The 47,741-nt window shown below is 65.3% G+C and carries 39 protein-coding genes; 19 read left to right on the top strand and 20 right to left on the bottom strand.

Going from position 1 to position 47,741, the window contains the following annotated elements; translation table 11 throughout:
* Positions 1-160 precede the first annotated feature (160 nt).
* The 8 genes from bioB to HGR_RS11850 all read right to left on the bottom strand — a co-directional run bounded on the left by bioB (position 161) and on the right by HGR_RS11850 (position 10,530).
* Entirely contained in the window at positions 161-1,204 is a 1,044-nt protein-coding gene (gene bioB / locus HGR_RS11815; protein ID WP_006298485.1) for a biotin synthase BioB, read from the bottom strand.
* A 14-nt stretch (positions 1,205-1,218) separates the two neighbouring features.
* Entirely contained in the window at positions 1,219-2,817 is a 1,599-nt protein-coding gene (nadB, locus tag HGR_RS11820) for an L-aspartate oxidase (protein WP_006298487.1), read from the bottom strand.
* Positions 2,818-2,914: 97 nt separating this feature from the next.
* Positions 2,915-3,784, bottom strand: a complete 870-nt coding sequence (locus tag HGR_RS11825) for a segregation and condensation protein A (protein WP_006298488.1) — start codon at positions 3,782-3,784, stop codon at positions 2,915-2,917.
* A gap of 27 nt (positions 3,785-3,811) precedes the next feature.
* Positions 3,812-4,033 carry a DUF3460 family protein gene (locus HGR_RS11830; protein WP_006298489.1) on the bottom strand — a complete coding sequence of 74 codons (222 nt, stop codon included), beginning with the start codon at positions 4,031-4,033 and terminating at the stop codon, positions 3,812-3,814.
* Positions 4,034-4,164: 131 nt separating this feature from the next.
* A complete protein-coding gene (locus HGR_RS11835; RefSeq protein WP_169312699.1) occupies positions 4,165-5,046 on the bottom strand; it encodes a YoaK family protein in 882 nt (293 codons plus the stop codon).
* Positions 5,047-5,298: 252 nt separating this feature from the next.
* Positions 5,299-7,410 (bottom strand): methionine--tRNA ligase, encoded by a 2,112-nt coding sequence (gene metG / locus HGR_RS11840; RefSeq protein WP_039853384.1) that lies wholly within the window; start codon positions 7,408-7,410, stop codon positions 5,299-5,301.
* 167 nt (positions 7,411-7,577) lie between these two features.
* Positions 7,578-9,137, bottom strand: a complete 1,560-nt coding sequence (locus HGR_RS11845) for a methyl-accepting chemotaxis protein (RefSeq protein ID WP_006298492.1) — start codon at positions 9,135-9,137, stop codon at positions 7,578-7,580.
* Between the two features lie 121 nt (positions 9,138-9,258).
* Positions 9,259-10,530, bottom strand: a complete 1,272-nt coding sequence (locus tag HGR_RS11850; protein WP_006298493.1) for a patatin-like phospholipase family protein — start codon at positions 10,528-10,530, stop codon at positions 9,259-9,261.
* A 130-nt stretch (positions 10,531-10,660) separates the two neighbouring features.
* Here HGR_RS11850 and apbC point away from each other — a divergent pair, with 130 nt between their 5' ends.
* The 4 genes from apbC to HGR_RS11870 all read left to right on the top strand — a co-directional run bounded on the left by apbC (position 10,661) and on the right by HGR_RS11870 (position 16,080).
* A complete protein-coding gene (gene apbC, locus HGR_RS11855) occupies positions 10,661-11,764 on the top strand; it encodes an iron-sulfur cluster carrier protein ApbC (protein WP_006298494.1) in 1,104 nt (367 codons plus the stop codon).
* A 127-nt stretch (positions 11,765-11,891) separates the two neighbouring features.
* Entirely contained in the window at positions 11,892-12,860 is a 969-nt protein-coding gene (locus HGR_RS11860; protein ID WP_039853387.1) for a LysR substrate-binding domain-containing protein, read from the top strand.
* Between the two features lie 147 nt (positions 12,861-13,007).
* Positions 13,008-15,548: an ABC transporter permease gene (locus HGR_RS11865; RefSeq protein ID WP_006298496.1), complete on the top strand. Its 2,541-nt coding sequence runs from the start codon at positions 13,008-13,010 to the stop codon at positions 15,546-15,548.
* Between the two features lie 97 nt (positions 15,549-15,645).
* Positions 15,646-16,080: a group II truncated hemoglobin gene (locus HGR_RS11870; protein WP_050797453.1), complete on the top strand. Its 435-nt coding sequence runs from the start codon at positions 15,646-15,648 to the stop codon at positions 16,078-16,080.
* A 285-nt stretch (positions 16,081-16,365) separates the two neighbouring features.
* Here HGR_RS11870 and HGR_RS11875 read toward each other — a convergent pair whose 3' ends face one another.
* Positions 16,366-17,007: a YqiA/YcfP family alpha/beta fold hydrolase gene (locus tag HGR_RS11875; protein ID WP_006298498.1), complete on the bottom strand. Its 642-nt coding sequence runs from the start codon at positions 17,005-17,007 to the stop codon at positions 16,366-16,368.
* A gap of 96 nt (positions 17,008-17,103) precedes the next feature.
* Here HGR_RS11875 and rodA point away from each other — a divergent pair, with 96 nt between their 5' ends.
* The 3 genes from rodA to HGR_RS11890 all read left to right on the top strand — a co-directional run bounded on the left by rodA (position 17,104) and on the right by HGR_RS11890 (position 21,303).
* Positions 17,104-18,261 carry a rod shape-determining protein RodA gene (gene rodA, locus HGR_RS11880; RefSeq protein ID WP_006298499.1) on the top strand — a complete coding sequence of 386 codons (1,158 nt, stop codon included), beginning with the start codon at positions 17,104-17,106 and terminating at the stop codon, positions 18,259-18,261.
* Positions 18,262-18,319: 58 nt separating this feature from the next.
* The gene (gene tldD, locus HGR_RS11885; protein ID WP_006298500.1) at positions 18,320-19,792 is read left to right on the top strand and encodes a metalloprotease TldD; all 1,473 of its coding nucleotides are present in this window, start codon (positions 18,320-18,322) and stop codon (positions 19,790-19,792) included.
* A 398-nt stretch (positions 19,793-20,190) separates the two neighbouring features.
* Positions 20,191-21,303, top strand: a complete 1,113-nt coding sequence (locus HGR_RS11890; protein ID WP_006298501.1) for a 3-deoxy-7-phosphoheptulonate synthase — start codon at positions 20,191-20,193, stop codon at positions 21,301-21,303.
* 47 nt (positions 21,304-21,350) lie between these two features.
* On the opposite strand, the gene mpl is transcribed toward HGR_RS11890, so the two are convergent.
* Complete coding sequence (mpl, locus tag HGR_RS11895; protein WP_006298502.1) at positions 21,351-22,793, bottom strand: UDP-N-acetylmuramate:L-alanyl-gamma-D-glutamyl-meso-diaminopimelate ligase; 1,443 nt, start codon at positions 22,791-22,793, stop codon at positions 21,351-21,353.
* A gap of 87 nt (positions 22,794-22,880) precedes the next feature.
* Between mpl and HGR_RS11900 the strand changes: the two genes are divergently transcribed.
* The 9 genes from HGR_RS11900 (at position 22,881) to HGR_RS11940 (ending at position 30,570) form a co-directional block, all read left to right on the top strand.
* The gene (locus HGR_RS11900; RefSeq protein WP_039853389.1) at positions 22,881-23,183 is read left to right on the top strand and encodes a flagellar basal body protein; all 303 of its coding nucleotides are present in this window, start codon (positions 22,881-22,883) and stop codon (positions 23,181-23,183) included.
* Positions 23,184-23,364: 181 nt separating this feature from the next.
* On the top strand, positions 23,365-23,997 hold the full coding sequence (trhA, locus tag HGR_RS11905; protein WP_039853391.1) for a PAQR family membrane homeostasis protein TrhA: 633 nt from the start codon (positions 23,365-23,367) through the stop codon (positions 23,995-23,997).
* A gap of 228 nt (positions 23,998-24,225) precedes the next feature.
* Positions 24,226-24,840 carry a hypothetical protein gene (locus HGR_RS11910; RefSeq protein ID WP_081463530.1) on the top strand — a complete coding sequence of 205 codons (615 nt, stop codon included), beginning with the start codon at positions 24,226-24,228 and terminating at the stop codon, positions 24,838-24,840.
* A gap of 9 nt (positions 24,841-24,849) precedes the next feature.
* Positions 24,850-25,371 carry a TlpA family protein disulfide reductase gene (locus HGR_RS11915; RefSeq protein ID WP_138922502.1) on the top strand — a complete coding sequence of 174 codons (522 nt, stop codon included), beginning with the start codon at positions 24,850-24,852 and terminating at the stop codon, positions 25,369-25,371.
* A 119-nt stretch (positions 25,372-25,490) separates the two neighbouring features.
* The gene (gene accB, locus HGR_RS11920; RefSeq protein WP_006298507.1) at positions 25,491-25,955 is read left to right on the top strand and encodes an acetyl-CoA carboxylase biotin carboxyl carrier protein; all 465 of its coding nucleotides are present in this window, start codon (positions 25,491-25,493) and stop codon (positions 25,953-25,955) included.
* Between the two features lie 12 nt (positions 25,956-25,967).
* Entirely contained in the window at positions 25,968-27,317 is a 1,350-nt protein-coding gene (gene accC / locus HGR_RS11925) for an acetyl-CoA carboxylase biotin carboxylase subunit (protein ID WP_006298508.1), read from the top strand.
* A gap of 154 nt (positions 27,318-27,471) precedes the next feature.
* Entirely contained in the window at positions 27,472-28,365 is an 894-nt protein-coding gene (gene prmA, locus HGR_RS11930; protein WP_006298510.1) for a 50S ribosomal protein L11 methyltransferase, read from the top strand.
* Positions 28,366-28,434: 69 nt separating this feature from the next.
* Entirely contained in the window at positions 28,435-29,598 is a 1,164-nt protein-coding gene (locus tag HGR_RS11935; RefSeq protein WP_006298512.1) for a DUF3426 domain-containing protein, read from the top strand.
* Between the two features lie 57 nt (positions 29,599-29,655).
* Positions 29,656-30,570: a carbohydrate kinase family protein gene (locus HGR_RS11940; protein ID WP_006298513.1), complete on the top strand. Its 915-nt coding sequence runs from the start codon at positions 29,656-29,658 to the stop codon at positions 30,568-30,570.
* A gap of 88 nt (positions 30,571-30,658) precedes the next feature.
* On the opposite strand, the gene HGR_RS11945 is transcribed toward HGR_RS11940, so the two are convergent.
* From HGR_RS11945 to HGR_RS11975, 7 genes are all read right to left on the bottom strand, one after another.
* Entirely contained in the window at positions 30,659-31,006 is a 348-nt protein-coding gene (locus HGR_RS11945) for a DUF167 domain-containing protein (protein WP_006298514.1), read from the bottom strand.
* A 71-nt stretch (positions 31,007-31,077) separates the two neighbouring features.
* Positions 31,078-31,455, bottom strand: a complete 378-nt coding sequence (locus HGR_RS11950) for a histone H1-like DNA-binding protein (RefSeq protein ID WP_006298515.1) — start codon at positions 31,453-31,455, stop codon at positions 31,078-31,080.
* A gap of 199 nt (positions 31,456-31,654) precedes the next feature.
* On the bottom strand, positions 31,655-32,854 hold the full coding sequence (locus tag HGR_RS11955) for a ribonucleotide-diphosphate reductase subunit beta (RefSeq protein ID WP_006298516.1): 1,200 nt from the start codon (positions 32,852-32,854) through the stop codon (positions 31,655-31,657).
* A 182-nt stretch (positions 32,855-33,036) separates the two neighbouring features.
* A complete protein-coding gene (locus tag HGR_RS11960; protein ID WP_406564782.1) occupies positions 33,037-35,931 on the bottom strand; it encodes a ribonucleoside-diphosphate reductase subunit alpha in 2,895 nt (964 codons plus the stop codon).
* Between the two features lie 469 nt (positions 35,932-36,400).
* Positions 36,401-37,015 (bottom strand): 1,6-anhydro-N-acetylmuramyl-L-alanine amidase AmpD, encoded by a 615-nt coding sequence (ampD, locus tag HGR_RS11965; RefSeq protein WP_006298518.1) that lies wholly within the window; start codon positions 37,013-37,015, stop codon positions 36,401-36,403.
* A 2-nt stretch (positions 37,016-37,017) separates the two neighbouring features.
* Positions 37,018-37,269 carry a PP0621 family protein gene (locus tag HGR_RS11970; protein WP_006298522.1) on the bottom strand — a complete coding sequence of 84 codons (252 nt, stop codon included), beginning with the start codon at positions 37,267-37,269 and terminating at the stop codon, positions 37,018-37,020.
* A 4-nt stretch (positions 37,270-37,273) separates the two neighbouring features.
* Entirely contained in the window at positions 37,274-38,074 is an 801-nt protein-coding gene (locus HGR_RS11975) for a cytochrome C assembly family protein (RefSeq protein ID WP_006298523.1), read from the bottom strand.
* A 70-nt stretch (positions 38,075-38,144) separates the two neighbouring features.
* Between HGR_RS11975 and ffh the strand changes: the two genes are divergently transcribed.
* Entirely contained in the window at positions 38,145-39,548 is a 1,404-nt protein-coding gene (gene ffh / locus HGR_RS11980; RefSeq protein ID WP_006298524.1) for a signal recognition particle protein, read from the top strand.
* A 78-nt stretch (positions 39,549-39,626) separates the two neighbouring features.
* Here the strand turns inward: ffh and mdoH are convergent, their stop codons facing one another.
* The 3 genes from mdoH to HGR_RS11995 all read right to left on the bottom strand — a co-directional run bounded on the left by mdoH (position 39,627) and on the right by HGR_RS11995 (position 43,964).
* Complete coding sequence (mdoH, locus tag HGR_RS11985; protein WP_050797452.1) at positions 39,627-41,735, bottom strand: glucans biosynthesis glucosyltransferase MdoH; 2,109 nt, start codon at positions 41,733-41,735, stop codon at positions 39,627-39,629.
* A gap of 175 nt (positions 41,736-41,910) precedes the next feature.
* Positions 41,911-43,386, bottom strand: a complete 1,476-nt coding sequence (locus HGR_RS11990; protein WP_006298528.1) for a sigma 54-interacting transcriptional regulator — start codon at positions 43,384-43,386, stop codon at positions 41,911-41,913.
* Positions 43,383-43,964: a hypothetical protein gene (locus HGR_RS11995; RefSeq protein WP_138922503.1), complete on the bottom strand. Its 582-nt coding sequence runs from the start codon at positions 43,962-43,964 to the stop codon at positions 43,383-43,385. Before HGR_RS11995 ends, HGR_RS11990 begins: the two co-directional genes overlap by 4 nt.
* A gap of 641 nt (positions 43,965-44,605) precedes the next feature.
* Here HGR_RS11995 and HGR_RS12000 point away from each other — a divergent pair.
* Both HGR_RS12000 and HGR_RS12005 read left to right on the top strand, forming a co-directional pair.
* On the top strand, positions 44,606-46,201 hold the full coding sequence (locus HGR_RS12000; protein ID WP_006298530.1) for an SUMF1/EgtB/PvdO family nonheme iron enzyme: 1,596 nt from the start codon (positions 44,606-44,608) through the stop codon (positions 46,199-46,201).
* Positions 46,198-47,682 (top strand): hypothetical protein, encoded by a 1,485-nt coding sequence (locus HGR_RS12005; RefSeq protein ID WP_138922505.1) that lies wholly within the window; start codon positions 46,198-46,200, stop codon positions 47,680-47,682. The genes HGR_RS12000 and HGR_RS12005 overlap by 4 nt, the downstream gene beginning before the upstream one ends.
* The last annotated feature ends 59 nt before the right edge of the window (positions 47,683-47,741 follow it).

Below are 47,741 nucleotides of genomic sequence, written 5' to 3' on the forward strand. Positions count from 1 at the left end.
GGGGGGGGGGGAAGCGCCGCCACTGGCGGCGGTCGGGGGTGCGCCGGTGTTGTTCGTCGGGGCCGTGCTGCTCACAGTTGTCTCCGGAGGTCGCGTGAGGCGCGAATGTAGCGCAATCGGCGCGCGGGGGTGAGCCCTCTTGGGCGCGCCGGTTTTTCCCTCAGGTCTTGCCCAGAGGCTGCTGCGCCGCGCGCATGCCCAGGCGATTCAGCAGTTGCAGATCGGCATCGGTGTCCGGGTTGCCGGTGACCAGCAGCTTGTCGCCGTAAAAAATGGAGTTGGCGCCGGCCAGGAAGCACAGCGCCTGGATGCCGTCACCCATTTGCTGGCGGCCGGCCGAGAGGCGCACGCGCGCCTTGGGCATGGTGATGCGCGCCACGGCGATGGTGCGCACGAAGTCGAAGGGGTCCAGCGGGTCTTGGTCGGCCAGCGGAGTGCCTTCCACGCGCACCAGGTTGTTGATCGGCACGGACTCGGGATAGGGATCGAGGTTGGCCAGTTCGGCGATCAGCCCCGCCCGATGCCGCACGGTCTCGCCCATGCCCACGATGCCGCCCGAGCAGATCTTGACGCCCGCCTGGCGCACGCGGGCCAGGGTGTCGAGGCGGTCCTGGTAGTCGCGCGTGCTGATGATGTCGCCGTAGAAATCGGGCGCGGTGTCGAGGTTGTGGTTGTAATAGTCCAGGCCCGCGTCACGCAACTGCTCAGCATGGCCTTCATCCAGCATCCCCAAGGTGGCGCAGGTCTCCAGGCCCAGGTCCTTGACACCGCGCACCAGCTCGGCGATTTTTTCAACATCGCGGTCCTTGGGCGCACGCCAGGCCGCGCCCATGCAGAAGCGCGTGGCGCCCGCATCCTTGGCGCGTTGCGCGGCGAACAGCACCTCCTGCAGTTCCATCAGCTTGCTGGCTTTGACGCCTGTTTCATAAGAAGCCGATTGCGGGCAGTAGCCGCAGTCCTCGGGGCAACCGCCGGTCTTGACCGAGAGCAGGGTGGCGAACTCAACCTGCGTCGGGTCGAAGTGCGCGCGGTGCACGGTCTGCGCGCGGTGCAGCAGTTCGGGAAAAGGCAGATGGAGCAGGGCTTCGATGGCGTCCAAGCTCCAACGTTCGGTCTTGGGATGCGTGGGGGCCTGGGCTTTGGGCTTGTGCAGGGTGATGGTCTGCGTGACCACCGCGTGTTCGGTCGTGGAAGGGGCGTTCATGGTGGGGTCTGGAATCAGGGGGCAGGCGTGAGGAAGGTCGGCTTGGCCTCGGGCAGCAGGTCAGGGTAGTCGCGGCTGTAGTGCAGGCCCCGGCTTTCATGGCGAGCCTGCGCGCTGCGCACGATCAGCTCGGCCACCTGCACGAGGTTGCGCAGCTCGAGCAGGTCGCGCGTGACGTGGAAGCTGGAATAGAACTCCTGAATTTCCGAGTTCAGCAAATCGATGCGGTGCGCGGCGCGTTCCAGCCGCTTGTTGGTGCGCACGATGCCCACGTAGTCCCACATGAAGCGGCGCAGTTCGTCCCAGTTGTGCGAGATCACCACCGACTCGTCGGCGTCCGTCACGCGGCTGTCGTCCCAGGCCGGCAGGTCGGGCAGCGGCGCGGCCTGGTCGCCACGGATCGCGTCGGCCGCGGCGCGGGCGTAGACCATGCATTCCACCAGCGAGTTGCTGGCCAGGCGGTTCGCGCCATGCAGGCCGGTGTAGGCCGTTTCGCCGATGGCGTACAGGCCGTGCAGGTCGGTGCGGCCGCCCAGATCCGTCACCACGCCGCCGCAGGTGAAGTGGGCGGCGGGCACGACGGGAATCCAGTCCTTGGCCATGTCGATGCCCAGTTCCAGGCAGCGGGCATAGATGTTGGGGAAATGCTCCTGCAAAAAGGCCTTGGGTTTGTGCGTGATGTCGAGGTAGACGCAGTCCACGCCGTGGCGCTTCATTTCGTAGTCGATGGAGCGCGCCACGATGTCGCGTGTGGCCAGTTCGGCGCGCGGGTCGTGCTCGGGCATGAAGCGCGTGCCACCCGCTTCGGGCGGCAGGCGCAGCAGCGCGCCTTCGCCGCGCACGGCTTCGCTGATCAGGAAGCTCTTGGCGTGCGGGTGATAGAGGCAGGTCGGGTGGAACTGGATGAACTCCATGTTCCCGACACGGCAGCCCGCGCGCCACGCGGCCGCGATGCCGTCCCCGGTGGAGGTGTCCGGGTTGGTGGTGTAGAGATAGACCTTGCCCGCGCCGCCCGTGGCCAGGATGGTGTGCGGGGCGGCGAAGCTCTCCACGGTGTCCGTGGCTTCGTTCAGCGCGTACAGGCCCAAGCAGCGATTCGAGGCTTTGTCGCCTCCGAGCTTCGCGCTGGTGATCAGGTCCACCAGCACATGGTGTTCGAACAGCGTGATGTTGGGCTGCATGCGCACCTTGGTGCGCAGCGTGGCCTGCACGGCCGCGCCGGTGGCGTCGGTGACGTGGACGATGCGCCGTTCGCTGTGACCGCCCTCGCGGGTCAGGTGCAGGTGACCGTCCTCGCGCGAGAAGGGCACGCCCAGTCCTTCCAACCAATGGATGTTCTCGGCCGCGTGCTCGACCACGAAGCGCGTGGCCGCTTCATCACACAGGCCCGCGCCCGCGACGAAGGTGTCGTCCACATGCTGTTCCAGCGTGTCGCCCTCGCCCATCACGGCGGCGATGCCACCTTGGGCCCAGCCGCTGGAGCCATCGCTGAGTTCGCGCTTGGTGATCACGGCCACGCGGTGCGTGGGCGCCAGGTGCAGGGCGGCGGACAGGCCTGCCAGGCCGCTGCCCACGATGAGGACGTCGAAGGAATGGTGCGTGGGAGAGGTCACGGGCTGCTCACGAGGAGGAATCGAGAGGGTTTTTGGCGCGGTGCGGGCCGGCCGGTGCAATGTGGGGGCCGACTATAGACGAGGCTTGCCCAGGCTGTCAGGCGGGCGTGTAGCTCAGCCGCACGTAGATGGGGGCATAGGCCTCGGCCTGGGTGATCTCGATCAGGCTTTCCTTGGCCAGCTCCAGCAAGGCGATGAAGGTCACGACCAGCACGGGGACACCCTGCGCGGGGTTGAAGAGTTTCTCGAACTCGACGAACTTGCGGCCTTGCAGGGCCTTGAGCACGATGCTCATGTGCTCGCGCACGGACAGCTCCTCGCGCGTGATCTTGTGGTGCTGGACCAGCTTGGCACGCTTGAGGATGTCCGCCCAGGCGCCTTGCAGGTCGACGATGTGCACGTCGGGGAAACGCGGCTGCATCGATTGCTCGATGTACACCTGCGCCTTGAGGAAGTCGCGGCCGTAATGCGGCAACTCCCCCAGTCGCGCGGCGGCCAGCTTGATCTGCTCGTACTCCAGCAGGCGGCGCACCAGCTCGGCGCGCGGGTCCTCGGCCTCTTCGCCCTCGGCCGTCTTCTTGGGCGGCAGCAGCATGCGCGACTTGATCTCGATCAGCATCGCCGCCATCAGCAGGTACTCGGCGGCCAATTCGAGGTTGCGCTTGCGGACCTGCTCCACGTAGGTCAGGTACTGGCGCGTGACCGCCGCCATCGGGATGTCGAGGATGTTGAAGTTCTGCTTGCGGATCAGGTAGAGCAGCAGGTCCAGCGGGCCTTCGAAGGCCTCGAGGAAGACCTCCAGCGCGTCCGGCGGGATGTAGAGGTCCTGCGGCAGCTGGAACAGCGGTTCGCCATAGAGGCGGGCCACCGCGACATGGTCCACCACCTCCGGCATGCCGGACTCGGTGGCCAAGAGATCACCGCCGTCCTCCAGGGAACTGGAGGCGCTGGTCTGGGGTTCGCTCATGCGCGGCGCAGCCCGGTCACAGGCCGCTCAACGCGCCTGCTGCGGGGTGTCGCTGGTCTGGTAGACGTAGGGCTTCTGCGCCACGCGCGCGGCTTGGTAGCCCTGCCAGGCCTGGGCGTCGACGGCTTTGTCCCACAGCAGGGCGCGGCCCTGGCGTTGCTCTTCTTCCAGGCTGGGCTTCTCGGCCTTCAGTTTCTGGATGAACTGGGTGGCTTCGGACTTGTAGTCAGGGTAGCGGAACAGATGCATGGCGGGCACACCGGAAGAGAGAAGCGGGCATTTTAGCGGGGCCCAGCCCGACCCCGCCCGCACCCGTGCCGGGGGGCGGTGGCGCGGGTTGCGCTCCATGGCTGGACTGAGCTGGGCGGGACGGTGGGCATTCACCGCCCACGGTCTTCCGAGGGGGCTGTGTCCGTGTGCGGCGGCGGGTCCGGGCGCAGCAATTCGGAAGCCTGCCATTCCGTTTGCGCGTCAGGGGCCCAGTGGCCGTGCCGCAGGTCATGCAGCAAGGGACCGGCCACCAGCAGCAGCAGCAGCGCGACCAGGGGCAGGGTCGTGGCGTAGCCCCAATACTTGAAGCCCAGCGCGCCCATCAAACCGCCCAGCAGGAAGGCCGTCACCAGCAGCAGGTGCATGCGCAGCTTGACCCGGTTGACGCGCACCCGCCCCGGGATGGGCGAGCGATTGGGGTAGACCAGCTTGCCCAGCTCGATGCCGATGTCCGTCACCAGGCCGGTGACATGGGTGGTGCGAATCTCGGCGTGCGAGATCTTGGTGATGACCGCGTTTTGCAGGCCCATCAGGTAGCACAGCAGCAACACCGTCAGCGGCGTGAACAGACTGGCCTGCGCCCAGGGCCAAGCCTGCAGGCTCGCACCAAAGACGCCGAAGACCAGCAGCAGCCCGGCTTCCAGCAGCAGCGGTCGCGCGTAGGCGCTGCGCAGGTGGCGGCGGCGAGACCAGTTGACCATCAGGGAGGTGGTCATGGCCCCGGCGACGAAAGCCCCCAAGGCCGCCAGGCTGGCCAGCACCAGCGTCAACTGGCCGAGAACCAGGTGGTCCGCGATGGACGAGACCATGCCCGTGACGTGGGAGGTGTATTGCCCAATGGCGAGAAACCCGCCCGCGTTGGCTGCCCCGGCGATGAAGCACAGGCACAGCCCCAGGCGCAGGTTCAGGCTGGGGGAGCGGTGGATGTCAGTCCACCAGAAGGGCAGATGGGTCGGCCGGGGCTGGGGCATGCGACGCGGCGTCATGGGCATGCGCATGGCGGCCGAGCGTGCCGTCGAGTTTATGACAAGGGGCCGCCCATTTGGCAGGGCTTTGCCCCGCGTGCTTGCGAACAATTCGCGTGCACTATGTCACAAGCCTGGTAAGCCCCCCCTTTGTGGGGATGGTCAGGGCGCCCCGGCTTGGTTACATTTACTCCAGCTGCTGTCACACGGCTAAGTCAGGTGAACGGGGCATACCACGGATGCGGTATGCCCCGTTTTCTTCTTCCGCCGCCCGGCAGGTCAGCGCACCCGCATGCCTGGCTGCGCGCCGGGCCAAGGGTTCAGCACATGGATGCCGGGCTGCGCTTTTTCATCCGCGTGGCTGGCGGCCAGCACCATGCCTTCGCTGACGCCGAACTTCATCTTGCGTGGCGCGAGGTTGGCCACCATCACGGTGAGCTTGCCAATCAGGTCTTCGGGCTTGTAGGCGCTGGCGATCCCCGAAAACACATTCCGCGTCCGGCCTTCACCCACGTCCAGGGTGAGGCGCAGCAGCTTGGTGGAGCCTTCCACCGCTTCGCAGTTCACGATCTGGGCGATGCGCAGGTCGATCTTGGCGAAGTCGTCGATGGAGATGGTGTCGGCGATGGGTTCGCCGCCCGGCAGGGTGGCATTCGCATTCGCGCCCGGCAGAGCCGACCCCGCGGCGTCTGGGGTGGCGTTTCCGGTGGTGGCTTCGGTCAAGGCAGAGGCTCCCGCGGGCGGTTCAAACAAGGCGTCCAGCAATTTGGGGTCCACGCGCTGCATCAGGTGCTGGTAAGGCTGGATGGCGGCTACCGATTGTTGGACATCCCAACGGCCCATGGGCAGACCGGTCAGCGTCTCCACCTGCCGGGCCAGGGCGGGCAGCACCGGGGTCAGGTAGCGCGTGAGCGCGGCGAAAGCATTGACCAGCACCGAGCAGACCTGGTGCAGGCGGGCGTCGTTGAGCGGGTCCTTGGCGAGTTCCCAGGGTTTGTGCTCGTCGGTGTAGCCGTTCACGCGGTCGGCCAGCGCCATGATGTCGCGCAGCGCCTTGCCGTAGTCGCGGCCGTCGTAAAGCGCGGCCAGCGCGGGCGCGGCGGCGTGGATGTCCTGCAGCAGTGCCGCACCCTGGGCGTCGAAGCTCTGGGTGAGTCGGCCGCCGAAACGCTTGGACAGGAACCCCGCCGCGCGCGAGACGATGTTGACGTACTTGCCAATCAGGTCGCTGTTGACCCGCAGCATGAAGTCCTCGCGGTTGAAGTCGATGTCCTCGTTCTTGCCCGAGAGCTTGGCCGCGAGGTAATAACGCAGCCACTCGGGGTTCATGCCCAGCGACAGGTACTTGAGCGGGTCCAGGCCGGTGCCCCGGCTTTTGCTCATCTTCTCGCCGTTGTTGACGGTCAGGAAGCCGTGCACGTTGACCTGGTTCGGCGTCTTGCGGCCGCTGAAATGCAGCATGGCGGGCCAGAACAGGGTGTGGAAGTACACGATGTCCTTGCCGATGAAGTGCACCTGCTCGACCGCCGGGTCGGCGATGTAGCGCTCGTAGTCGATGCCAATCTTGCCCAGGTAGTTCTTGAGCGAGGCCAGGTAGCCCACCGGCGCGTCCAGCCAGACGTAGAAATACTTGCTCGGCGCGTCGGGAATCTCGATGCCGAAATAAGGCGCGTCGCGCGAGATGTCCCAATCCCCCAGGCCACCCTTGCCGTCCGCGTCCTTGGTGAACCATTCGCGGATCTTGTTGGCGACTTCGGTCTGCAACTTGCCGTCCTGCGTCCAGTTTTGCAGGAACTCCAGGCAACGCGGGTCCGAGAGCTTGAAGAAATAGTGCTCCGAACTCTTGAGCACGGGCGTCGCGCCCGACAGCGCGGAATAGGGGTTCTTCAGTTCGGTCGGCGCGTACACCGCGCCGCAGACCTCGCAGCTGTCGCCGTACTGGTCCTTGGCGCCGCACTTCGGGCATTCGCCCTTGATGAAGCGGTCCGGCAGGAACATGTTCTTCTGCGGGTCGTAGAACTGCTCGATCGTCTTGGTGGCGATCAAACCCGCGGCCTTGAGGTCGCGGTAGATGGCTTGCGAGAGCGCGTGGTTCTCGGGGCTGTCGGTGCTGCTCCAGTTGTCGAAGGCGATGTGGAAGCCATCGAGGTAGGGCTTGCGACCGGCGGCGATGTCGGCCACGAACTGCTGCGGCGTCTTGCCCGCCTTTTCGGCCGCGATCATGATGGGCGCGCCGTGGGCGTCATCGGCACCGACGAAATGCACCTCATGCCCCCGCATGCGCTGGAACCGCACCCAGATGTCGGCCTGGATGTACTCCATGATGTGGCCGATGTGGAAGTTGCCGTTGGCGTAGGGCAGGGCGGTGGTGACGAAAAGCTTGCGGGGCATGGGCATCCTTGGGGGGCGTTCCTCGGCGGGGAACCGGCGATTTTATCGGTCTGCACCCCGCGCCGCCCTTTCCCTGTCCCGCACAGGCCGCGCGCTGAGGGTCTCCCGCCTTGGAAAGCGGGGCCCCGCCCCGTGTGCCAGGCCGGGTGCCGGAGAGAATCAGAAGATCAGGACGGCAGCGCCAGCCGGTCTTCGCGGCGCGCCAGCGCGGCAGGCCGGCCTGCAAGCGCCGTGTTCGTGGCCAGACGGAAGGCGCCGACGGCCTGGGACAGCACCCGGGCTTGCTGTTCCAGCGCGGCCGCGGCCGAGGCAGACTCCTCGACCAGGGCGGCGTTCTGCTGGGTGGTGGCGTCGATCTGCGCCATCGCCCGGTTGGACTGGCCGATGTCTTGGTGCTGCTGCCGGCTGGCCTGAGCGATGCGGGCCATCAGCGTGCGCATCTCCTCCACGTTCGCCACCATCTCCTGCATCGCTGTGTTGGCCGAACCGACCAGGGTCGCGCCGTGGTCGGCCTGGGCGACGCTGCCGGTGATGAGTTCTCGGATTTCCTTGGCGGCTGAACCGCTGCGCCCCGCCAGCGCGCGCACCTCGCCCGCCACCACCGCGAAACCGCGGCCCTGTTCACCCGCCCGCGCGGCCTCGACGGCCGCATTGAGAGCCAGCAGATTGGTCTGGAAGGCGATGCCCTCGATCACGTTGATGATTTCGAACATCTTTTTCGAGGAACGGTTGATTTCGGCCATGCTCGCGGTGACCGAAGCCATGGTCTCGCCGTTCTGTCGCACGATGTCCTTGGCGCTCTCGGTCAGACCCTGCGCCTGGCCCGTGTGCGCGACCGTTTCCTCGATCACGCCGCCCAATTGCTCCAGCGCCGCGCGGGTTTCCTCCAGCGCTGCGGCCGTGTGCATGGTGCGCTCCGACAAATGCTGGCTGCCGCCCACGACCTGTCCCGCCGCGCCGTGGATTTCCGCCGCGCTCACGCGGATCTTGTCGATCATGCCGTGCAGTCCGTGCACGACCGAGGCCAGCACCCGGGTTAGCTCACCCAACTCGTCCTTGCGGTCGCTGTTCAGGCGCACGGTCAGATCGCCGTCGGCGACCCGGCGGCCAACCCGCAAGGCTTCGTGCAGGGGGTGCACGATTTGGCGCGCGATCAACAAGGCCAAGACCAGGCCCGCCGCCAGGGAGACCAGGGTGGTCAGGCCCAGCATCCAATTCGCGGTGACGCTGGCACCCTCCAGGCGCGCTTCTTCCTCGGCATAGTGGAGGTTGATTTCGTTCTGCAGATCCAGCATGCGCGTGTTGAGCGCGCGCAGGCCCGCCGTGACGCGGGCTTCGTCCCCCAGGCTCAGGGTCTGCGCGTGCTCCGTCGCGTAATCGCGCAGCCGCGCGCTCAGGGCGCCGACCCAGGCGCTGTCGGCATCGGTCCAGCCCTGCCCGGCTGCGATTTCGTCCTTGATGTCTTGCAGTCCCCGCTCAATCTGGCGCACGGCCTCGGCATGGGGCGCCAGATGGGCGCGGTCGCGGTCCAGCGCGTAGGAGAAGTTGGCGTCGCGCGCGGCCACGGTCTGGTCGTACATGCCGCCATAGACCTTGAGGCGGCGCATGGATTCCTTGGACGCGGCCAGGCCAAAAAAGCCCGAAGAAGCGATCAGCACGCTCAGGCCCAGCAGCAGGCCAAAGCCCAGGAACAGTTTGACGGTGACGGACAGGTTCTTGAGTGACATGTTTCGGGCGGTTGGCGAGGGCGGTAAGGGGCGGGGCGAGGGGGGAGGTGAAGGGCTGTGAAAGGTGAGTCCGGTGCGCCAGGGCCGAGCGGTACCGGCAGGCGAGCGGGCCAGACCGGCTTCAGGTCCAGCCGAAGAATTTGCGGATGGCGTCTTCCTGCCGCAACGCGTCCTTGTGGCCCAACGCCATCAGTTCGCGGGTGAAGGCGGCTTCGAACAGCAGATAACTCGTCAACGCGCCGCTGTTGGCGCTGACCTTGCCTTGCTCGGTGCCCGTGGGTGCTCCCCCCAGCGCTCCCAGCAGTGCCCGCACCATGTGCGGCAGGTCCTGTGTGTGTTCGGCCGCGATCCGGTCGATGCGCTCGGAAGGCGAGATCACCAGCAATTCGACCGGCCGCAGGCTGCTGGCCCTGCGCGCCTCGCTGGGAATCAGGCTCAGGGTTTGGTTGATGCGCAGGATGCGTTCGACGTCCACGGCCAGCGAGTCCAGGAAGATGCTGGACATGGCATGGCCGGCGATCTGTGCAAGGGAGGGGTAACTCAAGGCCGGTTGCGAAATCATCGTGTCGGCGGGTTCGCTCATGCGGCCCGCGCCGATGACGAGGATGCGCTCCGAGCCCAGGTGGATGGCCGGGGCGATCGGCGCCGTCTGCCGCATGGAGCCGTCGCCGAAGTATTCGATGTTGTCGTGGATGGGCAGCGGCTGGGCCGGGAAAATGAAGGGAATGGCCGAGGACGCCAGCAGGTGCTCGCGGGTGATGGGCGCGCGCACGGCCAGACGCTGCGAACGCATCCAGGGTTGGAGGTGTTCGGCGCCTTCGAAAAACGTGACGTGGTTGCCCGAGCTGTAGCTCGATGCGGTGATGGCCAGCGCCTGCAAATGACCGTCGGCGATCAGCCCAGGCAGGCGCTCCAAGGGAATCATCCGGTTGAGCAGCTCCGCCAGCGGGCTGTTGTCCAGCAGCGAGCGCGGCTTGATGCGCCGCCAGCGCGCCACCATCCAGCCCATGGAGATCAGGCTCATCCAGCGCGCGCCGGTGCGCAGCACGCTCAAGGTGTCCGCGCCGTAGACCTGCCCGGCCTCGAAGTGCGACCACACCCGCGACAGCCGGGTGACGGCCAGGCGGAAATCGTCGGCGCTGCAGGCCAGGGCCGCGGCGTTGATGGCCCCGGCCGAGGTGCCGGTGATGATGGAAAAAGGGCTGGGCTGGGGCGCGTTGGGGGGCGATCCGGGCGGCGGGGGCTGGTGCTTGCGGCGCAACTCGACGATGGCCTGCAGCACGCCGACCTGGTAGGCGGCGCGAGCGCCACCGCCGGTCAGTAAGAGGCCCACCGGGGGCGGCCCGCCGTGGGAAGAGACGTTGTTCTTGTCGGGGCTATGCACTTCAGCCATGGACCCGCATTATGCGAGGCCGGGAAAACGATGGGAACAGGATGAGCGGGTCCGCAGCACGCTGCCCGGACTGGCCCTAGACTACAGCCCTTTCCGAGACACCCGCCGCGAGGCGCAACCAAGCAAGAACATGGCAGTGACAGAACAGGCCGTCCAGCAGGCCTTGCAACAAGTGGTCGACCCCAACACGGGCAAGGATTTCGTGTCGGGCAAGCAGGTCAGGAACCTCGCCATCGGCGCGGGCGCGCAGGGCAGCGACGTGTCCTTCGACATCGAACTCGCCTATCCGGCCAAAAGCCAGCACCCAGCCCTGCGTGCCGCGCTGATCGCCGCCGTGCGGCGGGTCGAGGGCGTGAGCAACGTCTCCGTCAATATTCAGACCAAGGTCGTGGCGCATGCCGTGCAGCGAGGCGTGCAGCTGCTGCCGGGTGTGCGCAACATCGTGGCCGTGGCCTCGGGCAAGGGCGGCGTGGGCAAGAGCACCACGGCGGCCAATCTGGCGCTGGCGTTGGCGGCCGAAGGCGCCAGGGTCGGACTGCTGGACGCGGACATCTACGGCCCCAGCCAAACCATGATGATGGGCGTGTCGGGCCGGCCCGAGAGCACGGACGGCAAGACCATGAACCCCATGCAGAACCATGGCGTGCAAGTCATGTCCATCGGACTGCTGGTCGACCCGGACCAGGCCATGGTCTGGCGCGGCCCCATGGCCACCCAGGCGCTGGAGCAGATGCTGCGCCAGACCAACTGGAACGACCTGGACTACCTCATCGTTGACATGCCCCCGGGCACGGGCGACATCCAACTGACCCTGTCGCAACGCGTGCCGGTCACCGGCGCCGTCATCGTCACCACCCCGCAGGACATCGCCCTGCTGGACGCCAAGAAGGGCGTGTCCATGTTCGAGAAGGTCGGCGTGCCCATCCTGGGCCTGGTCGAGAACATGGCCGTGCACATTTGCAGCAACTGCGGCCACATCGAGCACATCTTTGGCGTGGACGGCGGCAAGCGCATGGCCGCGGAGCAAGGCATGCCCTATCTGGGCGCGCTGCCCCTGAGCATGCAGATCCGCATCCAGGCCGACAGCGGCAAGCCCAGCGTGGTGGCCGACCCCGACAGCGAGGTCGCGGGCATCTACAAGAACGTGGCCCGTCAGGTGGCGCTGGCCATCGCGGCGCGCAACAAGGATTACTCGGCCAAGTTCCCCGGCATCTCGATTTCCAAGGACACTTGAACTGCAGCTGGGCCGGGCCTCACGGGACCGGACCGAGTTCTGGATCGCTGATCTCTTGCATGCCGCCGGATCGCCTGGCGGCAAGCCTCTCGCCGCCCTGGCTGACGCCGGACACCTCGCCATCGCCATGAATCTTCTGGTTTCCATGCGCTACCTGGTCGCGCTCGACGAGCACAAGCACTTCGCGCGCGCCGCGCAAGCCTGTTTCGTCACCCAGCCTGCGCTGTCCAACGCCCTGCGCGCGCTGGAGGAGGAGTTCGGCAGCCCCATCGTGCGCCGTGGCCGCACCTTCGTCGGGTTCACCCCAGAAGGTGAGCGCCTGCTGGAGAGCGCGCGCCGCATGCTGCGCGAGGAACAGTTGCTCAAGCAAGACCTGAAAAGCGTGGGCGGGCGCATCCAGGGCCGCCTGGGCATCGGCGTCGTGCCCTCGGCAGAACCGGTCGCCGCGCGTTTCGCCGCCATGCTGCAGGCACGTCACCTCGGCATCACGCCGGTGGTGCGTTCCATGAGCTCGCAGGAGATCGAATCCGGCTTGGAAGACCTGACCCTGGACATGGGCCTGGGGTTCATCGAACGGGTGCGACCAGGTGCCTTGCAGACGCTGCCCCAATACGTCGAGCATTATTTTCTGGTGCGCCGGGTCGATGCCTCAGTTGATGTCGCGGCCTCGCCCGAGGGCCTGTGTTTCGGCCCGCCCATGGACTGGCGCGAAGCCGCGGCCTTGCCGCTGTGCCTGATGAGTCCGGAGATGTACAACCGTCACATCCTGGACGGTGCCTTTGGACAGGCGGGCTTGCGCGTGCGGCCAGTGATGGAAACCAACTCGGTGCTCAGCCTGGCCCTGGCCGCGGTCGGTGGCTCGGTCAGCAGCATCATGCCGGGTGCCTTGGTGGGCGCGGTTCGGACTTACCGTGAGTTGGAAGCCCGGCCCCTGGTCGGCCCGGTCGTGCGCACGCCGATTGGCTTCATGGTGCAAAACCCCGCGCGCAATACCCAGGACCGGCGCTCGCGTCCGCTGGAAGCCGCTCTCGCCCTGGCGCAGGACCCCGAGTGGCTGAGCCATGCGGCCGCCCACAGTGGCGCGCTGCAGTCCTGATCGGGAGCAGGAGAGGCGCACCTGAGCGGGACGATGCGTGCCCGAGTCGCCCCGGTCTGCGGCCCCCCGCGGATCGACTGACTGGCCCGGGTGTGAATTCACCCCTGCCCGCCGTGGGCTCAGGCAAATCGGCTAAGGTAACCGCCCATGACTATTTCCTTCCTGCGTTTGGGTTTCACCAACCTGCGGCGTGACTGGCGCGCCGGGCAGCTGCGCCTGCTGTTGTTGGCGGTCACGCTGGCGGTGGCCACGCTGACGGCTGTCAGCTTCTTCGCCGACCGCTTGAACCGCGGCATGCAGCGCGACGCCTTGCAATTGCTGGGGGGCGATGCCGTGGTGGTCAGCGACCAGCCCACGCCGGCGGCCTTGCAGGCGCTGGCGGCGCGGCATGGCCTTCGGGCCTCGGCCTCGCTGGGCTTTCCCACCATGGCCAGAACCGATGACGCCGACGGCGGGAGCACCCGCTTGGTCGCGCTCAAAGCCGTCGAGGCAGGTTACCCGTTGCGAGGTCGGCTCACCGCCAGCACGAGCGAGGGCGTGGCGCCCGTGGCGACCGGCGACATCCCCGCACCCGGTGAGGTCTGGGTCGACCCCGGATTGCTCGACGCCTTGGGCACCCGCGTGGGCTCGGAGCTGCTGTTGGGCGAAGCCCGCCTGCGCATCACCCGCGTCATCGGCGTGGAGCCGGACCGTGGCGGCGGTTTCGTCAATTTCGCGCCGCGCGTGCTGATGAACCGGGCCGATCTGGCCGCCACCCAACTGGTGCAGCCCGCCAGCCGGGTCAATTACCGCTACGCCGTCGCCGCCGAGGACGGCGCGGCGGGTGAGGCCGAGGTGCGCCGCTTCGTCGCCCAGGCCAAGGCCTGGATCGAGGCGGAGCACGCGCGCGGCACCCGCATCGAGGCGCTGGATGGCGGGCGTCCGGAGTTGTCGAACACCCTGGAGCGCGCCGAGAAATTCCTTCAGCTCGTGGCCCTGCTGGCCGCCTTGTTGTCCGCGGTGGCCGTGGGCTTGGCGGCGCGGGCTTTCGCCAACGCGCATTTGGACAGCTGCGCCATGCTGCGCGTGCTCGGCCTGTCCCAGGCCACCATCGCGCGTGCCCACACGCTGGAGTTCTTGCTGATCGGGCTGGGGGGCGGCTTGCTGGGCGCGGCCCTGGGTTGGGCCGCGCACCATGTCTTCGTGCTGTTGTTGGCCGGTCTGGTGGATGCCGCGCTGCCCGCGCCGGGCCTGTGGCCGGTGGGCTTCGGCCTGGGCGTGGGCCTGACCCTCATGATCGCCTTTGGCCTGCCGCCCGTGCTGCAGCTGGCCCGCGTGCCCGCGCTGCGCGTGATCCGGCGCGAGGTGGGTGAGCCGCGTCCCTTGTCGCTGGGGGTACTCGGCCTGGGATTGGCGGGCTTCGCCGCGCTGCTGCTGGCGGCGAGCCGTGACTGGACCCTGGGCCTGATCACCGTGGGTGGTTTCGCCCTGGCCGTGGGCGTGTTCGCCTGCGCCGCCTGGGGTGCGGTGGCGGTCTTGCGCCGCGTGGTGCGGGAGGACCGCGCGCCGCGCTGGCTCATCCTGGCCACGCGCCAGCTCTCGGCCCGCCCGGTCTACGCTGTGCTGCAGGTCAGCAGCCTGGCGATCGGCCTATTGGCCCTGCTGCTGCTGGCCCTTTTGCGCACTGACCTGATCGACAGCTGGCGCAGGGCCACGCCGGTGAACGCGCCCAACCGCTTCGTCATCAACATCCAGCCCGACCAGGCCCAGAGCTTCCAAGACGCGCTGGCGCGCGCGGGCGTGGCCGCGGACCATGACTGGTACCCCATGATCCGCGGTCGCCTGGTGGCCGTGAATGACCGGCCGGTGCAGGCCAGCGATTACCAGGACGACCGTGCCCAGCGCCTGGTGGAACGGGAGTTCAACCTGTCCTACAGCGCGCAGGCCCCGTCGCACAACCCCATCGTCGGGGGGCAATGGACGAACGAGGACCCGAACGCAATCAGCATGGAAGACGGCATTGCCGACACCCTGGGGCTCAAGCTGGGTGACCGCCTGCGTTTCGACATCGCGGGGCTGCAGCGGGAGAGCACGATCACCTCGCTGCGCAAGGTCGATTGGGGCTCCATGCGCGCCAATTTCTTCGCGCTTTACCCGGTGAGCAACATGCCCGACTTGCCGGTGACCTATCTGGCGGCTTTTCGCGCGCCCGCGGACAACAGCCGTTTCGACAGCCAACTCGTTCGCGAGTTTCCCAACGTCACCGTGGTGGACCTGAGCATGACCTTGGCCCAGGTGCAGCAAGTGCTAGCCCAGGTCAGCCGCGCCGTGGAGTTCTTGTTCGGCTTCACGCTCGCGGCGGGGCTGGTGGTGCTCTACGCCGCCGTGGCGTCGACCCGCGAAGAACGCGCGCGTGAATATGCCGTGATGCGTGCCGTGGGCGCCGGGGGCGCGCTGCTGCGGCAGATGCAGCGCGCCGAACTGCTGGGCCTGGGCCTGCTGGCGGGCGTGCTGGCCGCCGTGGTGTCTGGCGCGGTGGGCTGGGCGCTGGCGCGTTTCGTGTTCAATTTCGAATGGGGTGGCAGCCTGTGGCTGTTGCCGGTCGGTGGCCTGAGCGGGGCCGCTCTGGCCCTGGGGGCTGGCTGGTGGGGCTTGCGTGCCGTGCTGCGCGCGCCGGTGGTGGACACCTTGCGCAAGGCGGCGGCATGACGGCGGCGCTGGGAAGCCGCACAGGCGTGCACGCGACATTAGGTGCAGCAACGACAGCAACGACAGCCGATGGGGCGGAGGAACTTCAGTGAGCGGGATCGTCAAACTCAACCAGATCGAGGAGCCGCCGCCGAAGAATGATGCGGGTGAGTTCCTCACGCCGTTCGAGTGGCTGGGCGGCGAGCACCGCGTGCAGGCCTTGGTGACCCGCTTCTACGATCTGATGGACTTGGAGCCAGGCTACGCCGCCTTGCGCGCCGCGCACGGCAGCAGCTTGGACAACGCGCGGCAGCGGCTGTTCTGGTTTCTTTGCGGCTGGCTGGGCGGTCCGCAGCACTACGTGGAGCGCTTCGGTCATCCACGCCTGCGCGCGCGGCATCTGCCCTTCAAGATCGGCCTGGCCGAACGGGACCAGTGGGTGGCCTGCATGGCCCAGGCCATGCAAGAGGTTGCCGTGCCCGAGGCGCTGCAGGTCCGGTTGAAGAAGTCTTTCTTCGAGACCGCGGATTGGATGCGCAACACGCCGGGGTGAGGGTTACGCCGATTCCGTTGTACCGCAGGCACCGCCCGGGCACGGGGCCTGGCAACCCTCCTCATAGGATTTGCTGCGCAAATCGACATCGTCGGGATTTCCAGGCCCCGCGCCCGAGCGGTGCCTGCTCAGCGGCTCGGATGCCCGCAAGAACATTGCTGCCCCTGTCAGCGAGAGCTGGGGTAAAGCCGCACCGCCGATTTTGATTTGCGCAGCAAATCTCATGAGGCGGACGGCTTTACCCCAGCTCTCGCCGCGCGGTCTATTGTGTGCAAGTACGTCCTTTCACCGTGTTGTCAGGTGCAAGAAATCCAGCACCTCATCCAGATAGTCCGGGAAGTCGCTGATCGCGTGGTCGCTGCCTTCCAGCAGCCGGCCATGCAGTAGCCGGCCGTAAGGGTTGGCGTAATGCGCCAGCATTTCCCGCCAATCCAACACCTCGTCGCCTTTGGCGATCAGGGCGTAATAGCGTTCGGGCCGCGTGATGGCCGGCACGGCCAGCGCCCGCAGTTGTTCCACGTACTCCGGCTTGAACACGAATTTTTCTTGGGGGGCGTGCCAGCTGGTGTGTTCGCCCACCTGCGTGGCCAGGTCACGCGCCGCGTGCACGGCGGGGTTCAGCACGACGGCGCGGCAGGCGGTCTGCTCGGCGATCCACGTCGCGTAGTAACCGCCCAGGGAGGAGCCGATGACGGCCATGCCGCCGTCTGCGGCGGGGCCATGTGCCGACCGGCGGGGCCAATCGGCGATGTCGCGCATCACCTCGTCCATGGCCTGTTGGGGGGAGGGTGGCAATTGCGGGCAATGGAAGACGATGTGCGGCCAATACCGCGCCATCCGTTCGCCCACCAGCCGAGCCTTGGTCGACTGCGGTGTCGAGCGAAAGCCGTGCAGGTACAGCACATGGGTGGTCGGCGGGGTTGGCATGGAAGTTCTCCTGACTAAGGTGATCGGGGCCATGACGGCTGGGGTTGGGCACGAGGCTGCGCGGGGAGCACCTGTTGGAAGGATAATCCGGCCACTATGCCCCTGGTCGTCGTCGAAAAACCCTCGCTCTGGCAGCGCATCCTGTTTCTCTTCAAAGGCTTTGACGGCCCCTTGGCCATCACGGTCCTGGTGCTCGCGTTCATCGGCTTGCTGACGATGTACTCCTCGGGTTACGACCATGGCACCCGCTTCGTTGACCATGGCCGCAACATGCTCTTGGCCGCCGGCATCATGTTCATCGTGGCGCAAGTGCCTCCGCACCGGCTCATGACCATGGCCGTGCCCCTGTATGCCGTGGGCGTGCTGCTGCTGATCGCGGTGGAGCTGTTCGGCATCACCCGCAAGGGAGCGACGCGCTGGATCAATGTGGGCGTCGTCATCCAGCCCAGCGAAATCCTCAAGATCGCCTTGCCGCTGATGCTGGCCTGGTGGTTCCAGAAACGCGAAGGCCAGCTGCGCCCGTCGGACTTCGCGGTGGCGGGCGCCTTGCTCCTGCTGCCGGTTGGGCTGATCATGAAGCAGCCTGATCTGGGCACCTCGCTGTTGGTGTTTGCCACCGGGTTCTCGGTGATTTACTTCGCGGGCCTGAATTGGCGTTTCATCGTGCCGCCGCTGGCCGTGGGGCTGTTCGTCGTCCTGGTGCTGGTGGTTTTTCAGACACCGCTGTGCGCCGAGGGGGTGAACTGGCCGATCTTGCATGACTACCAGCAGCAACGGGTTTGCACCTTGCTCGACCCCTGGCGCGACCCGCTGGGCCGGGGCTTCCACATCATCCAGGGCATGATCGCCATCGGTTCTGGCGGCTTTTTTGGTCAGGGGTACATGCAGGGCACCCAAACCCATCTGGAGTTCATTCCAGAGCGCACCACCGATTTCATCTTCGCCGCTTTCGCGGAAGAGTTTGGTCTCTTGGGCAGCTTGGTCCTGCTGGTTGCCTTCCTGTTCCTGGTGCTGCGCTGCTTGGCCATCGCGCTGGAAGCGCCGACCCTTTTCTCACGGCTGTTGGCGGGTGCCATCACCATGATCTTCTTCACCTACGCCTTCGTGAATCTGGGCATGGTCAGCGGCATCCTGCCCGTGGTGGGCGTGCCCCTGCCTTTCATCAGCTACGGCGGAACCGCGATGGTGACCCTGGGGCTTGCGCTGGGCATGATGATGTCGATCGCCAAGACCAAAAGGCTGGTGCAAAGCTGAGCCTGAGGGCATTTCCGCACCACCTGTACAGATGCCATTCGGCCCCTAAAATGGCCCAATGATTTCACGCGAACCCACCCTGGAGCGACTGGCTGTCGCCCGCGAGCTGCTGCTCACCCCCTTCGGCTTGGACGAATCGCACCTTTTGCGTGCCTTGTCCGAAATCCGCGCTCACCGGGTGGATGACGCCGATCTCTATTTCCAGTACACCCGCAGCGAGGGCTGGAGCCTGGAAGAAGGCATCGTCAAAACCGGCAGCTTTTCCATCGACCAGGGCGTGGGCGTGCGCGCCGTCAGCGGCGAGAAGACTGCCTTCGCATATTCCGACGACATCTCCGAGGCGTCTTTGCTGGACGCCGCGCGCACGGTGCGCAGCATCGCGGCGGCGGGCAAGTCGGCCCGGGTCAAGGCGGCCGAGCGCAAGATCGCCGGCTCCCGTTCGCTGTACCCCGGTGCCGATCCGATCGCGACGTTGGACAGCACCGCCAAGGTGGCCTTGCTCGAGAAAGTCGAAAAACTTGCGCGTGCCAAGGACCCGCGCGTGGTGCAGGTGATGGCCGGTCTGGCCGGTGAATACGACGTGGTGCTGGTGGCCCGCGCCGACGGCACCTTGGCGGCGGATGTGCGCCCGCTGGTCCGACTGTCGGTGACGGTGATCGCCGAGCAAAACGTGAACGGCGCGGTGCGCCGAGAAATGGGCTCCTCCGGAGGTGGCGGGCGCTTCGGCCTGGCTTATTTCGATGAAGAGACCATCACCCGTTATGTGGACGAGGCCGTCAGCGCGGCCCTCACCAACCTGGAGTCGCGTCCCGCCCCGGCCGGTGAGATGACCGTGGTGCTGGGTTCCGGTTGGCCTGGCATTCTGTTGCACGAAGCCATCGGCCATGGTTTGGAAGGCGACTTCAACCGCAAGGGGTCGAGCGCCTTCAGCGGTCGCATCGGCCAGCGCGTGGCGGCCAAGGGCGTGACGGTGTTGGATGACGGCACCATCGCCGACCGGCGCGGTTCGCTCAATGTGGACGACGAGGGCAATCCCAGCCAGCGCAATGTGCTGATCGAGGATGGCATCCTCAAGGGCTACATCCAGGACAGCATGAACGCACGCCTGATGAAGACCGCGCCCACGGGCAACGGCCGACGTGAGAGCTACGCCCACATTCCCATGCCGCGCATGACGAACACCTACATGCTCGGTGGCGACAAGACCCCCGAGGAGATCGTCGCCAGCATCGACCGCGGCTTGTACGCGACCAACTTCGGCGGCGGGCAGGTGGACATCACCAATGGCAAGTTCGTGTTCTCGGCCAGCGAAGCCTATTGGGTTGAGAAGGGCAAGATCCTGTATCCCGTCAAGGGCGCGACCCTGGTGGGCAATGGCCCCGATGCCCTGACGCGCGTGTCCATGATTGGCAATGACATGCGCCTCGACAGCGGCGTGGGTACCTGCGGCAAGGAAGGCCAGAGCGTGCCCGTGGGCGTGGGCCAGCCCACCTTGCGCATCGATGGCCTGACGGTCGGCGGCACGGCGTGATGGTTGCTCGCCCCCGACTCTCGCTCACTTCGTGTAGCTCGCATGGTGCCAGCGCCAGAGGCCGCAGGCTCTTTGGGCAGTCCAAGTCTGCGCAGGCAGGCTTGGAGCCGCTGCCCTCAGCCCCTCAGGGGGCACACCCTGCAGCCCGGTAAAGCCGGTTCTGCCGGTGCCCGCGTTTTTCTCTTGGCTGTGTCTTTTTGTGCTAGAGTGCCCGCCATGCAAGCCGTTCGCGCCTACTTTTATTTTTACTTTTGGTTCTCTGTCCCCGGCGGACGAGAGGCGCTGACGCGAGCATAAGCAAACACAGACCCCTCACCAAGAACCGCCGGAGCTGAAAAGCCCCGGCGGTTTTTTTGTGCCTTGTTTTTTTAACTTAATTCAAACACTTGGAGCCCTTGATGAACGCCACCACCGAGACCTGGTATGCGCAGCCTGCCGACAAGACCAGCCGCATCGACAACGAACGCATCAAGGACATCACCGTGTTGCCCCCGCCCGAACATCTGATTCGCTTCTTTCCCATCGCGGGAACGCCCGTGGAGGCCCTGATTGCCAAGACCCGTCAGAGCATCCACCGCATCATGGCGGGCAAGGACGATCGACTGCTGGTGGTCATTGGCCCCTGTTCCATCCACGATCCCGCAGCGGCGGTCGAGTACGCCAAACGCTTGAAGGAGCAGCGTGAGCGGTTCAAGGACACGTTGGAGATCGTGATGCGGGTTTACTTCGAGAAGCCGCGCACTACCGTGGGCTGGAAGGGGTTGATCAACGATCCCTACCTGGACGAAAGTTTCCGCATTGACGAGGGCTTGCGCATCGCGCGCCAGTTGCTGATCGAGATCAACCGCCTGGGCTTGCCCGCGGGCAGTGAGTTCTTGGACGTGATTTCGCCTCAATACATTGGTGACCTGATCTCCTGGGGCGCCATCGGTGCGCGCACCACCGAAAGCCAGGTGCACCGCGAATTGGCCTCGGGCCTGTCCGCGCCCATCGGCTTCAAGAACGGCACGGATGGCAACATCCGCATCGCCACCGACGCCATCCAGGCCGCTTCGCGCGGCCACCATTTCCTGTCCGTGCACAAGAACGGCCAGGTGGCCATCGTGCAGACCCAGGGCAACAAGGATTGCCACGTGATCCTGCGCGGCGGCAAGACGCCCAACTACGACGCCGACAGCGTGGCCAAGGCCTGCGCCGACCTGGAAGCAGCCAAGCTGCCCGCCTCGTTGATGGTGGATTGCAGCCACGCCAACAGCAGCAAGCAGCATGAAAAGCAAATGGACGTGACGCGAGACATCGCGGGGCAGATCCAGGCCGGATCGCGCCGAATTTTCGGCGTGATGCTGGAAAGTCACCTGACAGCGGGCGCCCAGAAGTTCACGCCCGGCAAGGACCAAGCCTGCGATCTGGAATACGGCAAGAGCATCACCGACGCGTGCCTAGGCTGGGACGACTCGTTGCAGGCTCTGCGGGTCTTGTCGGAAGCGGTGGCGGCGCGGCGGACTGCCTGACTCTCACTCGCCTGCCGGCCGGTGCCGTTTCATCACGCCATGGCCGATCACACTACCGTGGCCAGTGCCCCCAAGGCCTTCAGCAGCTTCTGGTGCACGCCGCCGAAACCACCGTTGCTCATGCAGAGGATGTGGTCGCCAGGGCGCGCCGCCGCGATGACTTGGCTCACCAGTTCGTCGATGCTGTCGGCCACCTGTGCCCGCGTGCCCATGGGCGCCAAGGCCTCGCGCGCATCCCAGCCCAGGCCACCCGTGTGGCAGAAGGCGAGGTTCGCGTCCTCCAGGCTCCAGGGCAATTGCGCCTTCATGGTGCCGAGCTTCATGGTGTTGCTGCGGGGTTCGAAGACGGCGAGGATGCGGGCTTGGCCTACTTGCCTGCGCAGGCCATCCAGCGTGGTGCGGATGGCCGTCGGATGGTGAGCGAAATCGTCGTAGACGGTGATGCCGCCGCCATCGCGCGACACCACGCCACGGATCTCCATGCGCCGCTTGACGTTCTGGAACTCCCGCAGGGCCAGCGCGGCCTGGGCGGGCGTGACGCCCACGTGTTCGGCGGCGGCAATGGCCGCGAGCGCGTTCAACTGGTTGTGCACGCCACCCACCTTCCATTGCACGTGGGCGACAGACACACCGTGGCGCAGTACCTCGAAATCCTGCGGTTCACCCTGGGCCTGGAAGTCGCTGCTGGCCGCGCCAAAGCTGCGCTGTTCGCTCCAGCAACCCTGATGCAGCACGCGGGCCAGGCTTTCCTCCAGGCCATTGAAGACCACTCGGCCGCTAGCGGGCACAGTGCGCACCAAGTGGTGGAACTGACGTTCGATGGCAGCCAAATCATCGAAGATGTCCGCGTGGTCGAATTCCAGGTTGTTCAGGATGGCGGTACGCGGCCGGTAGTGAACGAACTTGCTGCGCTTGTCGAAGAAGGCCGTGTCGTATTCGTCGGCTTCGATGATGAAGAGAGGGCGGTGCTGTTCGGGCACACCCGTCTCGCCAGCCTGGTCTCTGTTCGACATGCCACCCAGCCTTGCGGAGATTCCGAAATTGAGAGGCACACCGCCGACCAAAAATCCCGGCTGAAGGCCCGCGTGTTCCAGAATCCAGGCCAGCATGCTGGTTGTCGTCGTCTTGCCATGCGTGCCCGCGACGGCCAGCACATGGCGGCCCTGCAACACGTTTTCGGCCAGCCACTGCGGGCCGCTGGTGTAAGGCGCGCCGCTGTCGAGGATGGCTTCCATCAGCGGGAACTTCGGTGTGCCGTCCGCGGCGCGGGCGCGGCTGACGACGTTGCCGATCACGTAGACATCGGGCTTCAACGCCATCTGGTCCGCGCCGTAGCCTTCGATGAGTTCGATGCCGAGGGCCCGCAGCTGATCGCTCATCGGGGGGTAAACGCCGCTGTCGCAGCCGGTGACTTTGTGGCCCGCTTCTCGGGCCAGGGCAGCGACACCGCCCATGAAGGTGCCGCAAATGCCGAGGATGTGAATGTGCATGGCGCGATGCTAGCGCAGGCCTGACGCGCTTCCAGGCCACTTTGGCTAAAATCACGGCATCCACCAACGCCTGGCGCGGAGCACATGATGGCAAGTCTTTCTTCCATTGGCATTTCAGGTCTGCAGGCCGCGCAATTGCGGCTGGACAGTTCCGCGCACAACGTGGCCAACCTGAACACTCCCGGCTTCAAGCGCCAGACGGTCACCCAGCAGGACGCGCCCAACCTTGCGGGGACCCGCACCCGCCTGGGCAAGGCCCGTGAAGAGGGCGTGACTCTGGAGGGGGAAGTGGTCGAGCAGATGTCGGCCTCCCACGCCTTCAAGGCCAATCTGCAGACTCTCAAGACCCAGGAAGACATGCTGGGCTCTTTGCTCGACACCAAGGCTTGAGGGTGTGACTCGGCGGGATTGACCCCGCTCGCACTGGGCGACTCTTGCGCTTAGGCCATGGCGCCCAGTGGTCATTGGGGTGGCCTATGATGGTCGCCCCAATTTCATTTGCCGACCCATGACCGCTTTCTCCGCCGCCGCGCCTGCTTTTGCTGAGTCCATCGCGTCCTCTCCCGAGCTCATGCGCCCCCAAACCCGGGGCGAGGAAATCGCCAACAGCGTGAGCCATGGCTTGGGCGCCCTGGCCGCCCTGGTTGCGATGCCGGTGTTGATCGTTCATGCAAGCCTGCATGGCAGTGCGGCCGACATCGTGGGTGCGAGCATCTTCACAGTCACGATGCTGCTGCTCTACAGCATTTCGGCCCTCTACCACGCATTGCCACAGGGGCGCGCCAAGCGGCTGTTCATGCGCCTGGACCATGGCTCGATCTATTTGTTCATCGCCGGCAGCTACACCCCCTTCACCCTGGGCGTGCTGGGTGGGGCGTGGGGTTGGAGCCTGTTCGGCGTGGTGTGGGGCTTGGCAGCCTTCGGAGTGGTGTTGAAGGCGGGCAATCTGCTGTCCAGCCAGTGGCTGTCCACCGGTCTGTACTTGCTGATGGGCTGGCTGGTGCTGGTCGCCGCCGTGCCGATGCTTGAGCGCGTGTCGACGGCCGGTCTGGCCTGGTTGGCGGCGGGTGGTCTGGCCTACACCCTGGGCGTGGTGTTCTTCGTGCTGGACAACCGGGTGCGCTACGCCCATTTCGTCTGGCACCTGTTCGTGCTGGCGGGCACCGCTTGCCACTTTTTCGCGGTGCTTTGGCACGCGCGCTGAGCTTGGGTGGTTCAACTGGCGCAAGCTCCGGACGCGCAGCCTGACTCTGAGACCACCAGTGTCTCGGAAACTTCGGATCGACTCGACGTGCAAAGCTTGCACGCCCGTGAGCTGGGTTGGCTGTGGCGTTCAGTCAAATGGCTCGCGGCGAACTACCAGCATCGGCGGCATGCCCCCATCTTGCCCGCACTAGGACAAGGCCGAACCCCAGGGGTGACAATCTGCGGCATGCATGCTCAAGATGAAATTGCGGCTGCCGCAGCCCGCATGGTGGTGGAAGAAGGCTTGGAGTACGGTCCGGCCAAGCACCGCGCCGCCAAGGCGCTGGGCTTGCCGCAGCGCACGCCTTTGCCCGACAACGATGCGCTGGAAGACGCAGTGCGCGACTACATCGCCGTGTTTTGCGCCGACACCCAGCCGCGCGAATTGCTGGCCTTGCGGCGTCTCGCCCTGAAGTGGATGGAGCGGCTGCAGGATTTTCAGCCTCATCTCAGTGGCGCCGTCTGGCGAGGCACGGCGACGCGATGGTCTGATGTCCATTTGGATCTGTTTTGTGAGGACGGCAAGGCGGCCGAGATCGCTCTGATGGATCAGGGGCTGATTTACGAGACGCGCAGCACCACTGGATTGAGGCACAAACCGGTGGATGTGCTCAGCCTGCACGCACCTTGCCGCGAGTTGGGTGATCTCACCGGCGAATCGGTGGTTGGCGTGCACCTGCGCATCAACGATCTGGATGACTTGCGCGGCGCGCTGTTGCCCGATGCCCGAGGTCGTGCCCCTCGTGGCCCTGCACAGGCGCTGCGTGAGTTGGTGCGCGCTTCGGAATTGCAGAACGGATAGGACGTGGACATGGAACGCAGGCATATTCTTTACGCCGCTACCGCGCTCGCCGCCGCCGGTGCTGGCGCTACCTGGGCGTGGCGGCGCGCACAACCCCAAGCCATGGCCGCCGACGTGATGGCGCGGTTCTGGGGCTTGACGCTGGACACGCCGCAAGGTCAGCGCCTGGCGCTGGACGTTTTGCGCGGTAAGCCCCTGCTGGTGAACTTCTGGGCCACATGGTGCCCCCCCTGTATTGAGGAGCTGCCGATGCTCAATGCCTTTTACCGTCAAAATTCGGCGAAAAGTTGGCAAGTGCTCGGCATCGCCGTCGATCAGCTTGCGCCGGTGCAAGCCTTCCTGCGGCGCCTGCCCCTGGATTTTCCAGTGGTGTTGTCTGGCATGGAGGGTTTGACCCTGAGTCAGGAATTTGGGAATCAGGCCCGAGGATTGCCATTTACCGTGCTGGTCGGCGCAGATGGGGTGATTTTGAATCGTAAAATCGGTAAGTTGTCGGAAGCTGACCTGGCGCAGTGGCGGGAACTCGGGTAGAGTCCCGCCTTCGCCGAAAAACGGCCCCTGTTTCTTTTGCCTCTGCCGTTTGTTATTGGCACGTTGCCAATGATGTGCCGTGAGATTGAGGCAATATCAATCACGTTGTTGGAGTTTTCATGGATTTGCGCAAACTCAAGACCCTGATCGATCTGGTGTCTGATTCGAACGTCTCTGAACTGGAGATCACCGAGGCCGAAGGCAAGGTGCGGATCGTTAAGGGCGGCACGGCCGCCGTGCAAGCTTACGCGCCTCCCCCGGTCGCCATGGCGCCTGCCGGCGCGCCGGCTGCCGCGGCTCCCGCCCCAGCGGCCGCGCCTGCGGCACCTGCTGCTGCGGCCGCGGCAACGGGCCACACCGTCAAGTCCCCCATGGTGGGCACGTTCTACCGCTCGGCCTCGCCTGGCGCCAAGTCCTTCGTCGAAGTGGGTCAGGCCGTCAAGCAGGGCGACACGCTGTGCATCATTGAAGCCATGAAGATCCTCAACGAGATCGAGGCCGACAAAGCTGGCACCGTGACGCAAATCCTGTGTGACAACGGTCAGGCCGTGGAATACGGGCAGCCCCTGTTCATCATCGAATAAGGCGGGCGCCTCATGTTCAAGAAAATCCTCGTCGCGAACCGCGGCGAAATCGCCCTACGCATCCAGCGGGCCTGTCGCGAGCTGGGCATCAAGGCCGTGATGGTCTATTCCGAGGCGGATCGCGAGGCCAAGTACGTCAAGCTGGCCGAGGAAGCGGTCTGCATTGGCCCCGCGCCGTCGCGAGACAGTTACCTCAGCATGCCGGCCATCATCTCGGCGGCCGAGGTGACGGACGCCGAAGCCATCCATCCCGGTTACGGTTTCCTGTCGGAAAACGCCGACTTCGCGGAGCGCGTCGAGAAGAGCGGTTTCCAGTTCATCGGCCCCACGCCCGAGTCCATCCGCATCATGGGTGACAAGGTGTCGGCCAAGCAGGCCATGATCAAGGCTGGCGTGCCCTGCGTGCCAGGTTCCGAGGGTGAGTTGCCCGACGATCCGGTGCAGATGAAGCGCATCGCCAAGTCTGTTGGGTATCCCGTGATCATCAAGGCGGCTGGTGGCGGTGGCGGGCGCGGCATGCGCGTGGTCCACACCGAGGCGGCCCTGGTCAACGCGGTGCAGATGACCAAGGCGGAAGCCGCGGCAGCCTTCAACAACCCGGCCGTCTACATGGAGAAGTTCCTGGAGAATCCGCGTCACGTGGAAATCCAGATCCTGGCCGACAAGCACAAGAACGCGGTCTACTTGGGCGAGCGCGACTGCTCCATGCAACGCCGTCACCAGAAAATCATCGAGGAAGCTCCGGCGCCCGGCATTCCGCGCAAGCTGATCGAGAAGGTCGGGGCCAGCTGTGTCAACGCCTGCAAGAAGATTGGTTACCGCGGCGCGGGTACCTTCGAGTTCCTCTACCAGGACGGCGAGTTCTACTTCATCGAGATGAACACGCGCGTGCAGGTGGAGCACCCGGTGACGGAATTGATCACGGGCATCGACATCGTGAAGACGCAGATCATGGTGGCGGCCGGTGAACATCTGCCCTTCACGCAGAAGGACATCCAGATCCGCGGCCATGCCATCGAGTGCCGCATCAACGCCGAAGACCCCTTCACCTTCGTGCCGTCGCCGGGCCGCATCACCATGTGGCACGCGCCGGGTGGCCCAGGTGTTCGCGTGGATTCGCACGTCTACACCAACTACTTCGTGCCGCCGAACTACGACTCCATGGTCGGCAAGATCATTGTTCACGGCGACACCCGCGCGCAGGCCATGGCCCGCATGCAAACCGCCCTGGGCGAGACCTTGGTCGAAGGCATCAGCACCAACATCCCCTTGCACCGTGAACTGCTGGCCGACGCCAAGTTCATGGAAGGTGGCACCAACATCCACTACCTGGAAGGGTGGATGCGCAGTCATAAAAGGTAAGCCCCCCTGAGGCGCTGCGCGCCTTCCCCCCTGAACGCCAACCTTCGGTGGCAGGGGGGACGCTCCCAGTGGCCCGGCGAAGCCGGTTCCACGGGAGCCATGGTGTGATGTCCTTGCTGTTCCTCCGTTTTCTCCCCCTTCATTCCCCCGCTTCATGCACGAACTCCGCTTGCTCTGTCCCGAAGACCGCGTGGAGGTTTTGGGGGAAGCCCTGGATGCCTTGGACGCCTTGAGCGTCAGCGTGGAAGACGCCGATGCCCAGACCGACGCCGAGCGGGCATTGTTTGGCGAGCCAGGCATGCCGCCGCCGGCGGCGGGCTGGCAGCGCTCGCGCATCGTGGCGCTGTTCCCTGATGAAGCGTCCGCTCGGGAGGCGGCCGCCTTGCTGCGAGCGCAGGATTTCTTCTCCGATTGCCAACTGCTGGGCGTGGGCGAAGTGCCGCAGCAGGATTGGGTGCGCTTGACGCAATCTCAGTTCGCGCCGGTGGAGATCACCCCTAGTTTCTGGATCGTGCCCACCTGGCATGAACCGCCCGCGCAAGCGCGCGAGGTCATCCGGCTGGATCCGGGCCTGGCTTTCGGCACCGGCACGCACCCCACGACACGGATGTGCCTGCGCTGGATCGCCACGCATCCGGTGCGCGACCTGCGCGTGCTGGACTACGGTTGCGGCTCGGGCATCTTGGCGATCGCCGCGGCCAAATTCGGCGCGACCGACATCGACGCCCTGGACATTGACGAGGCCGCGGTCGCGTCGACCCGTCTGAATGCCGAGGCCAATGGCGTGACCTTGCGAGCTGGCTTGCCGGACGCCGTGCAAGGCCATTACCCGGTCGTGCTGGCCAATATCCTCGCGACCCCGCTCAAGGTGTTGGCCCCCTTGCTCACCGCGCGCGTGGCAACCGGCGGGGCACTGGTGCTGGCCGGCATCTTGGAACGCCAAGCGGATGAGCTCAGCGCCGCCTATGCGCCACATCTGCCTGCGGGCAGCGCGCTCACCGTCGCCGACCGCGAGGACGGCTGGGTGCTGATGACCGCGACCCTCTGAACGCTGGCCTGGTTTCCTCTCGCGACGGGGCACGGACAGCGCGAGGCGCACCTCTACAATCGGACGGCCATGAGCCTCATCACCCGTTGCCCCTCTTGCCGCACCATGTTCAAGGTGGCGCAGGACCAACTCAAGGTCTCGCAAGGTTGGGTCCGCTGCGGTCAGTGTGAGCAGGTGTTTGACGCGACGGCCAACCTGGTGCAGGAGCCGCCCGCCCTGACGACGCCGCTGGCGACCCCGCCATCTGGGGCTGCGGTGGCGCCGCCTGCGGCCACACCGCCCAGACCGGCCGCCGCGGCACCTTCCCAGAAAAGCTGGGAAGAGGAGATGGTGGAAGCCGAGTTTGGTGACCTCCAAGCTCAGCATGATGCGCCGCTGGACGATCTGCAGCTCGAAACCCCCGATGCCTCGGCCTGGCGCGAGCCGCGCTTCGCCGAGGAGCCCCACGATCTGCCTCCGTTGCAAGTCGCCGAACCCTCGTCGCGCTTGGATGACGCTGATTTTCCCGCGCCGTCCGCCCCCTTGCCGCGCGGCGCCGCCGCCGTGGTGGACTCCCCCGCAGGCATCCGCCACGCGTCTTCCCAGCCTTCGTTTGCTGCCGGCCCGACCGCGCCGCAGGTAAGTTCGGGCGACGAGGGGCCAGAGGCGGACACCTTGTCTTTCATGCGCCGCTCGCGCTGGCGTCATCCGGCGGTGCGTGCGCTGTTGTTCCTCCTGTGCTGCGTGCTGTCCCTGGCGCTGCTGCTGCAGGTTGCCCGCCATGAGCGTGACCACATCGCCGCGCGGGAGCCCGCCTTGCGGCCTTGGCTGCATGTGCTGTGTGAGCAGCTCGATTGCACGGTGGAGCCGCTGCGCCAGATCGAGTCGGTGGTGATCGATGGCTCGGCCTTCAGCAAGATCCGCGACGAGCTCTACCAACTCAACCTGACCTTGCGCAACAAGGCGCCGGTGGATCTGGCTCTGCCCGCCATCGAATTGGTGCTGACGGATGTGCAGGATCAGGTGCTGATCCGCCGGGTACTGTTGCCCCAGGAGTTGGGGGCGGGTTCGGGCGCCGCCCAGGACGATGGTCTGCGCACCCAGGGCGCGAACCGCTTGATCCGGTCTGGCAATGAGTTCCAGGCCACGGTGCTCATGGAAATCAAGAACGGCAATGGCGCCGCCAACCGCGCCGCGGGCGCTGGTCTGGAAGGCCGCGTGGCCGGCTACCGGCTGCTGGCTTTTTATCCTTGAACGCCTTCCCGCATTTTTACCTTCAACGATTCAATCCAAGAGAAAAGAGAGCATTCCATGGCGGCACTGATCTGCGGTTCCCTGGCCTTCGATTCCATCATGAACTTCGAGGGGCGATTCTCCGAGCAGATCATGCCGGACCAGCTGCACATCCTGAATGTGTCGTTCCTGGTGCCCACGCTGCGGCGCGACTTCGGTGGATGCGCTGGCAATATTGCCTATGCCTTGCGCGCGCTGGGGGGCGTGCCCGTTCCGATGGCCACCCTTGGCAACGATGGTGCGGGGTATGTGGAGCGCTTGAACAAGCTGGGTATTGCCACTCGCTTCGTGCGACAACTGCCCGAGACCTACACGGCGCAGGCGCTGATCATGACGGACAAGGACAACAACCAGATCACGGCCTTCCACCCCGGCGCGATGACCCAGGCGCATGTGACGCGCATTGAGCGCGACGCACCTGGCATGCAAGATGTGAAGCTGGGCATCATTTCCCCCGACGGGCGGGATGCCATGCTGGAGCATGCCGCGCAGTTCAAGGCCGCCGGCATTCCTTTTGTCTTCGATCCCGGTCAAGGTCTGCCCATGTTCGATGGCAAGGACCTGGCTCACTTCATCGAATTGGCCGACTGGGTCACGGTCAACGACTATGAGGGCAAGATGCTGTGCGACCGCACGGGCTGGAGCCCGGCGGAGATCTCGCGCAAGGTGCGCGGCTTGGTCATCACCCTGGGCGCCGAAGGCAGCGAAGTCTGGACCAACGGCGAGAAAGACTGGATCGCTCCTACCCCCGCCGCTGCCATCGTCGACCCAACCGGCTGTGGCGACGCTTACCGTGGCGGACTGCTTTTCGGCTTGGAGCGTGGCTGGCCCCTGGCCAAGGCCGCGGCCCTCGGCAACCGCATGGGTTCGCACAAGATCGCCTTCCGCGGACCGCAGAACTACCCGGTGGACACCGCGAAGTTCGGGCTCTGACGCGCGCCGCCACTCCATGCATCTCGAGCGGGGTGTGCGCAGGGTCATCACACCCTAGACAGATCGCACCTGCGCTGGCACGGCCTCTTCAATCGGGCGGCGAGGATTCGGGTGGGCTGAGCTGCTTCCAATCCGCGGTCACCGCTGAGTGCGCCGCGACATGCAGCTGCTTGCGTCGCGCGGTGGCACCGTGCTGCAGCGTCACGCTCGAATTCGGGATGCTCAGGGTCTTGGCCAGCCAGACTCGCAGCGCCTCATTGGCCTTGCCGTCCACCGGCGGAGCCTGCAGTCTCACCTTCAATGCACCATCGAACAGGCCCTGGATCTGCGTGCGGGAGGCGTTCGGCATGACATGGAGGTCTACCAGCACGGAGCCGTCCTTCTGGGCGCGCAGAAAGGTGGCGTTGGTTTGATTCTGGCCCGAGCTTCTGTTCATGCCTCTCAATCATCCGCAAAAGAAAAAGCCTGCTGCCCTCGCGGGCAACAGGCTGAGACGGCAGGCCCCGTTCAGGGACGGCTGGCCGTGGGGAAAGGCCAAGCGGCCTGCGGGTTCAACGTGGTTTGGGCCACGGGCGCCGCGGGTGCAGCAGCGGGTTTCGCAGGCGCAGCGGCAGGCTTGGCAGCGGCCTTTTTCGCGGCGGGCTTCTTGGCAGCAGGCTTTTTCGCGGCGGGCTTCTTGGCAGCAGCCTTCTTCGCCACGGTCTTCTTGGCGGCGGCCTTCTTGGCAGGAGCCTTCTTCGCGGCGACCTTCTTGACCGCAGCCTTCTTGGCCGGGGCCTTCTTCGCTGCGGCCTTCTTGGCCGGAGCCTTCTTCGCTACGGCCTTCTTAGCCGGAGCCTTTTTAGCGGCGGTTTTTTTCGCCGGAGCTTTCTTTGCAGTTGCCATTTCGATTCTCCTTGATCAAGTTACAAAGAGCACTTCATGCGTTTGTTGGAGTACATGAAGTGATTCATGGCGCTGGGAACCTGCGGGAGGAACCCAGCGCCATGAACGGGGTGGCACGGACACCCGCAGCTCTTCTGCTGAGAGCGGTCGGGAGTCCATGCGATTCGTGAAGCCATAGATTGATTTTTGTGTCCTGCGCTCAGTCCCAGGACAGCGCGCCGCCGGACTGGTACTCGATGACGCGGGTCTCGAAGAAATTGCGTTCTTTCTTCAGGTCGATCATCTCGCTCATCCAGGGGAAGGGATTCTCTTCGTTGGGGAAGAGCGCTTCCAGGCCGATCTGGGTGGCGCGCCGGTTGGCGATGTAGCGCAAGTAGCCTTTGAACATGGAAGCGTTCATGCCCAGCACGCCGCGCGGCATGGTGTCTTCGGCGTAACGGTATTCCAGTTCGACAGCCTTCTCGAACAGGCCGCGGATCTCGGCCTTGAATTCGGGCGTCCAGAGCTGCGGGTTCTCCAGCTTGATCTGGTTGATCAGGTCAATGCCGAAGTTGCAGTGCATGGACTCGTCGCGCAGGATGTACTGGTACTGCTCGGCGGCACCCGTCATCTTGTTCTGGCGGCCCAGGGCCAGGATCTGGGTGAAGCCGACGTAGAAGAACAGACCTTCCATCAGGCAGGCGAAGACGATCAGGCTCTTGAGGAGCGTCTGGTCGGTTTCCAGCGTGCCGGTGTGGAAGTTGGGGTCCATGATCGCGTTGATGAACGGGAGCAGGAACTCGTCCTTGTCACGGATGGACTGGACTTCCAGGTAGGCGCTGAAGATCTCGGATTCGTCCAGACCCAGAGATTCCACGATGTACTGGTAGGCGTGGGTGTGGATCGCTTCCTCGAAGGCCTGGCGCAGCAGGAACTGTCGGCATTCCGGCGCCGTGATGTGGCGGTAGGTACCCAGCACGATGTTGTTGGCCGCCAGCGAATCCGCCGTGACGAAGAAACCCAGGTTGCGCTTGATGATGCGACGCTCGTCTTCCGAAAGACCGTTCGGGTCCTTCCAGAGCGCGATGTCGCGGTTCATGTTCACTTCCTGCGGCATCCAGTGGTTGGCGCAGGTGGCGAGGTATTTTTCCCAGGCCCACTTGTACTTGAACGGGACCAGCTGGTTGACGTCGGTCTGGCCATTGATGATGCGCTTGTCAGACGCCTTGATGCGATGCGTACCGGACGGCGCATGCGAGGCGGATTGAGGAGCGGCGATTGCCGTGTCGGCGAGTGTGGAAGACAGGGCAGCCTGCGAGACCTGAGGTGCGCGTGCGGGTGCCGGCGTCGGGGACAAACGGGCTGCGCCAGCGTGGGGGGCTGGCGATGTGGGTTTGACTTCTTCGTCCCAGGACAACATAGAGAGATCCAATTCCTGAATTATGTGAGCAGCGATCTGAATTGCAAAGTGTTCATTCACACCGCCGCTTGTTTTGTTGCTCTATTGCATCGCGCGCCGCGCTCCCCATCACACACTTTGTGTGAGTGACCGGTGACGGGAGTCGACGCGCGCACGGTGCGACACGTGCACCGCGCATTGCTTCACTGGCAGGCTTCGCAGCCCGGGTCGTCGATGGCGCAGAACTTGATGTCCGTCGCGGCGACAGCCATCTGCGTTTGCGCGGCGGCGGCCGCTGCTTCGAGCGCGCTGACCTTCTTCGCGCTGGCTGGCTTCGATGTGACCGGAGCCATGGCCGCAGCGCCTGTCTCGGACGAACCCGAAGACACGGCATTCAGGCGGCCAGCGGCCACGGTGGACTTCTCCGCCTGGGTCGCGCTGGTGGTGCGCAGGTAGTAGGTGGTCTTCAGGCCGCGCGTCCAGGCCAGCTTGTAGGTGTCGTCCAGCTTCTTGCCCGAGGCGCCCGCCATGTAGATGTTGAGCGATTGGGCCTGGTCGATCCACTTCTGGCGGCGCGCGGCGGCTTCGACCAACCAGCTCGGCTCGACCTCGAAGGCCGTGGCGTACAGCGCCTTGATGTCCTGGGGCACGCGATCAATGGGCAGCAGGGAGCCGTCGAAGTGCTTCAGGTCCATCACCATCACCTCGTCCCACAGGCCCAGGCGCTTCAGATCCTTGACCAAGTAGCCATTGATGATCGTGAACTCGCCGGACAGGTTGGACTTGACCGACAGGTTGCCGAAGCAGGGCTCGATGGACGCGTCCACCCCGATGATGTTGGAAATCGTCGCCGTCGGTGCGATGGCCACGCAGTTGCTGTTGCGCATGCCGTCGGCGGCGATCTTCTTGCGCAGCAGTTCCCAGTCCAGGGTGGCGGAACGATCGACTTCCACGTAACCACCGCGTTCGCGCGCCAGCAGTTCCAGCGTGTCCGGCGGCAGGATGCCCTTGCTCCAGAGCGAACCCTGGTAGCTGGAGTACACGCCGCGCTCGCGGGCCAGCTCGGTCGAGGCCCAGTAAGCGTAGTAGCAAATGGCTTCCATCGACTCGTCGGCGAATTGCACCGCGGCGTCGCTGGCGTAGGGGATGCGCATTTCATACAGCGCGTCCTGGAAGGCCATCACGCCCAGACCGACGGGGCGGTGGCGCAGATTGCTGTCGCGCGCCTTCTTGACGGCGTAATAGTTGATGTCGATCACGTTGTCCAGCATGCGCATGGCCGTGCTGATGGTCTTCTTCAGCTTTTCGTGATCGAGCTTGCCGTCCGTGATGTGCTGCTTGAGGTTGACCGAACCTAGGTTGCAGACGGCGGTTTCGGTGTCGCTGGTGTTGAGCGTGATCTCGGTGCAGAGGTTGGACGAGTGCACCACGCCCGCGTGCTGCTGGGGCGAGCGCACGTTGCAGGCGTCCTTGAAGGTGATCCAGGGGTGGCCGGTCTCGAACAGCATCGAGAGCATCTTGCGCCACAGGTCGATCGCCGGCACGGTCTTGCTGGGCTTGAGTTCGCCGCGCTTGGCCTTGGCCTCGTAGGCCACATAGGCTTTTTCGAAGGCCGAGCCAAACAGGTCGTGCAGGTCAGGCGCGTCGGAGGGCGAGAACAGTGTCCACTCGCCCTTTTCCATCACGCGGCGCATGAACAGGTCCGGAATCCAGTTGGCCGTGTTCATGTCGTGGGTGCGGCGGCGGTCGTCGCCCGTGTTCTTGCGCAGTTCCAGGAATTCCTCGATGTCCAGGTGCCAGGTTTCCAGGTACGTGCAGACCGCGCCCTTGCGCTTGCCGCCCTGGTTCACCGCCACGGCGGTGTCGTTCACCACTTTCAGGAAGGGGACGACACCTTGAGATTCGCCGTTCGTGCCCTTGATGTGGCTGCCCAGCGCGCGTACGCGCGTCCAGTCATTGCCCAGGCCGCCCGCGAACTTGGACAGCAGGGCGTTTTCCTTGATGGATTCGTAGATGCCGTCCAGATCGTCCGGGACCGTGGTCAGGTAGCAGCTGGAGAGCTGGCTACGCAGGGTGCCGCTGTTGAACAGCGTGGGCGTCGACGACATGAAGTCGAAGGAGGACAGCACCTCGTAGAACTCGATGGCGCGGGCTTCGCGGTCGATTTCATTCAGCGCCAGGCCCATGGCCACGCGCATGAAGAAGGCCTGCGGCAGCTCGATGCGGGTCTTCTTGACGTGCAGGAAGTAGCGGTCGTACAGGGTTTGCAGGCCCAGGTAGTCGAATTGCTGGTCACGCTCGGACTTGAGCGCCGCGCCCAGGCGCTTGAGGTCGTACTGCAGCAGCTCGGGGTTGAGCAGCTCGGCGTCCACGCCCTTCTTGATGAAGCCGGGGAAGTAGTCGGCATAGGCCTGCTTCATCTCAGAAGGTTGCACGTCGCGGCCCAGCACCTCCTTGGCGATGGTGTGGAACAGCAGGCGCGCGGTGGCATAGGTGTAGTCCGGGTCCTTCTCGATCAGGGTGCGAGCGGCCAGGATGGCGGCCTTGTACACCTCTTCCAGCGGCACGCCGTCGTAGAGGTTGCGCAGGGTTTCGGCCACGATGGGGTCGGCCTTGACGTCAGCGGAGAGGTTGGCGCAGGCGCTTTCGATCAGACGTTGCAAGCGGTTCAGGTCCAGCGCCACGCGCTGGCCGTTGTCGGTGACGTGCAGCACCGGCGTTTGCGGTGCCGCCTGGGCCGCATGCTGGGCGCGCTCTTCGGCCCGCTTGGCGCGGTAGAGCACGTAGGCGCGGGCCACCTCATGGTGGCCGCCGCGCATCAGGCCCAACTCCACCTGGTCTTGCACGTCTTCGATATGGAAGGTGCCGCCGCCCGGGCGCGAGCGCGTCAGCGCGCGCACCACGGCCTGCGTCAGGCCATCGACGGTTTCGCGCACGCTGGCCGAGGCCGCGCCTTGCGCGCCATGCACGGCCAGGAAGGCCTTCATCAGGGCGACGGCGATCTTGCTCGGTTCAAAGGGCACGACGGCGCCGTTGCGGCGGATGATCTGGTAGTGGGCGAGCGCGCTGTTGGCACCCAGGGCCGCGCCGTGCGTCATGCTGGCGCCTTGCGGCAAGGTCGTGGTGGCTAGGGAATGGGAGGACGGGGGAGTGATCAGGCCGGTTTGCATCTTTTCCTCGTGTCTGGCAAATCTGTGTTCGTGGCGCGAAATGTTCCTGGGGCGGGAAACACTATAGGTAGGGGGTGCGTCGATGGCAATCCACTACCCGTAGTGTAGCGGCGCATTCGCGCGAATGCGCGTGAAGAAGGTCACGCCGGTGTGCAAAAGTTACGCGAGCAGGCCCACGCGACATGGGCCTGACACGTACCGAGGCGCACTCGCGCGACAAGCTTTGGCGTTCATGAACCCGTCATGAAGGTGCGCAGCCCTTGCCACTCCGAGATGCGTGCGCGGGCATCCAGAAAGCACGCGGCCGAATCGTCAAAACGGGCTGGCGAACCGCTTGTTTGCGTGGTGCAGGCACCATGTGCCGCGCCACGCGCAGCGAGTGAATCGTGCAGGCAAGTCAGCTTGCGCTGACTTCGGGAAAGTACCGAGCGGGCCAATCGAGGCGGGCTTGCAGTTCCCGCCATTGAAAGCCCGGCCCTGGATCGGCCTTGCGGCCCGGCGCGATGTGTTCATGCCCGGCAATCTGCCGCACTGGGTAACGCAGAGCCAGCGCAGCACACAGGCGAGTCAGCGTCTCGTACTGCGCCGCGTCGAAGCTGTCCCCTTCCAGACCTTCCAGTTCGATGCCGATGGAGAAGTCGTTGCAGTTGTCGCGACCGCAATAGTGCGAGACGCCGGCATGCCAGGCGCGGTCATCGCAGCTCACGAATTGCCATAGCTCGCCGTCGCGCCGCACGTAGAAGTGGGCGGACACCTGCAATCCCTCGATGGATTTGAAATAGGGGTGGGCGTTCCAGTCCAGTGTGTTGGTGAACAGCCGCTGCACCGCGTCGCCACCGTACTGCCCCGGCGGTAGGCTGATCGAGTGCAAGACGATGAGATCGATCACCGGCGTCTGGCTGTCATCGCCATCCCTCGTCGGGCGCGGTCCGAAGTTGGGTGAATCCAGCCGGTGTGCCGGGCCGTACCAGCCGCCATTCCACAACACATCGCCAGCCTGTTCCTCGGCCATGCTCAGTAGGTCCCGGGTTCCGCGAGCCGCCGGTGTTCGACGCTGCAGTAGTAGGCGCTGGAACTGGCAACGGCCTCGTGCATCGGCAGATGCAAGCCGCAATGCGCGCAGCGCACCATGTCCTCGGGCGCGCTTTGGGGCGGGGGCCGGCGCGTCGAGTCCGATGGCCGTTTGGTCTGGGGTTCGGCCGTTCGGCCGGAGCGCAATAGCCAAATTGCCAACAGAATGATGAGAAGCAAGAGCAGGAACTTCATGGGGTCAGACCGAACGCTGAAGCACGATTTCAAGCACGAAGCGCGAGCCCACGTAGGCCAGCAACAGCAGCCCCGCGCCCGTGAATAGCCAGCGGGCCGCGCGCCAGCCGCGCCAGCCCAGTCGCCAGCGCCCATGGAGCAACACCGCGAACACCAGCCAAGAGAGCACGGAAAACACCATCTTGTGGTTCCACTTCCAAGGTGTGCCGTAGAGGTGTTCGTCAAACAACAGCCCGGCGGCCAAGGTGGCCGTGAGCAGAATGAAGCCCGCGGTCACGAAGCGGAAGGTCAGCCGCTCCAGCGTCAGCAGGGGCAGGCCACTGTCGGATTCGCTGGCATGGCGGATGCGGGTGTCGGCCCGCAGCATCAGCAGTGCATGCACCACGGCCACGGCGAACAGGCCGTACGAGGCGATGCCCAGCGCCCAGTGCAGGGGCAGTAGCAGGGCGCCGTGGTGCGTGATCACCTGCCCGGGAAAAAACAGACTCAACACCACGGCCAGCAGGCTCAGCGCCGCCAGCGGGGCGGGCAGCGCGCGCCGCGACTGCAGTGCCGGGTAGTAGCGTGCTTCGATGGCGTAGACCGCCACCACCAGCCACACGGTGACCGAGAGGGCCGGCGCGAAGCCGAAGTAAGGCTCGTCATGCCACAGGCCGAGCCCCACTCCCAGCAGCAGTGCATGCAACAGCCAGGCCAAGCCGAGCGCCGCACGGGCGCCTCGACCGGGGCTCAGGGCTGACACCACGTAAGCCAGCGCGCACACCAAGCCAGGCAGCAGCGCGTGAAAGGGAAGTGCGAAAGGCATGGTGTCAGGCAGGGAGATGGGGGCTGCTCGATAAAATCACGGACCTAAGTATAGAGAGTGGTTTTCATTCATGGCCAACGCCCTTACCGACAAACTCTCGCGCATCGTCAAGGAAATGCGCGGCCAGGCCCGCATCACCGAGGGCAACGTGGCCGACATGCTGCGCGAAGTGCGCATGGCCCTGCTGGAGGCCGATGTGGCCCTGCCCGTGGTGCGCGACTTCATCGCCCGCGTCAAGGACAAGGCCCTGGGTCAGGCCGTTGTGGGCTCGCTCACGCCGGGCCAGGCCCTGGTCGGCGTGGTCAACCGAGAACTTGCCGCCACCATGGGCGAGGTGGACGAGTCTGGCGCCCTCAAAGGCCCGGCCGACATCAACCTCGCCGCCCAGCCACCCGCCGTCATCTTGATGGCTGGCCTGCAGGGCGCTGGCAAGACCACGACCACGGCCAAGTTGGCGCGCCACCTGATCACCAAGCGCAAGAAGAAGGTGCTCACGGTGTCGGGTGACGTGTACCGCCCCGCCGCCATCGAGCAGCTCAAGACCGTCACGGCCCAGGCCGGTGCCGAGTGGTTCCCGAGCACCCCTGACCAGAAACCTTCCGACATCGCGCGCGCCGCGTTGGACTACGCCAAGAAACACTATTTCGATGTGCTCTTGGTGGACACCGCGGGCCGTCTGGCCATCGACGAAGCCTTGATGAAGGAAATCCAGGACCTGCATGCCATCTTGGACCCAGTGGAAACGCTGTTCGTCGTGGATGCAATGCAGGGCCAGGACGCGGTGAACACCGCCAAGGCCTTCAAGGAAGCGCTGCCGCTGACCGGCATCGTCTTGACCAAGATGGATGGCGATTCACGCGGCGGCGCGGCGCTCTCCGTGCGCGCCGTCACGGGCGCTCCGATCAAGTTCGCGGGCGTGAGCGAGAAGATCGACGGTTTGGAAGTCTTCGACGCCGAGCGTCACGCGGGGCGGGTGCTGGGCATGGGCGACATCGTCGCCCTGGTCGAGCAAGTCACGGCCAATGTGGACATCGAGGCCGCGCAAAAACTCGCGGCCAAGGTCAAAAGTGGCGCCAGCTTTGACCTCAACGATTTCCTGGCCCAGCTCCAGCAAATGAATCAGATGGGGGGGCTGGCGAGTCTGATGGATAAGTTGCCGGGGCAGCTTGCGGCCAAAGCCGGTCAGGTGGACACGGCCAAGGTCGAGAAAGACATGCGACGCAAGCAGGGCATCATCCACAGCATGACGCCCCGAGAGCGCGCGAAGCCCGAACTGATCAAGGCCACCCGCAAGCGCCGCATCGCCTTGGGCGCTGGCGTGCAGGTTCAGGACGTGAACCGCCTGCTCAAGGAGTTCGAGCAGATGCAAGACATGATGAAGAAGATGAAGGGCGGCGGCCTCATGAAGATGATGAAGCGCATGGGCGGCATGCCAGGGATGAAGGGACTGCCTCCCGGAATGCCGCGTCTTTGAGCGGCCCGCTGCCGCTTCGGGCACTTCGCCGCCAGCCTGGGCGGGCGTGGAGCCCGCCAGGCGAAGAAGAAGTGATCGTCAGCTTCCCGCGTGCCGCCAGGCGCGCCGCAGCACGGCGTGGGGCCAGGCCTCTTGCGGGATCAGCAGCCATCGCCTCGCACGCAGTGCCGAGCCCAGTCCCGGCTGGCTGCTGAGCACGGTGAGCGGGGCGGCCAGTAGCAGCGGCAGGCCCACGGGCAGCAGGATGAGCATCAGGGACCACAGCGGATAGCCGATTTCAGCGGCGTTCCAGGATTCAAAAGCCGCCACACCACCCACCAGCAGCAACAGCGCCACGCTGGCTGGGGCAAATTGGCGCAGGGCGTGCGCCCAGGGCACGGCCGCCGCTTCACGCGGGGGGGATTTCCACTCCAGCTTCCAGCCAGTGAGCGCGATCAGCACGAAAAGGCTGTGCGCGATCATGCGGATCGGCGCCTGCAGCAAGGCCAGCAGCGCTTCCAGCAAGGCGCTTTGCAGCAGCTTGCGCGCGCCACCGTGGAAGCGTTGTTCCCGCTTGAGCAGCACCGCGAGCAAGCCCAGAAGGCGTGGCACGAAGAGCAGGCACAAGGTCCAAGCCCAGAGCCAGCCCAGATCGCTGTTGAGCGTTCCCTCGCCGATCCATGCCGAACCCAGGCCCGCGTGGCCGGCACCGTTGAACCACAGCACGCCACCCAGGGTGAGGAAGGCGAGCCACAGCGGCGCGGAAATGTACGAGAGGGCGCCAGTCACGAACATCGCGCGGTGGACGGGGTGCATGCCGGGCTCGGCCATCAGCCGGGCGTTTTGCAGATTGCCCTGGCACCAGCGGCGGTCGCGCTGCAGCTCGGCGAGCAGATCCGGGGGCTGTTGCTCATAGCTGCCGCCCACGTCCGAGACAAGCCAGACCTCCCAGCCCGCGCGGCGCATCAGCGCGGCTTCGACGAAATCGTGCGAAAGGATGGGACCGCTCAGGCCGCCCTGGCCCGCAATCGGAGCCAATCCGCAATGCCGCATGAAGGGCTCGACGCGGATGATGGCGTTGTGCCCCCAGTAGTGCGACTCACCCAGTTGCCAGAATTGCATGCCCAGGGTGAAGAGCCGTCCCGTGACGCGGCTGGCGAACTGCTGGGCACGCGCGTGCAGCGTGACGTGCCCCACGGCCTGAGTGGCGGTCTGGATGATGCCGGCGTGCGGATTGGCTTCCATCAGCTTGACCAAGGTGGCGAGTGCGTCGCCGCTCATCACGCTGTCGGCGTCGAGCACGACCATGTAGCGATAGTCGCGGCCCCAGCGGCGGCAGAAGTCCGCCACGTTGCCCGCCTTGCGGTGCGTGCGGCGGCGGCGCGCGCGGTAGTAGACCTCGACCTGGGGCAGGCCGGACTGTGCGTGGCTGGCGGCCAGCGTGGCACGCAATTCTTCCCAGGCCGCGCGTTCGGCGGCGAGCACTTCAGGTCGGCTGCTGTCGGACAGCACGAACACATCGAATTGCCCGGCCGCAAAATCTTGGGCACGCGCCGTCGCGGACAGCGACTCGCAAGTGGCCCGCAAGCCCGCGAAGACCGTGGACACGTCCTCATGGCAGATCGGCATGATCACCGCGGTCCGTGCCTCGGGGTTCATGCGGTGCCGACGCACGGACCGGCCCGAGAGCGCGTGGCGGTCGCCGCGCAGTAGAACCCAGGCCCCCATCAGCGCCGTCACGAAGCCGGAGGTCACCCAGGCCGACAGCAGCGCGTACAGCGCGATCTGGGCGATCTGCATCCAGCCAGCCAGCGCGGTTGGCGCGATGGGCTGGGCATGCGCGAACAGTGCGGCGGTGCCAGCGGTGGACGCCGCGATCAACAGCATGAAGACCCGGCGGCGTTGGCGACCAGCGCGTTGCCTCGCCTCGCTCGCTGGATGCGCCACCCCAAGAGGCTGCGCGGGGGAAGCCCACGGTGTCAGCAGGCGCCTCAACGCCGCGTTCAGACCCAGGCCCACACCCCGCCAGAATCCCACCCAGGGTCGGGTGGGCATGCTGCCGCGGTGCAAGGGCGGGGCGGTGGCGGCGTCACGCGTGCTGTCGCAGGGGGACGACAGACTGGTTTGTGCGGGGTGAGCGCCAGCCGCAGACGCGGGGCGATCCCCGTCTGAAGTGCGGCTGGAGAGGCGGGAAGAAAGTGCAGGCATACCCTTGCTAGGGCAAGCGCCGTGCCACTAAAAAATCCTCTTTCAGATCAAAGGCTTGTGATGGTTTTTCGGAGCGGATTGCAAAGTTTCGTGAAAAAGTTCCGCAAACCCTGCATTTTTGTCGCCGTGCGGCGACAACAGCCCGAGGGCTTCGACGTCATGTGAAAGAAATCCCTTATTCATCAAGCACTTGCCCGTGTCGTTCGGGGGCGACAGGTGGGCTCGAGGACGAGGATGGGCCCGTTCCTGCGATGCTGGTGTCGCCGCCCGTCTTGAAGCGGCCTGGCGTCAGCCCGTGCTTTTGCAGCAGGCGGTAGAACTCGGTGCGGTTGCGGTCCGCCAGCCGCGCGGCGTCCGCCACATGTCCATCGGTCAGCTTCAGCAGATTGACCAAGTAATCGCGTTCGAAACGCTGCTTGGCTTCGGCATAGCTGAGCACCTCAACCGAAGGCGTGCGCAGCGCGCGTTGCACCAAGGTCAGGGGCACCAGCGGCGTGGTGGCCAAGGCGCAGACCTGCTCCACGACGTTGTGCAGCTGGCGCACATTGCCCGGCCAGGGCGCGGTGGCCAGCGCCTTGAGCGCCTCGGGCGCGAAGCCCGCCAGCTTGCGCCCTCTGTCCTCATTGCCGTATTTGCCGGCCAGCTTGCGCAGGAAGTGATTGGCCAGCAGCGGGATGTCCTCGCGCCGCTCCGCCAATGTGGGCAGGTGGAGCGTGACCACGTTGAGGCGGTAATACAAATCCTCGCGGAATTGTCCGGCGGCGAGCGCGGTATCCAGATCACGATGGGTGGCGCTGACGATGCGCACGTCCACCGGGATGGATTGCGCGGCACCCAGAGGTCGCACCGCGCGTTCCTGCAGCACGCGCAGCAGTTTGACCTGCAGGGCCAGCGGCATGTCTCCGATTTCGTCCAGCAGCAAGGTGCCGCCGTCCGCCGCCTGGAAAAGCCCCTTGTGATTGGTGTGTGCGTCGGTGAAGGCGCCCTTGACGTGGCCAAAAAGCTCGCTCTCCAGCAAGTTCTCGGGAATGGCGCCGCAGTTCACCGCGACGAACGGCTTTTTCGCGCGCGCGCTGGCGTTGTGGATGGCGCGTGCCAGCAGTTCCTTGCCGGTCCCGCTGTCACCGCGCAGCAGCACGCTGGCGTCGCTGCGCGCCACCATGCGCGTTTCCGCCAGCAGTTCGGCCATCCTGGCGGAGCGGCTGATGATGTCCGCCCGCCAGGGTTCGTTCGCGGCGGAGCTGGCCGCCGAGGCGGTGTCCGCGGCGTGCGCGCTGTGCAGCGCGAGGGCCTGGGCGATCTTGTCGAGCAGTTCCTTGCCCTCGAAAGGCTTGGTCAGGTAGGTGTAGACACCGCGCGACGTCGCTTCCACCGCGTCGGGAATGGAGCCATGCGCGGTCAGCAGGATGACCGGCAGCATGGGGTGCTGGGCGTGGATTTCATCGAACAGGGCTAAGCCGTCCTTGCCCGGCAGGCGCACGTCCGACAACACCAGTTGGGGACGTTCCAGCGCGAGTTGGGTCAGCGCTGTTTCCGCCGAGGCGGCGGTCAGCACGCGGTAGCCCGCCGCTTCCAGTCGCAGGGTGAGCAGACGCAGCATGTCGGCGTCGTCGTCGACGACGAGCAAGGTCGAGGAGGGGCTGGCGCTCATGGCAATGAACCTGCTTTGTCCGGGTCGGTGTGGGGTGCGGGCGAGGTGGCGGGCACGGGGCCAGTCGTGGTCTTGGGGGGGGGCAAGGGTGTCGCCTGGGGCAGACTGTCTTCTACGGCGCGCATCGCGGCGATCTGGCCGTTCAACTGCTCGATACGCTGCTGGCGCTCACGCAGGAGTTGAGCCTGCTGCTCGTTGGATTCTTGCAGGCGTTGTTGCTCGGCGTACAGCGACGCGAGCCGCAGTGCGAGCTGCTGAGCGAAAGCGAGTTGCTGCGTGCGCAGTGCGCTGTGGCCGTCCTGGGTTTCCATGGCCTTGAGGCGTTCGATTTCAGCGTCCAGCGCCTCCGGCGACAGGGCGCACAGCGCCTCGGCGTAGGCCAGCGCCTCGGCAGCGGTGCCGAGATCTTTCTGACGTGCCGGCACGGGCGTGGCGCTGGGGAGAGGCGCTGTGTCCGCGACGGGTTGCCGGTCCAAGAAAGGCAAATCCACCGACAGCGACCAGCTCGATGGCGGCCAGAGCTTGGCCGCGCACCCAGCTAGTTGGCTCAGCCCGACCGCGATGAGGCCGACTGCCACCACTCGCGCGCAAGGACGCACCCACAGCAGCCGGCGCTGCGGGGGAGACGGGCGATGCGGACGAGGTGGATGGGAAGCGAAGGTCATGGAAAAGAGGGCGGGCGCATGGCGGGCAAGCGCTGTGGCCAGTCTATCTAGTCAGGGAACCGCTCCCGCTCGGTGGGGCCCCTTGGGACGGCGGAGGTTGCCGGCGAGGGCAGCGCCTGCCGCACACGCATCGCATTGTCCACCCCTTCTTCTGTAGAAATCAGCGAGGACTGATGAATGTCCCCTTGATCCAGCGCGCATCCGCACCTTGAGTGATCTCTTGAGCAAGCAAGCGACAGCAGCTTCGGTTGCAGGCATCAGGGCTTGTGTCATCGCGGGCTGGGTCGCGGAAGCCGCCTTTGCGGTAAACGGCCACCCCGATGGGTATATTGATGTGCAATGTCACCAATAGTTACCGATGGAGGCTCTGACAGCGTTCGGTGTCACACTTCAGCCGCGTCTCGGTGCCCATCAAACTGGATTTTGAGTCTCCCAAGTCCACAAAGTTTGAAACAAAGCGCAAAAACGCGGCTGTCTGGCCGGAAAGCATGACGGTCTGCCCTAGGATATTGCCAATTGGGGGAATCCGGCCGACGGAGACCCGGAAAGGACGAATGAAGAAGCACCTATACACGCTGGCGACCTGTTGGATATTGGCGTTTTCGACGGTGTCGCACGCTGCCAGCACCGACTTTGTCGCCACCCACATGGAGGCCGGCTACTACTATGGATTCGGGTCAGGCGCCTCCGAGGCTGAAGCCCAAGCTGCGGCCTTCGATGATCTCGTTTACAACCTGCTCACCGAAAGCGGTGCCATCAAAAGAGAGAAGAAGAACAAGGTGGTGCTGACCGCCGAGATGAAGGCTGCGGTGGCTGTGGTGGCTACCCGTTCTTACACGGCGGACAAGAAGGGCAACATCTTCCAGGCCTCGTACCGGGTGTCGAACGGCGACTGGGCCAAGGCCGAAGCAGCGCGGACGTCCAAGCTGGCTGCCGACCTGGGGCCCAAGTTTGACGTGGTGGTGAAGGGTAAGGGCGCCTTGGGAGACCGTCTCTCTCAAGCGGTCCAGATTGACGCTGCTCTCCATCGAGCGGCCGTTGCCCTGACGCTGCGCACCGGCGACGCCTCATCCCCGCTGCTGTCGCAGACCATCGAGACCTGGGCTGCCTCACAACTGGCGGGTTCCAAGGTCAGCCTGAACCCCAAGGACGGCTTGGTTCAGGGGGGCGCTCCCTTCGTCGTCACCGTCACCGCCAAGGACGGCGTCCCCGTGGCCGGATTGCCTCTGAATGTGGTCTGGTCCGCGGCGGACTCCACGGCCCCCGCCCAGGGCATCGTCACCGACGCCAAGGGTACGGCGGCCTTCGCCTATCCCACCGTCGACGCCTTCAAGAACACGAAGGCGGTGCTGACCATCACTGGCGACTTCGCCCGCAAGGCGCCCGAAGTCCCGTTTCTAGCATCCCTCGACGCGAGCTTGAAAACCGAGGCAGCTTACCGCAACGCCGAGGAAATGGCCCAGGTCGCCGACCATCTGGTCAACGTGGCCGCCGGCACCTACACGGTCGGCAAGGTCGATCAGGATCGCCGTGCCAGTGGCAACGAAAAGCCCCGGACCGTCACCGTCGCCGCCTTCGCCATCGCCAAGGGGCCTGTGACCAACGGCCAGTACCGCTCCTACCTCGACGCCACCAACGTGCCCCAAAGCGAGTGGCCCGAGTACCTCGAATCGGATGGCTTCAGCGGCGCCGACCAGCCCGTTGTGGGCGTCAGCTACGAGCAGGCCGTCCGCTACACCGCGTGGTTGTCGACTGCCACGGGCCAGAAGTTCCGCCTCCCCACCGAGGACGAGTACGAAATCGCCGCTCGGGCCGGTCAGGGGTCGATTTTCCCTTGGGGTGATCAGGTGCCTACTGACGGCGTTCGGGCCAACTACTCGAACAACAAGAAGTTCACCCATCCCTCGCCGGCAGGCTCCTTCCCGAACGGAAAGAACCCCCTGGGTCTGAACGACATGGTCGGCAACGTGTGGCAGTGGACCTCGACGTCCCCTGACGCCAACATGAGCGCCGATCCTTCCTACAAAATCGTCAAGGGCGGCTCGTGGATGGACGGTCCCAATGAGCTCCGCATTTCCAACCGCCGAGCTGTCGACCCGAGTCAGGGCGCCAGCGACATCGGATTCCGCGTGGTCCGGGAGGCCCAATGAAACTGCAAACAATGAAGCTGAAATTTGTCATCCTGGCCTTTTTGGCCCTGGCCCTGGCTTCCTGCGAGAGCATGAAGTTTTCGATGATGAAGGACGACGAACTCGTGGCCGGCGGCGTGAAGGCTTGGAATGCCGGCAATTTCGAAGCCGCCCGGGGCTTCTGGTCCAACATTCAAGCGCCCAACGTCAAGAACCAGTGGATGGGCTACCTTGACCAGAAGGTCGCCCTCGATAAGACCGTCGACGCCGCCGCAGCCCTGCCGGTGACTGCCGAGCCGCCCCTCGTGGCTGGCTGGAATAACGCCGTCAAGGCCTCCAATGACTTTCCCCCCGAACTCAAGGTGCCCGCTGACGTCAAGACCCAGCTCGCCCCCGTGGCCAAGGCTGTGGTTCGGCAGCGGCTCAACGCCAACAAAATCGCGGGCGCCAGGGAATTCATGAAGAGTTCCAGCGACTTCTTGGGTGACGCCGTCGATTACGCCCCTGAAAACAAGGAGCTGGCGGCGATCGCCGACTTCCGGGCCAGGGAAAAAGGTCCTGATGACCTCGTGGCTGCCGCCCGGGGCAAGGACGCCCTTGACGACAAGATCGAAGGCTACGAAGCCGCCATCGCCGAGTATGGCAAGGTCGAGGCCGCCATGGCCGACATCCAGAAAGCTGGCAACTACCCTGCCGGGTCCATCATTGCCTTGGCTTCGGACAGGACGCGCCGCAAGAGGGCCGACACCCGCACCGAGATGGAGAGGACCTTGCGGAACCATGCCTACTCATTCAAGGACCGGATTGGCGAGGAATTCGCCCGCCAGCCCGATCCTGAGAAGGTCGGCAACATGACCCTCGACGACATGCTGGCGTTCAACCAGCAGACCAAGGCCAACATCGACAGCCTGCAGGCCGAAGTCGTGGCGTTTGCCGCCAAGTACCCCAGGGTCATCGACAAGGACATGCTCAAGGACGTCGAGACCCAGAAGCAGGAACTGCTGGCCCGCATTGCCGTGGTCACCGCTGAAATCGAGAAGGCCAAGAAGGACGCGGCCATCGCCGCCGAGATCGCCAGCCGCGGGAAGGCCGTGCAGCCCATGCTGATCGGCATGTTCAACCCCGTTCCCGGTGCCAAGGGCCCGGACCAGAAGAGCCGTCCCGCCAAGTTCAGGGGAGCGATCAAGAACTCGCCCGACTACTGGTGGGGCATGGTGGAGATTGCCAAGGGTGTCTTGAACGACTTGGTCATCACCGTCGACGACAGCCGCCCTGTCCGTGTCTTCAACGAGAACACCAAGTCGGGCAAGGAGATTGATTCCAAGAAGCTCAAGGATCTGGTGAACCGCCAGTACAAGGTGGGCAACTCTTGGCCGGTCATCAACGCCGGAGCCCAGATGACCTCGGGGAAATACTTCTTCGAGTTGGGCAAGACCAATGACGATGGCAAATATTCCGGCGACGCGGTCGTCTACAGTTCCTTTGTGGTGAGGATGCGCTGACATGGCTCAAAAAAAGAATGCGATCATCGTCGGGGCCGTCGTGGCCCTGGTATTGGCGG

Source organism: Hylemonella gracilis ATCC 19624 (genome assembly GCF_000211835.1).
Lineage (GTDB): Bacteria > Pseudomonadota > Gammaproteobacteria > Burkholderiales > Burkholderiaceae_C > Hylemonella > Hylemonella gracilis.

What these genes read in the sequence shown, in the direction of transcription:
- bioB (WP_006298485.1), bottom strand. Translation starts at nt 1,204, where the DNA reads ATGAACGCCCCTTCCACGACCGAACACGCGGTGGTCACGCAGACCATC.
- HGR_RS11825 (WP_006298488.1), bottom strand. Translation starts at nt 3,784, where the DNA reads ATGAGCGAACCCCAGACCAGCGCCTCCAGTTCCCTGGAGGACGGCGGT.
- HGR_RS11830 (WP_006298489.1), bottom strand. Translation starts at nt 4,033, where the DNA reads ATGCATCTGTTCCGCTACCCTGACTACAAGTCCGAAGCCACCCAGTTC.
- HGR_RS11835 (WP_169312699.1), bottom strand. Translation starts at nt 5,046, where the DNA reads ATGCCCATGACGCCGCGTCGCATGCCCCAGCCCCGGCCGACCCATCTG.
- metG (WP_039853384.1), bottom strand. Translation starts at nt 7,410, where the DNA reads ATGCCCCGCAAGCTTTTCGTCACCACCGCCCTGCCCTACGCCAACGGC.
- HGR_RS11845 (WP_006298492.1), bottom strand. Translation starts at nt 9,137, where the DNA reads ATGTCACTCAAGAACCTGTCCGTCACCGTCAAACTGTTCCTGGGCTTT.
- HGR_RS11850 (WP_006298493.1), bottom strand. Translation starts at nt 10,530, where the DNA reads ATGGCTGAAGTGCATAGCCCCGACAAGAACAACGTCTCTTCCCACGGC.
- apbC (WP_006298494.1), top strand. Translation starts at nt 10,661, where the DNA reads ATGGCAGTGACAGAACAGGCCGTCCAGCAGGCCTTGCAACAAGTGGTC.
- HGR_RS11860 (WP_039853387.1), top strand. Translation starts at nt 11,892, where the DNA reads ATGAATCTTCTGGTTTCCATGCGCTACCTGGTCGCGCTCGACGAGCAC.
- HGR_RS11865 (WP_006298496.1), top strand. Translation starts at nt 13,008, where the DNA reads ATGACTATTTCCTTCCTGCGTTTGGGTTTCACCAACCTGCGGCGTGAC.
- HGR_RS11875 (WP_006298498.1), bottom strand. Translation starts at nt 17,007, where the DNA reads ATGCCAACCCCGCCGACCACCCATGTGCTGTACCTGCACGGCTTTCGC.
- rodA (WP_006298499.1), top strand. Translation starts at nt 17,104, where the DNA reads ATGCCCCTGGTCGTCGTCGAAAAACCCTCGCTCTGGCAGCGCATCCTG.
- tldD (WP_006298500.1), top strand. Translation starts at nt 18,320, where the DNA reads ATGATTTCACGCGAACCCACCCTGGAGCGACTGGCTGTCGCCCGCGAG.
- HGR_RS11890 (WP_006298501.1), top strand. Translation starts at nt 20,191, where the DNA reads ATGAACGCCACCACCGAGACCTGGTATGCGCAGCCTGCCGACAAGACC.
- mpl (WP_006298502.1), bottom strand. Translation starts at nt 22,793, where the DNA reads ATGCACATTCACATCCTCGGCATTTGCGGCACCTTCATGGGCGGTGTC.
- HGR_RS11900 (WP_039853389.1), top strand. Translation starts at nt 22,881, where the DNA reads ATGGCAAGTCTTTCTTCCATTGGCATTTCAGGTCTGCAGGCCGCGCAA.
- trhA (WP_039853391.1), top strand. Translation starts at nt 23,365, where the DNA reads ATGCGCCCCCAAACCCGGGGCGAGGAAATCGCCAACAGCGTGAGCCAT.
- HGR_RS11910 (WP_081463530.1), top strand. Translation starts at nt 24,226, where the DNA reads ATGCATGCTCAAGATGAAATTGCGGCTGCCGCAGCCCGCATGGTGGTG.
- HGR_RS11915 (WP_138922502.1), top strand. Translation starts at nt 24,850, where the DNA reads ATGGAACGCAGGCATATTCTTTACGCCGCTACCGCGCTCGCCGCCGCC.
- accB (WP_006298507.1), top strand. Translation starts at nt 25,491, where the DNA reads ATGGATTTGCGCAAACTCAAGACCCTGATCGATCTGGTGTCTGATTCG.
- accC (WP_006298508.1), top strand. Translation starts at nt 25,968, where the DNA reads ATGTTCAAGAAAATCCTCGTCGCGAACCGCGGCGAAATCGCCCTACGC.
- prmA (WP_006298510.1), top strand. Translation starts at nt 27,472, where the DNA reads ATGCACGAACTCCGCTTGCTCTGTCCCGAAGACCGCGTGGAGGTTTTG.
- HGR_RS11935 (WP_006298512.1), top strand. Translation starts at nt 28,435, where the DNA reads ATGAGCCTCATCACCCGTTGCCCCTCTTGCCGCACCATGTTCAAGGTG.
- HGR_RS11940 (WP_006298513.1), top strand. Translation starts at nt 29,656, where the DNA reads ATGGCGGCACTGATCTGCGGTTCCCTGGCCTTCGATTCCATCATGAAC.
- HGR_RS11945 (WP_006298514.1), bottom strand. Translation starts at nt 31,006, where the DNA reads ATGAACAGAAGCTCGGGCCAGAATCAAACCAACGCCACCTTTCTGCGC.
- HGR_RS11950 (WP_006298515.1), bottom strand. Translation starts at nt 31,455, where the DNA reads ATGGCAACTGCAAAGAAAGCTCCGGCGAAAAAAACCGCCGCTAAAAAG.
- HGR_RS11955 (WP_006298516.1), bottom strand. Translation starts at nt 32,854, where the DNA reads ATGTTGTCCTGGGACGAAGAAGTCAAACCCACATCGCCAGCCCCCCAC.
- HGR_RS11960 (WP_406564782.1), bottom strand. Translation starts at nt 35,931, where the DNA reads ATGACGCACGGCGCGGCCCTGGGTGCCAACAGCGCGCTCGCCCACTAC.
- ampD (WP_006298518.1), bottom strand. Translation starts at nt 37,015, where the DNA reads ATGGCCGAGGAACAGGCTGGCGATGTGTTGTGGAATGGCGGCTGGTAC.
- HGR_RS11970 (WP_006298522.1), bottom strand. Translation starts at nt 37,269, where the DNA reads ATGAAGTTCCTGCTCTTGCTTCTCATCATTCTGTTGGCAATTTGGCTA.
- HGR_RS11975 (WP_006298523.1), bottom strand. Translation starts at nt 38,074, where the DNA reads ATGCCTTTCGCACTTCCCTTTCACGCGCTGCTGCCTGGCTTGGTGTGC.
- ffh (WP_006298524.1), top strand. Translation starts at nt 38,145, where the DNA reads ATGGCCAACGCCCTTACCGACAAACTCTCGCGCATCGTCAAGGAAATG.
- mdoH (WP_050797452.1), bottom strand. Translation starts at nt 41,735, where the DNA reads ATGCCTGCACTTTCTTCCCGCCTCTCCAGCCGCACTTCAGACGGGGAT.
- HGR_RS11990 (WP_006298528.1), bottom strand. Translation starts at nt 43,386, where the DNA reads ATGAGCGCCAGCCCCTCCTCGACCTTGCTCGTCGTCGACGACGACGCC.
- HGR_RS12000 (WP_006298530.1), top strand. Translation starts at nt 44,606, where the DNA reads ATGAAGAAGCACCTATACACGCTGGCGACCTGTTGGATATTGGCGTTT.
- HGR_RS12005 (WP_138922505.1), top strand. Translation starts at nt 46,198, where the DNA reads ATGAAACTGCAAACAATGAAGCTGAAATTTGTCATCCTGGCCTTTTTG.